The sequence below is a fragment of the Nostoc sp. NMS4 genome, from assembly GCF_017115095.1.
Taxonomy (GTDB): Bacteria; Cyanobacteriota; Cyanobacteriia; order Cyanobacteriales; family Nostocaceae; genus Nostoc.
This window is the reverse complement of sequence record NZ_JABXKI010000076.1, coordinates 1-44,689: the sequence shown is the minus strand read 5'-3', so window position 1 is coordinate 44,689 and position 44,689 is coordinate 1. Positions and strand designations below refer to the sequence as shown.

The window sequence follows — 44,689 nt, the reverse complement described above, 5'->3', positions numbered from 1 at the left end:
TGGTGCTGGTACTGGACTATTTGCCACGACAACTGCGGGTTCTACGGGCAAGGGTGGTAACATCACCGTGGCAGCAAAAACGGCTTTATTTCAGGATGATGCTGCGATCGCAGTGGGGAGTTTAGGTAGTGGTGCAGGTGGGAATATCAACCTTACCACTGGGCAACTAACCCTTAACAATGGGGTGGAACTATCTGCTTCCACCTCTGGCAGTGGCAACGCCGGCAACCTCACCATTGCTGCCAATAGCGTCAACTTGAGCCAGGGAGCGCGGGTATCTTCTAATACTTCTAGCAGTGGAGCCGCAGGGGATATTACATTTCGGACTGACCAACTCACTCTTAATGGTGCTGGTACTGGACTATTTGCCACGACAACTGCGGGTTCTACGGGCAAGGGTGGTAACATCACCGTGGCAGCAAAAACGGCTTTATTTCAGGATGATGCTGCGATCGCAGTGGGGAGTTTAGGTAGTGGTGCAGGTGGGAATATCTCGGTTACAGCTAATCAAGTCACCCTCGATCGGAGCGCGTCATTTACTGCCGAAACTGCCAGCACTCAAGGGGGCAATATTAACCTAGATGTAAGCGATCTCTTGTTGCTACGGCATAATAGCTTGATTTCGACTACCGCAGGTACGGCTCAAGCGGGAGGCGATGGTGGCAACATTACGATTAATATCCCCAATGGGTTCATCATTGGCGTGCTGTCAGAGGACAGTGATATTCGCGCCAATGCGTTTACCGGGAACGGCGGTAAGATCCGCATTACTTCTCAGGGTATCTTTGGACTCCAGTTTCAGCCCCAAAACACGCCCAACAGTGACATTACCGCCAGTTCAAAATTTGGGATGAATGGGACAGTGCAGATTAATAATCTCGGTGTCGATCCCAGTTCTGGAGTCGTGCAACTACCTGTAAATTTCGTAGATCCTAGCCAACAAATTGCTACAGGGTGCAATGCTCAAGGCAGTAGTTTTGTGGCAACAGGACGAGGAGGGTTGCCGTTGAACCCAAATGAATCGGTAGCAAGTGATAGCCCCTGGAACGACATTCGTGATATCTCTGAATTTAAACGGCAAGGTAAACCCATCGCCCAGAACCCAAATCCCCCCATCATCGAAGCAACCGGATTTATTCGCACAGCAACCGGAAAAATTGAACTCATAGCCCAGTCTACATCTAGCAATACTGGGGTTGGTGATGCCTCCGTTACGTGTGCGATCGCAAAACCATAGAAAATTTGTCAGGCGATCGCAATAAAATTGCTAACAGTTGTCCACAAAACTGCTGTATTTTAATCAGTAATCAGTTTTTCAACTTGTAATTTTGAATTATTTATGTCTAACCTGCCACCACTTAATACAGAAACAATTTGGTCAATTATTGACGAAAAACTTGATGATGCCACAGTTAATCAATTGCTATGGCATTATTTAGGCTATCGCTATGACTCCTCAACTGCACAATGGGATACTAGCCAAGTTGCACCAGAATGGCAGAATGAATACCCAGAACCACCAAATTTCATTGAATCTCGCCCTGCAACAGTCAAGTTAACTCGTTCTATTCCGACTGAAAATAAACAAATGCTCAAAGAGAAGCTCGGTTTCAAAGGTTACAAAATTGGTGAATTTGGACCTCGACAAACTCGCAGAGCGACGGCGGCAAATTGGTTGTTAAGTTATCTTCAACAAACTAACGGCAAAATAGAGTAATTGTATCAGCATGTATTTGGTAAAAATATCCTATTTTTTACCGAAAATAACAATTTGCAAAGCTTTAAGTGTTTAAGTTTTTCGTCATGAGTACCTAAGTCCTTATTTAATAAAAAACTATCGATTTCTCGAAACATAATTCAGGTTTCATAAATCATTCAAAAATTATTCCTGAAGATAGAAGCACTACCGATCTAATTATTTCTCTAGAGCTATTTGCAAATTCAATTGAGCATTAGAGAATATTTCTATCAACCCTTGAGATTACAAACACTTCTATGGCGAAGCCAATTGAATTTAATTTATTTGCACCTTACAACAAAGGAGCCGCATTAATTGGTTCTTTTTCTGATTGGCAAGAAATTCCAATGCAAAGAGGTGATGATGGTTATTTTCGCACAAGTGTTGAATTAGAAGACGGCGTTTATAAATATAAATTCCGCGTTCAATCAAATTCATGGTTTTTTGAACCAGAACAATGGGTTGATGTTACAGACCCTTATGCAACTGATATAGATGAACAAAGTGGAAAAGATGATGGTGTGATCCGAATCAAAGATGGGCAAAGGATTACCGATACTTATATTTGGCAACATGATGATAAACCTTTACCTGCTGACCACGAATTAGTAATTTATGAATTACACGTTGGAGACTTTTCTGGTGGTGAGGACGATCCTTATGCACGAGGTAAGTACAAACACGTCATTGAAAAGTTAGATTATTTGTGTGAACTAGGAATCAACGCTATTGAGTTGATGCCACTTAAAGAATATCCTGGTGATTATAGTTGGGGTTATAATCCCCGCCATTTCTTCGCAACAGAATCTAGTTATGGTTCCACTGCTGAGTTAAAAAAATTGATTGATGAGTGTCACGGTAGAGGCATTCGTGTAATTCTTGACGGTATTTATAACCACTCAGAAGCATCTGCCCCTTTAACACAAATTGACCACGATTATTGGTATCACCACGAACCCCGCGATCCTGATAATAACTGGGGGCCTGAGTTTAATTACGAACATTATGATGAAAAATTAGATATTAAGCCAGCCTGGAAATTTATTAGTGAGGCAATCCGTTTTTGGATATCAGAATATCATCTTGATGGTATTCGCTATGATGCAGCGCGGCAAATTGCCAACTACGATTTCATGCACTGGATTGTTCAGGAAGCCAAAAGAACTGCTAGCATGAAACCTTTTTACAATGTTGCCGAACACATTCCTGAAACTACCAGTATTACCAATGTAGACGGGCCAATGGATGGTTGCTGGCATGACAGTTTTTATCACTGTATTTTAGAACACATTTGCGGTGATACATTTGATTTAGAGCGTCTCAAAGATGTAATTGACTGCAAGCGCCAAGGCTTTTTAGGTGCTACCAATGTGGTAAATTATCTCACCAACCACGACCATAATCATGTCATGGTTGAACTAGGAAACCGTGAGATTTTTAACGAAGAAGCCTTTCGGCGGGCTAAATTAGGAGTAGCGATTCTCATGACTGCTGTTGGTGTGCCTTTGATTTGGATGGGAGAAGAATTTGGCGAGTATAAACCTAAACAACCTGAATCATCCAAAATCGATTGGACGCTGTTAGGGAATGATTTAAATCGTAGTTTATTTGATTCATACAAAGGCTTAACCAATCTGCGTAAAAGTAATCATGCTCTCTACACGGAAAATATTGATTTTATCCACGAAAATGCAGAGGCAAAAGTATTAGCTTATACTCGTTGGAATGATGAAGGTTCTCGTGTAGTTGTAATTGCAAATTTCTCAGAAAACTTCCTAGAAGGTTATCATGTTCCTAACTTTCCTAGTGCTGGTACATGGCACGAGTGGACAGGCAATTATGATGTTGAATCTGGTGACGATGGCATCATAATTGACTTGGGTCCATACGAAGCCAAAGTGTTTGTATGGCAGTAATGATACAGCAAAATACAGAATACAGAATTCAGAATTCAGGAGTAAAACACGCTTTATACCTGGGTAACAGACTTAGCTTTTATACCTCGCTTTCCTTGAATCTGCTATATGCACCAATACAGTTTGATTAAGAAAAATTGTAGTTTGGGTTAAGCAAAGCGCAACCCAACAAAGCCCCGGAAATGTTTGGTTTAGTTCCTCAACCAAACCTACAGAGTTTAATGTTTTTGGCGCTAACTGAACTGTATTGTGATATAGACTACTGATAATTCAGTAGTCCAATAGCAAAGAAAAGGGGAGAAATATTTTCCCCTTTTTCAATTATTATCTTACTCATCTACAGTCTAATTAGAAATTTGTCAAGCATAAAATAAGCTATTTTAAAATATCATAGGTTTGTGTTACACTTTTGAGTTGAAGTGCGTCTATAAAATTGCCAGAGCATCCCCATGCACAACAAATTATTTAATGGTGATATCGACAACGCTAACATTGAGAACGATCGCATTTTATTAACTCCCAATGAAGTCAAATCAAAATTACCTTTAACACAATTAACCGAACAAAGAGTTTTAGCATATAGACAGGAAATAGAAGATATCCTTGATTTTAAGGATCGCAGGAAATTTATAGTAGTTGGCCCATGCTCAATCCATGACCCAAAAGCGGCGCTCGAATATTCTGAGAGATTGAAAATATTGTCCGAGCGAGTCAAGGATAACCTACTACTAATTATGCGAGTGTATTTTGAAAAACCAAGAACAACCGTAGGCTGGAAAGGGTTAATTAACGATCCAGAGATGGATGATTCTTTCCATGTCGAGAATGGTTTATTAATTGCACGGGATCTACTATTAAAAATTACAGAGTTGGGATTACCTGCTGGCACAGAAGCTCTAGATCCAATCATCCCTCAATATATCAGTGAACTGATTACATGGTCTGCTATTGGAGCGCGGACAACCGAATCACAAACTCACCGCGAAATGGCAAGTGGGCTTTCGATGCCTGTAGGTTTTAAAAACGGTACTGATGGCAATATTCAAGTAGCTTTGAATGCCCTACAATCAGCTAGAAACCCACATAATTTTCTGGGAATTAATCAAAACGGACAAGTCAGCGTCTTTCAAACTAAAGGTAATGGCTACGGTCACGTAATTTTAAGGGGTGGTAGTCAACCCAACTTCGATCCAGCAAATGTCAAACTGGTAGAAGAAAAATTAAAACAGACAAATTTACCACCGAGAATTGTAATTGACTGTAGCCACGGCAATACTAATAAAGATTACAAATTACAAGGTGCTGTCTTAGAAAATATTATTGAGCAAATAGTTGATGGTAATACATCAATTGTTGGCATGATGCTGGAATCAAATTTGTATGAAGGTAGTCAACCAATTACTGGTAAAAAAGAAGAACTAAAATATGGTGTTTCTGTAACTGATAAATGTATTAACTGGGAAGAAACCGAAAAAATTATTTTGGCTGCTCACGAAAAACTTAAATGAGAAGTCAGAAGTCAGAATTCAGAAGTCAAAATTCAAAATTCAAACATTTTAGACATTTCAGACAGGGATTTAAACCCTGGCTGAAAATGTCTTTAATTTTGGATTGTTAATTCTCCTGCTTTCACAAAAATAATTTGCGAGGACTTCAACCACTGGGAATCAAAAGAACCCAAGTGAGTGGTAGTAATTAGGGTTTGAAAGCGGTCTTGAATGGCATCAAGCAATTGATTTTGACGGGATAAATCTAGTTCGGCAAGAACATCATCAAGTAATAGTAATGGTGACTCTTTGACAACTTCTTCAATTAATTGTAATTCGGCTAATTTTAAAGCTAAAACTAGCGTTCGTTGTTGACCTTGAGAACCGTATTGACGAGCGGGTGTCTGATTAATAGTCAATTCTATTTCGTCTCGATGGGGACCGACCAGGGTAGTACCTTGGTGCATTTCAGCAATGGCTCGCTGCTGAATTTTTGCTAAAAAAGCTTGCTGTACTTCTTCTGGCTGGTTATCCTCTAAAGGAATATTAGATACATATTTAATTTGTAGAACTTCTGTACTGCCGCTAATACTGGCGTGCCAAGCACTAGCAATAGGAGCTAATCTTTGAATGGCGCGATCGCGTCTTCTAATTACTCTAGTTCCTGTTGTAGCTAGCTGTGCATCCCACACCGCCAGTTCTGAGTGTAAAGATGTTGCATCTAACGTCTCAACATGGCGTTTTAAAAAGGCATTGCGCTGGCGTAACACATGGTTATACTGCTGCAAAATGTGAGCATAAACTGGTTCAAGTTGAATTAATAGTGTATCTAACCAGTTGCGGCGACCTTCCGGGCCGCCGCGTACTAGTTCTAAATCTAAGCTAGAAAATTGGACTGCATTGAGAACGCCGAGAAAGTCCATTTGACGGCGGATAGATTCACCGTTGAGAGCAACACTGCGGCGACCATTGCGGCGCAGGGTTAAGGTGAGATCGCTAACACCTGTTTGTCGCTCAAGGGTGGCATTAATTTGGGCTATGGCTGACCCTTCTTGAACTAAATCGCGATCGCGGGTCATACGGTGCGATCGCAATGTCGCCAACAACTCCACCGCCTCCAACAAATTTGACTTTCCCTGAGCGTTATTACCAACCAAAATTGTTTTGGCAGCAGTAAATTCAACATTTTGGTCTTGATAATTCCGAAATTGTCGGAGGTTTAGAGTTTTCAGGTACATGGTGATAATTGGGCATTGGGAATTGGGGATTGGGCATTGGAGAGATAAGGGAGACAAGGGAGAGGGGGAAGACAAGGGAGAAAGATTGCTACCTTGTCCCCCTTGTCCCCTTGTCCTCTTCCCAATGCCCCATGCCCTATGCCCAATTTAGACAGCCTTCTTGCCCATAATCCGCAGAAATATTTTCTCCGCTTCAATCCAGATAAACATTAAGGCACTGAAGCCAATACAAACCCCTAATTCCTGCATATTCAGGTAGTGAGTACCAAAGAAATCTCGCAGGGGTGGGACGTAAACTAGCATCAACTGCAAAATCGTGGTGACGACAACAGCCGCTAATACAAAGATATTGGAGAAGGGATTCATCTCAATGGTCAGTCGGTTATTGGAGCGAATAGCGATCGCATGACCCATTTGGGCAATACACAAGGTTGTAAATACCATTGTTTTCCAAGTTTCAGGATCGCCTTGATACCCAGCAGCATGGGTATGTTGATAAGCCCACCACATTAAGGCAATGGTGATAATCGCAAATATTATCCCAATACGAATCATATAAGAACCCAATCCTCTAGCGAAAATACTTTCGCGGGGACTAAAGGGCGGACGTTGCATGACATCGGGTTCTGGAGGTTCCACAGCTAACGCTAAGGCTGGTAAACCGTCTGTAACTAAGTTCATCCACAAAATTTGTAATGGAGTCAGGGGAACGCCTCCCAAGCCAATTATCGGTGCGGCGGCAATTGTCAGAACTTCACCAATGTTACTGCCGAGGATGTATTTAATAAAGCGGCGGATATTGGTGTAAACCACTCTACCCTCCTTGGTGGCGCTGACAATGGTGGCAAAGTTATCATCAAGTAACACCATGTCACTGGCTTCTTTACTAACATCAGTGCCAGTAATGCCCATTGCAATACCGATATCAGCTTGTTTCAGGGCTGGGGCATCGTTGACACCATCGCCTGTCATTGCCACAAATCGACCCCGGCGTTGCAGTGCTTGGACAATTCGCAGTTTGTGTTCTGGGGAAACTCTGGCATAGATGCTCACGAGGTCAACGTTTTGCTCTAATTCCTGGTCAGTCATTCGTTGCAATTCTTGACCTGTGAGAACGCGATCGCCTTCTTGAGCAATTCCCAAATCGGTAGCGATCGCTCGTGCTGTTAATTGGTGGTCGCCAGTAATCATCACTGGGCGAATACCTGCTTCTCGGCATTCTTGCACAGCTGCCCTGACTTCTGGGCGTGGTGCATCTAGCATTCCCACCAATCCCAGCCAGACTAAATTTTGCTCGGATGTCTCATCTGAACCTTCCGGTGGAATCTCTAACAAAGGTTTGTAGGCAAAACCTAGCACCCTTAGACCTTTACTTGCCATTTGGTCATTTTCTGCCAAAATTTTCTGGCGTTGTTCTTCGGTCAAATTCCCTGTATAATTACCCAAATGAATTTGAGTGCAACGTGCCAAGGTTAACTCTGGAGAACCTTTGGTAAACATTAAATAAGGTTCCGATTCGAGAAAACCCGCGATCGCCGGGTCAATACCTCTCGAAGATGCTTCACCCGTGGCGACTCCCTGCACCTGAGAAATCACGCTCATCCGCTTCCGTTCTGAGGAAAAGGGGAACTCTGCAACGCGAGGTAACTTACTGTTCCACTGGTCTTTTTCGATTCCGGCTTTCCCCGCCAGTGTTAACAATGCTCCCTCTGTCGGATCTCCCAAAATTGCCCATTCACCTTGTTCTTTTTGTAATACTGAATCATTACAAACAGCACAGGCGACAGATAACGCCAAGATTTCTGGAGACTCCTCTAGGGAAATTTTTTGACCATTTAACTGAAAGTCTCCTGTGGGAACATAACCTTCGCCAGTGACGCGAAAAGTTTTGTTATTGGTGGAAATCGATTGCACCACCATTTTATTTTGAGTCAGTGTCCCGGTTTTATCAGAACAGATGGTAGTTACAGAACCCAAGGTTTCCACTGCTGGCAATTTACGAATCAAGGCATTTTGGCGTACCATGCGCTGGGTTCCCAGTGCCAAGGTGACGGTAATTACAGCTGGTAAACCTTCTGGAACCACAGCAACAGCCATACTCAAGGAGACTTCCAAGAGTTCTTGGATGTTTTTAAAACCTCCGTCTTTAATTACACCGCCGATCACAACGATCGCAACCAGAATTAAAGAACCCGTAACTAGGACATTACCCAGTTGCGTCATGCGCTGCTGTAAAGGCGTAGGTTCACTTTCCACCGCCTGTAACATTGCCGCAATTTTACCCAGTTCTGTAGTCATGCCGGTGTTAGTCACCAGAACCTTGCCTCGTCCTTGGACTACTTCAGTTCCTTGAAAGACGACATTGAGGCGATCGCCTAATGATGTGTCCTCCGGCAATTTTAGTGATGCCTGTTTATTCACCGCTTCGGCTTCACCAGTCAATGCCGACTCACGCACTTGTAAATTCGACTGTTCCAGCAAGCGTCCATCTGCGGCTATCTGCATTCCAGCTTCCAGCAGCATTACATCCCCTGGAACTAGTTCCTTAGCTGCTATCTCCACCTGTCTACCGTCGCGGATCGCCCGCACTAAGGGAGAAGTCATTTTTTTCAAAGCTGCCAAGGCTTTTTCGGCACGGCTTTCTTGGACGTAGCCGAGTATGCCATTGAGGATGACAATTGCTAAAATTGCGATCGTATCTTTAAATGGCACTTCACCGGGCTTTAATCTACCCTCCCGCAAAGCCATCAGGTCTAAAAACCCGGAAATGAGAGCCACGCCAATCAGCATCAACAACATAATGTTCTTGAACTGATCCAGCAGAATTTCCCAAGCACTACGGCCAGCAGTTTCTTCAAGTTCGTTAGGGCCGTATTTTTGTAATCTCTGTTCAATTTCTTGGGGTGTTAAGCCGCTCTCTGCGTTACTATCAAGCAGGTCTAGCGCTTTATCAACTTCTAAACTATGCCAAACGGCGGCACCTTCAGGCAGAGAATTAGCAGACATCGTGTAGGTCACAGCAAATGGTTACAAAATTCGATCATAATTGAGTGATGCCAGGAATTCCATCTTCTAAAGATACATTAAGGCGATCGCCCAGTCGTATGAGTGTATACGTAATTCTTAACATTTGTAAATTCCCCCTGTTTTGACATAGTATTATTTCTCACGAAAGAGTTTTTCGGAACACATTGTACCGATAATTATTAGTATCTCGCCGTAAACGTGGCGATCGAGAACCACTAAGTTGATGTACTTGGTAAGAGCAATGCCCATTGTGGGCAGTCTTTTAACTCAGCACTCTTTATCCACCCCGATGGGGGGAGCCATTGCTCGACTAGGATTTTCCATATCAAGCGATTGGTGTGACGGCGGTAAAACCGCTTGCGTCATGTTTCACTCCCCTACCTAAAGGTGAGGGTTTTTTACACTTACCACAAGGTTTTATGAGTTTTGCACTCCCCACTTTGACCGTTAGCCAGATGTTTGGGCAAAAAACAATTCGACCGCTTACTGCTGCTACCCTGTGTGGCATTACTTTCATTAAAGATAGACTGATTGCTATTGACAGTATTAAAGGGCATCTACTGGAAATCGATCCCATCTCTGACAACAGTAAAATTCTCAATCCCCATCAAGTTGAAGAATTTACCGATGTCACTGGTTTAGCGGCGTGGGATGATACCCTGTGGGTGAGCCGAGAAAATAGTGTTTACTTGTGCAAGCTGAATGCTTTGGGTCTGGAACATTTTGTAACATTGCCTTATCCGGCTGATGGCGTTGCTGTTTGTGAAACAACAGTTTATGTCAGCTGTCAAAGGCTGGGCTACATTCTGGTTTTTGACCGCGAAACGCGAAAAGAGATTACCAGATTTTATGCCCCCGGAGTTGGCATAGAGAATTTGGCAGTCAACCAAGAAATGCTATGGATTTGCGATCGCACTGAACAATCAGTTTATGCGATGGATAGAGCCACGGGAGAACTGCAATTTAGCGTCCTGACACCCTTTGAATGTCCTACAGGCATCGCAATCCATAAAAATGACGAAACAGGCAAAGAAAGTATTTATGTCGCCTACGCCTCAGAGGAGCCTTATATCCGGGATAATCCCAATGCCGATCCGAGTCATGAGCTAACATTCCGCGATCGCACTTTTATTCATCCTCTGTATTATCATTACGATCCAGATAAGCGTTACGCCCTCTCTAACGGCTATCTCATTGAAATGTCTTATGCTGAGGAAATTGCCCCCTTAGACGAGGTTTATTTACCTGATGTGGAATGGCGCATCGCCCTACCATCGGAAACTGAGCGTCAAAAGGTGAAACACGTTGAACCCATTGGTATGCCTTTTACCGAAGAAGTGATAGAGGGGCAACGTGTAGCAGTCTTTAAATTTGATTCTCTTGCACCAGGAGAACGGCATATATTTGGCTGGAAAGCACTTTTGGAAGTTCGAGGCATTAAGTATCGCATCACACCCAGAGATGTGGAAAATATACCTGAACTTTCCCCAGAATTACAAACACGCTACCTAGTGGACGACGACGATTTAGCAATGGATACTACCATTGTTCGCCGTGCCGCCAGAGAAGCGATTGGTTCTGAAACCAATGTGTTACGGAAAATGCACAGCATCCGCAACTACGTTTATGATGAGTTATCCTACGGTATTAAACCTTACATTGACACACCAGATACAGTTTTAGAGCGGGGCGTTGGTTCCTGTGGCGAATATGTGGGCGTTTTACTTGCCCTATCTCGTTTAAATGGCATCCCCTGCCGCACCGTAGGCAGGTACAAATGTCCTCCCCATAGTGACTTCATAGGAGTACCGCTACAACCCGACTTTAATCATGTTTGGTTGGAATTCTACGTCCCAAATTTTGGCTGGTTGCCAATGGAATCAAATCCTGATGATATAGGTGAAGGTGGGCCTTATCCGACGCGCTTTTTTATGGGCTTATGCTGGTATCACATTGAAATTGGCAAAGGCATAACCTTTGAAACTGTGACAAGTCAAGGTGCGCGGCTAACCAAAGAAGATATTCCCATCGGTGATTTAGCGATAAATCATATCCGGTTCACAATTCTTAAAGAACTACCGGACTTTTGAATTTCTTCCATTTATTTACCCAAATTATGCTTTTTAATTAGCTCCTGGTTTTCAGGTTTATTGAGCCAGTCTTCTAGAGCCTCAGCGATCGTATCGCTGAGGTTTTTATCTTTGAGAGCTACCACAGCCCGAAACAATCGGTTTAACTCTGGAGAAACATAGCCTCGTAATTCCTTCTTTTCACTCATCAACCTTGCACAGCTTACAACCGCTTAATTTTTGCACAGCTTTTTAGGCTATGTTGATTTAGTGGTTTATCCTATTATCCGATTGTCCTATTTAGGCAGTATGATTGTGAGTGTTGGAATGCGATCGCTCTGTGGCTGGACACCAAATAAAGCGATCGCTGACGTTTACCCCCATATTGGGAGATTAATAAATTTATTGCAACATTTTAGTCTTGTCACGCCAGTAGGGTGTGTTATGCCGTAGGCTAACGCACCTTAATACGTCTGCTTAACGACTATTCTTATCACGAGTGGATGAATTATCTGGTATTGTATCAGCACGAACTATATCGCTAATCCATTCTCCCTCAACATTATTGTTAGAAGAATTTGCATAATCATCCCATGTCATAGTGTCGCCAGTTGAGTATTCATAAACGACTCCACGAGTTTGATTATTACCATCGCCATCATTTAAACGAATCCACGTTACATAATCACCAGTGGGAGGATAACCACCACCAAAATTACGACCTGGAGATTTATTAGCTAAACTTCTAATTGCCCCCGGTGCAGGTCGCCAACTTCGATAATGATGAGTTACAAATTTGTCGGGATAACCAGACCTCCTGTAATGTACTATTTGGTGAAACTTGTAATTATAAAGAACTGAAGATTGACCTTGCGGGCCACAAACCAAATTGAGTGGATAAAAAGAACAATATCTTTCCTTAGCTTTATTTGGAACCTGCTTATTTTGAGCTTTGCTAATTGCGATCGCTCCGCCAGCCTCAGCTAATTCCAAGCCTATAACAGGGGTACATTCAGGTTGAGGTAAAATCCCTTTACAAATTAGAAGTAAAAGAAATGTCCAAATTCCTACTAATCTAAATACAGATTTATTTGTGGTTAATCGCACTAGTCTTAACTCCTTACAACCATTGAAGTCGTCAGCACTAATTGGAGGGATGATTATGCATCCAAGCTGGTTGACTAAGAAACTTTTGGCGTTCCTGAATATTGGATTGTTGACTATTTAGCTTTGGGGGGTAGAAGGTATATAGGTAATCCCAAACAACCGACTATTTCCGTTTACTATTTGGTGGATGGTGAGTATCAAGTTAACCTGTTTCGGGGAAGCGATGCCTACGGCGGTAAACAACGCATCATATCCCCTACATTCCCAGAATTAAACTTGACTGCTGAACAAATTTTTCAAGCTGGGCGTTCAGAAAATCAATTATGACCGCAGTGCTGACACTCCCATAGGACCACGAGTTACGCCCAATTGATTTTGCAGTTTCAACTCGCGCCATAGTTGAGAACCTGTAATTTCACCTTGCAATAATTGACTATAACAATGTATTGTTTTACTCACTTGCTCTGGGGTTTCATTGATAAACTCGATGCGAAACTGACGTAATCCCAGTTCTATAAGGCGCTGTACGTACTCGGCTCCGGTTTGAGCAGTGCCGTTAAATACAGTATTGCGACAAGCTACATCAGCTTTGAGGACGTGTTCGCTACCAACGCGATCGCGCAATTTAACTTCCTGCTTTTCACAAGGTCGTCCACAGTTAGTATAATTTGTACCCGTGGATAAAAAGGCACAAAATACACAATGCTCCATGTGGAACATCGGTATATGCTGATGAATTGTCACCTCAAACCACTGGGGTGGGCAACTGGTGAGCAGGTCTTGCAGTTGGATAATATTTAGGTCATAAGATGCCGTCAGCCGTTCTAAATTAAAGTGTTGCTGAAAGTAATCTGCTGTTAAGGGATTAGCAACGTTGAGCGAAAAATCTCCAATACAACGGTCTGCTGCAAAGAATTGCAATTGGTCATAGTTCCGTATCAGATAGCCATCTGCTTCACAGGCACGGACTTGCTGCAAAATCCAATTTTCCCCCGGTTTAGTAATTCGGGGTGGTGCAACCCAAATTGTGGGAAGTTGGGAGTTAGGAGTTAAAAGCGAAAAATTATCTGATTTGTTTTTTTGCTGTTGCTGGCGCACCATTTGCACCGCTTCTCGATAGGCGCGGGGGTCTTCAAATTCACAGTAAAGTGTTTGGATTCCCGCTTGGAGTGCTGCTTGAAGTTGCTTGAGATTTCGTACTAGAACGATGAGTGAGGGGGATGTAGCTTTAGCTTCCCGCAGGGTGGGGGATGAGGAGGGAAGTAAGTCTTGGAAAGAAGCATCAGAATGTAATTGCCAACGTTTGGGTTGACTCCGCAATTCTTCCAACTGTGCAACTATTTCCCGTCGCATCCGGTTTAATTCACTTACGGGTAACACGATCGCACCGATGAGATGGTTGATTAGCGTTCCCAGACAGAAAGGTGTGTTACCTAGACGACCGAATTGTTCTTGTAAACGCTCTGTATCTAAGGGTTTGGTGTGCGCCTCCACCAGTGAAATTGCAGATTCTACCTGTACAATATTACCGAGTTGATCGCGGGCGATCGCAATTAATGCCTGACCAACCTCTCCATAAATTTCTACATCAATCGGACGTTGAAATTTGGGGGTTTCACCAGCAAAACTCTGACGTAGTTGCTTATCGAGTTCTGGATCGCTGGTTTTCCAAATGCGATCGCCTATATGCACTCGGCGCAAGTTCAGGTCATTTCTACCAAAGGTCAGCACACTTTCCTTACCTCTGGAAACCACCCCATAAACTCGCCCGCCTTCTTCCTTCGCCTCTGGATGACCGCAGTCAAATACAATTCCATCCCCTGGCTTTACAGGTGCTTCCAATTTGACTGTTATCTCTTCGTTGTGGATGCGGGTAACTTCACCTAAATAAACCCCACGTTTTTTACCAAAGCGGGCGTGAACTAGTTCTTGATTATTAATCCCGCCAAACCAGCCCGTGTACAGTCCGCGAGAAAATGCCATTTCTAGGTTGTAATGTTCTTGGTCTTTTGTCGGTTGTTGATTAAGTGGAAGATCCCCCCAACCCCCCTTCAAAAGGGGGGCTATGTTCCCTCCTTTTGAAGGGGGGCTAGGGGGGATCTCCGTCATTACACTATCCAAAGCTTGCCGATAAACACGGGTAACATTAGCAACATACTCTGGAGCTTTCAGGCGACCTTCAATTTTGAGACAGGTTACTCCTGATTTCACCAAATCGGGCAAAACATCTAATCCTGCTAGGTCTTGAGGACTGAGTAAATATTTGCGCTCTTTTAAATTTACAACTTTCCCATCAGCGATTAAATCGTAGGGCATCCGGCAAGCTTGGGCACATTCACCTCGGTTAGCAGAACGTCCGCCTAAAGCCTCACTAGTCAAACACTGACCGGAATATGCCACGCACAAAGCACCGTGAACAAAAACTTCCAAGGGCAGCGACGTTTCTTGTAGGGCAATCTGCTGCTGTATTTTATTGATTTCTTTGAGAGAACATTCACGCGCCAGTACCACCAATTGACAGCCAAGAGATTTGGCAAATTCCACCCCAGCCGCACTGGTAATTGTCATTTGCGTAGAAGCATGAATGGGAAAATCGGGGGAAAGTTGACGGATGAGACGGCATATACCAATATCTTGAACGATCGCTGCATCCACACCAGCTGCAATAATTGTGCGGAGATATTGTTGCGCTTCTGCCAGTTCTTTGGGAAATATTAGTGTGTTGACGGTGACATAACCTTTTACGCCCCGAAGGTGCAGGAATGTCATCAATTGGGGTAAGTCCGCCTCAGTAAAATTTTCTGCCCGCATTCTGGCGTTAAACCGATCCAAACCGAAGTAAATCGCATCTGCCCCATTTTCCACAGCAGCTTTAGCACAGTCCCAATTACCTGCCGGCGCGAGTAGTTCAGGACGTTGAGGGGAAAGTTGGGAAAGGGAGATATCGCTTTTCATTAGATTTCGGGAGGTTTAACTAGCACCATAGTGATTTTATCGAAGTTGGTGGGGGATGGTGCGATCGCTCTTTCATCTGCGGTTCATTCAATCCTCTTTTCCTCTGCATCTGGAATAATTAGACAGGCGAGAAGAAACAGAACTATATTAAATTTAGTTAAAAAAAGTTTCGCTAGGTTGTTAATGTATTAACAAAATGGAAATTCTTAAATCAAGCACCGCCATAAATTGGAATTAAACCTGTGTCTGCTAAAGATGCTTTTCATACAGTTGTCAAAACAGCACTTGAGAAAGATGGCTGGTTAATCACTCACGATCCTTATACCATCCAGGCGGGAACACTTGAGCTATATATTGATTTAGGAGCAGAAAAAGTTATTGCAGCCGAAAAACAAGGACAAAAAATAGCTGTTGAAATTAAAAGTTTTCTAAGTCCGTCAAAAATCACAGAGCTTTATGCTGCATTAGGACAATTTATCATTTACCGAATTGCTTTACAAAAAAAAGAAGCTAATCGGACTTTATATTTAGCGGTTCCTAGTACTGTTTACAATGAGTTTTTTATACTTCCATTGATCCAATCTGTTATTCAAATTAATCAACTCTGTTTACTAATTTATAATATTGAACAGGAGGCAATAGACCAATGGCAAAGCTAGACGAATATCGGCAATATATTAAGAATTTACTTCAACAACACGCTAGTATTGTTTGGGATAATCGCATTCAAGCACAGACAATTTTTGATACAGAACACGATCATTATCAATTAGTTTATGTAGGTTGGCACGAGCAAGACCGCATATATGGACCTGTTCTGCATCTAGATATTATTGGCGAGAAAATCTGGATTCAGCAAGATGGGACAGAGGTAGGAATTGCTAATGAATTGGTTGAATTAGGTGTCCCCAAAGAAGATATTGTTTTGGGTTTTCAGTTACCCTCTGTGCGTAAATATACAGATTTCGCTATTAGTTGATTTAATTTCTTAAAAATAGCGATCGCCTTAACTAAAACAATATCCATAACTCAATCACCTTTATTATTAAAAATGATATTTACAAGTCAAAATAATCAAGATTCTTTAATTTTATAAGTTTGTGGCTCAAAGACATTTTTTTCATATTCATCTAAATTAACAAAAATTAAGTTTCCCTTTTCTACATTCTCTAAAGCTTTTAGTAGATGTTTTTTGTTAGTTTCTGATTTGAGAAGATAGGTAGTTTCGTCTTCTTCAGATGGTGGTTCAACTAGCATAATGACTTGTACGAAAGTTTTCGCATCTTTACCAGCATATTGTAACTGTATCTGGCATAGATGAGATTTGGGCGATCGCTCTTTCATCTGCGGTTTGTTCAATCTTCTGGAGGATGCCAACCCGCAAGTACCCAATAACTGCGAACTTCTAGTGCATCTGCATCATCGCTCAAATGTAAAACTGCAACAGTTGCTCTACCAGTCGGTGTTTTGCCAACAATACGTAGACCATCTTCACTCCAGCAAAAATGCTCAAACCAGACTTGAGTACGAGGGTTAAATAGCTTTACTGTTTCGCTCATCTCTGGATCAACTCCTGTAGTTTTATCACTTTTTTAGCGATTACATAAGGGACAAGCTAGCCACAAGTTTGATTCATCATTGCTACCATTTTTAGATATGGGAATAATGTGTTCAATTTCCAAACGTGCCATTACTAAACGCTGAGGACTTAAACAATAGCCACATCGGTTTCGAGCATCGGTGCGGACACGACGTTCTATTTCTACAGAAATGTAAAAGCGTGCCATTGCTGTTAATTGAGGGCTGGTTTCAAGCCGCGTTCAACAGCCACTTTAAAGGCTCTTGCTTTACTTATTAAGCCACGTCGGTAGACCTGCATTAGTTCATCTAGTTGACGAACTTCTGCATCATTTAGCTGTCCCTCTCGGTGACGCGCTTGCAAGTCACTGAAAACCTCTTGCTGCTGAGTTTCCATCTGCATATCGCACATAGCCAAAACCTGATCATCTGGTAGAGACTCCAGAGGTAGTTCGGTAATGGCGCGGTCAATCCATTCTAGTAATACATCTTCAAGTCGCCGATGTGTGAAAGCCGCGATTTCCTTTGCTTTTTGTGCCAGTGTTTCAGGGAGTTCAAGGGTGACAATTTCAGCCATTTTCTACCTGTTTGCTTTTACTTATGATTGTATCTGCGATCGCTCTGCATTTTTTGGTTTAAAAATAGCGATCGCTATTAGACAGAATAGAACTCAAATTGGGAATACTGAGTAAAGCGTGGTTATTTGCTGCGGAGAATCGAAGTGACTAGCTAGCAGACATCACGCTGTTGAAATTTTAGCAAATGAGAGAAAATTATGGAAACGGTTACAGCAACATTTTTAATTCCTGACTGGATTAATGAAGGCTTGAAAACTAAAGCTTACGAACGTGTTGGAGGTGTTATTCGTGATTTTCGGACAAAGCAGATAGTTGCTATGTTACGTGAAACAGTACCTTATTTAACTCAAGCATCAACAATACTTTCTCAATTTGGTTCAGCAGCAAGTATTCTTAATTTGGGTGTTTCAGTAATAGGATTTGTCGTTGTAATTAAACGCTTAGGGGATATTGAACAGCGCCTTAAAATTGTACAACAAGATGTCAAGAAACTGAATCTTAAATTTGACCTTTCTGTCTATGCTAATTTTCGTGCTGCTCTTGATTTAGCGCGTGATGGTTTTACAATGACTAAACATGAAAATCGTGTCAATATGGCGAATTTAGCTATTAATCGGTTTTTAGAGGCTCAACATACTTATACTGGCTACTTTGATACAGCATTAGAAGAAGATATTGAAGTAGCTGATGAATATTTATCATCGATATTTTTAACCTACGTAGCTAGAGTAAGTTGCTACTTGGAATTAAAAGAAATTTCAACTGCATGTCTTTGTCTGCAAGAAGGTACAGAATTTCTTAATAAGTGCGTTAACAAATATTTTGATAAAGTATTTTCTTATCTTGATGACGAAGAACAGGAAAAGTTTTACAAAAACTACCCTCTGTTACTTTCTGCTTCTTACATTACTGTCAATGGCGTGATTACTGGAATATTTGGTTATTTAGGTTATTTTGGTTATTGTAGGAAACCATTACTAATAGCATCTCCGGTATTGCACGGCAATTTACTAGAAGAAGTATTATTATGGGTAACATCTAAAAAAGAAGAAGAAACAGTATTAGATAAAGCATTAGAAAAGCTTGAAGCTATTATTGAAACCAATCGACGTTTTCAATCTTACCAAACAGAACTACAAGCCATAGCCCAACTAGGAATTAGCTTCGATGACTGGCTTAAATTAACTCCGTCTACAGAAATTAAACCAGACGGCGCAGAATTAATGTACATCATTCCATCTAAACTTTTAGAGTTACAGCCTTCCATCTGAACTAATTACAGGATTAAAGATGAATTAATCAAGGTCAAGAAAGTCTCTGAGAGTAATAATCTGGTTTTGATATTCGGCTAGGGTCTTGAGTGATAAAAGGTCTTGATCTCCTGTGATTAAAAATTCTGCATTGGCATCTTTAGCAAGTTCTAAAAATTTGTTGTCATCTGGATCTCTACAGGTGTTTATTTGAGATTTTATTTCTATAAATTGACTGTATTTTTTAACTATATCCAAAAAATATTGTCGGTCTTCATCTGAGATATATTTATCGAACTTAGGTTTATAAATTCGTGTATTTAATTCTTGATAAGTTTCATCACTTTGAGCAATTTTAAATTCTTTTTAGACTTTATCTAGGGCTTTACGGGCTGTTCCATTAGGACTTAGAGCAGCACTAAGTAAAACATTTGTGTCAATGACAATTAGTTTATGATTCATCGGCGAGTAATTCTTCTAGAGTTTCTTCGGTTAATCCTTTGGCTTGAGCATTTCTGCCGATTCTGTCAAAAACACTAAGTAAATCTTCATCTTTATTATTTGAAGAGGTTTTCTTTATTTCTTGAATAAGTTTTTCTTGTTCTTGTGCGGGAAGTTGTAGGACAAGATTAAGAATTTGCTCGAAGGTTAGGGGGAGTTGATAGGTTTTTTGAGTCATGGTGAGTTCTGGAGTTAGGGAATAGAAACTTGTTAGCTTTTTTAATCAGGTTTGAGCCAGTTTTCTACTTTTAAATCACGATTCCTCTACACCTTGGCGAATTGCATTATCCATATCCTCAAGAGTTTTAGGTTTTCCTGCATATTTTAAGCAACCTGCTACATCATCTAATTTAGTTGCTGAAACAAAATTACTAGGCTTTAATAAATCACCAACTTCTGGAATTGCTTCTATTTTAACTCCAACTTTTTTCATATTCTTCCAGATTTCTATATGTAGGAATAGATTGGTTAGTAACCACAGAATAAAGAACATCCGGGTCTAAATCTGCGCCATTATCCCAGTGAATTGTTCCCCATTCAGCGTTAATTTTAACAGTTTTAAAATAGGCTAAATCTTTTAAAGGTGCAAAAATTCCTGTAAATTCGATTAACTGGTTAACATCAACAATACCTTCCTTTCCGTCTTCAAACTTCAAATAGAGTTGATAGTTATCGTGAGGAATAACTTCTATAATGTCTTTAAGCATAATTCACTCTAATGGTTGAATTTTTTCTAAGGGATTATTTTGTCTTGCCAGTTCCCAGTTTTCTTTAAGAGGATGTTTTAAAAGTCCTCTCGTCGGTAGTAAAACGTTTTAGATCCCCCTAAATCCCCCTTAAAAAGGGGGACTTTGATTCCGGTTCCCCCCTTTTTAAGGGGGGCTAGGGGGGATCTAGAAGTGCCTAAAATTACAGCCAACCACTTTTAAAACATCCTTTATTCCTCTGTGTTCTCTGCGCCTCTGCGGTTCGTAAAAAAAAAGGCAAACCCAAAAGTTCGCCCGTTACATACTATTATGCTGTTGCTAAATCCAAACTCAAATCTAAATCTTCGCTTCTTCTCTCACCAACTTATCCCAACCCAAATCTTTCAAATTATTATTCCGACGTAGCGGACGAGTCACCAACTCCAACATGTCACGCGCATTCGTAAAGCCGTGAATTTGAGCAAAAGTGAACTCCACCGACCACTTTGTATTAATACCGCGTGCTTCCAACGGATTAGCGTGAGCCATACCAGTAATTACCAAATCTGGTTTCAACGCATAAATTCGCTGAAGTTGATTGTAATTATCCGGCTTCTCTACAATCCTTGGCAGAGGTGAATTCATTTCCTGGCAAGTTTTCTCCAAAAGTGCCAATTCAGCAGCTTGATAGCGCTTATCCATGTAAGGAATGCCGATTTCGTGAACTGTCATCCCACAACGGATTAAGAATCTGGCTTGGGAAACTTCCAGCAAGTTATCACCCATGAAGAATACAGACTTACCGCGAATCAGTTTGACGTAATCTTCCAAACCTGCCCAAATTTGTGCTTCCCGTTCATCCAAACCCTTGGGAGTAATACCGAATACCGAGCAGATTTTCTCAATCCAAGCGCGGGTACCATCGGGGCCAATGGGGAAGGGTGCGCCAATGAGTTTACACTTGCGGCGGCGCATTAAGGTGGTAGCTGTGCGGCTGAGGAAGGGGTTGACACCAGCGACATAATACCCTTCCTCCAGTACTGGCAATTCTGTGAAGCGCTTCGCGGGTAGCCAGCCGGAAACTTTAATGCCTTGTTTCTTCAGTTCCAAGGTTAACTGAGTAACTACGGGGTCTGGAAGAGAACCAAAGAGAACTAAGGGTGGATGATCTACGTACTCAGACTCATCTTGGGCGACATCTTCTTTCTTTTTACCAAAGTTGAGTAATTTAGCGATCGCATTGCGTTCAATTTTCTCAGTTTCCGCCACCGGAGCCTTATCAGGACAACGGTTAGCCATAGCAGCTAATACTGTGTCTTCCCCTTGGGTGAAGGCGTAATCTAGACCATTTGCCCGCGCTACAACGATGGGAATCCCGATTTCAGATTCCAACTTCGGTGCCAAGCCTTCCAAATCTGTTTTGATAATTTCGGTGGTGCAAGTGCCAATCCAGACAATTACACTAGGATTGCGATCGCGTTTAATTTGCAAACACAACCGCTTTAACTCTTCATAATCATTCAACTGTGCCGAAATATCGCCCTCTTCCAACTCTGCCATTGCATAGCGGGGTTCAGCAAAAATCATCACCCCCATCGCATTTTGCAGGAAGTAGCCGCAAGTTTTTGTCCCAATCACCAAAAAGAAACTATCTTCAATTTTTTGGTATAACCACGCCACGCAGCTAATTGGACAAAAGGTATGGTAATTCCCGGTTTCACATTCAAAGCTTAAAGCTTCTGGTTGTTGAGCGACAGTCATTTTGGTTTTTTCTCCCCTTGATATTTAATGGCAGTTCAACCAATTTCAGATTTTAGATTGATAATTTTGGATTGAAGACTGGGACTACAAAAGTATCCTTTGTCTAACGACAATTTCCCTAATTCCTCATCCAAAACCCCAAATCTAAAACTTAAAATTGCCAAGAACAGCAATAATTAAGCGTTGGGGAAGAGGCGGGCAATTTCTGATTCATCAAAAACACCTGCTGGCAGTTCTTCCCCCAAAAAATCATTATTTTCTTCAGCCTTTTGCAAAGCTGTTTCATCACCCCAGACATCTGATAACACGTCTTTAAACGCATTCTCATCTACTGGACTTTCTTCTAGCCCCTCGTCTTCATCCAGCTTTACTTCTGTTGCGGCTGTTGAATCGAAGGCAATTTCCCCAAACTCATCTGCTTCTAAACTAGAGATTTGGAAGGACTCATCTTTTAAGTTGTGTCCGTTGGTTAAGGAAATATCGCCAAAGCCATTTTCCGTTTCTTCCAACTCGCTGATTCCCAAGCTTTCATCCTCAGAATCCACCATTGTGAACTCTTCAACTACCGCCACTGACGCAAAGCCATTTGTATGAGCGTGTGTCAATGTTTCATCTTCGGGCTTTTCGTCAACGATAGCTGCTGCTTCTTCTACGTATTTCTCTACATCTGGGTTGATGACGAAGCGATTACCGAGAGCTAAATCTGGGTCAAAATGCAAATCCAGCACCTCAATCAGCGTATCGGCATCAGGATTAAGTTTGGCGAAGGGCAACATTAACTGCGCTAGTTTTGGCTCTAGGGCGTTAAGAACTCCCAGGATGAGGTAGGAAGGTGGTCGCTTCCCGCCATCAGGGGTGTAGACCGATTCCACTTCCATGTGAAGGGTAATCCAGTCTCGATTATTCTGGAAAAATTGCAACCACTTTTGCTTTATTGAATCTGTAAAGCTGTGAAAGAATGCCATGTTATTGTCCCCCATCCTGAGAACTTGGTGATTTATACAATCATCAAGTCTAGTTCCTCTTCTGAATTAGGAACCTGGGGTTTACCCGGATTTAGATAAAAATCGGATAACAAAGAGAACAACTCCCGATCTGGTGTGTCGTTAGGCACAACACCTTCGGGACGCGCCAAGATTTGATCGGCGATGTTGAGATAGTAGTCGCAAACGTAGTCTAGGGAAGGATCTTGCTCTGCCATTTCAAACAAAGTTTTGCCTTTCACACGGGAAACACGGATATCTTCAATCAAAGGCAAAACTTCTAGAACTGGCATGGGGACAGCTTCTATATATTTTTCAATCAAGTCGCGTTTGGAGGTGCGGTTGCCAATTAACCCAGCTAAACGCAGTGGGTGAGTTCTGGCTTTTTCGCGGACTGAAGCAGCAATGCGATTGGCAGCAAATAAAGCGTCAAAGCCGTTGTCTGTAACAATCAGGCAGTAATCTGCATAGTTGAGTGGTGCTGCAAAACCACCACAAACTACGTCACCGAGAACGTCAAAAAGAATTACATCGTACTCATCAAAGGCGTTGAGTTCTTTAAGTAATTTCACGGTTTCGCCAACTACGTAGCCGCCGCATCCAGCACCCGCAGGCGGGCCACCAGCTTCTACGCAATCCACACCACCGTAGCCTTTATAAATTACATCTTCCGGCCAGACATCTTCGTAGTGATAGTCCTTTTCTTGGAGGGTGTCGATAATTGTCGGAATCAAAAATCCAGTCAGGGTAAAGGTACTGTCATGTTTGGGGTCGCAACCAATTTGCAGCACTTTTTTGCCACGTTTAGCTAGGGCGACGGATATATTACAGCTAGTTGTGGATTTACCGATACCACCTTTTCCGTAGACTGCTAGTTTCACTGTTGTTTCCCTCTTATAGCTTTTTGTCAAACTTGTGGCTCAAACATTTGCCTTTACCTCTGCTGAGATGGCGATGCGTGAGGTCTGTTGATGTCATTATTGGGCAAATTACCTAGAAAAGAAAGTGGCTCCTAATTTGTAAAACGGTTTTATCCGATGAATTAGAACTTAATTAAGTCTATTTTGGTTTTAATTAGCTTAAAAGTCGTATTTAGCTAAAAAAATACTCTATAAAAAGTTTTTATTACTTATTTTTATAAAAATAGTTACAAAATACAAAAATATTAAATAGCCTTTTTTGAATGCGTTTCATAGAATTAGCTGATGGCAATACAACGAGTTTTCAAGGCATTGGGGTGCAGAGTCAGGGGTAAAGAGAGGTATGTGCAGTCTGATGCTGGAAATATTACTGGAGTTTGCGTTAGCGTAGCTCACCGTACCCCTACGGGAAGCAAGCTACGCGTAGCGTCTCGTAGAGAAGGTATCGCAGAGAAATTGCCAGTTTTCAGTCGGTTGCCAAAACCGTTTAATTGCTGCTTGAGAGTAAGTTAATCTGATTTTGTAAAAAATTATTAAATTACCAAATATTAGGAGGCGGAGCCTCAATGAGGGGCATTCCCAGTCGGAGACTGGGAACGAGATAAATTAGGATACCTCAGTTTCAAGTCCGTGGATTTCTTGTAATGTTTGCCAGCCGGCTTGCCACTGGGAGTTATCTTGTAATAATTTGGCATTCATCCAAAAACGGACTTTCGGATCGCAAGCAGCAACCATTTCGGCATAAACCCACTTAGCCTGATTTTTACGATTGACTACTTGGAAGTGCCGCCAGCCATCAACTTTTTGCTGTGCCGTCCACTTAGAACCAACTAGGTAAGGAAATTTTTGTTTTTTTGTCATTTTTTATTAGTCATTTGTCATTTGTCATTGGTCATTAGTCATTGGGAAAACACTTTCTTTATTCCCAGTCCCCAGTCCCCTAAACCAAGTCACCATTACGGGTAAACTTCTGGCAATGCAACTCACTATCTTGCTGGACACATAGCGAAAACCATCTAATATGGCTCCAGCAGGTGTTGATGTTGTTGGTAATTTTGCGCTTTTTCTTGCAGAGGCGTTGCCTTACGACTTCATTAGGGCAAAGAATTTCTAACGTACCCGTACCATCTTCATAATTGACGATGCGAAATAGACAGTCTTGTAACATAGCACGGCTACTGCTGTCGAAGAACCGCTTAAACTTCTGTAGCTTTTCCCCTTCAGTCATTTGGCTGGTGGGTTTTATTTTCAAGAAATCTTCATCCTCAAAGTCAAAGTCATCATCTTCAAAGTCGTAGGGGTAAATCATTTTCAGCATCCACTAGGCGACCTGAGATTATGTTAACTCTGTGTGGCGGCAGGGGAATTACGAATTACGTTAGCGACGCAGGAGCGTCATTACGAATTACGAATTATTTTAACAACACCTTGCACTGCTGAGAATTAAAAATGATATTTGCGATCGCGTATCCACATATTTATAGGTATAGCTTTACCTTGTGCATTCACTTTCACTTCCACTACTATCGGTTGCGGCTGTCCTGGTTTGCTGGATCGGGCTTTGGAGATATCGTTGTTAATATCGTTCCGTTGATCCTCTGGGATGTAGTAAGTTTCTAAGCCATAAGTAATCGAATTATAGGCACTATATTGACCTTTTAAGGCTATCTGATTTGCAGCTAGAGAAGTTGGGAGTTGTCCACTTACACCCACAGGTTTCCAAGCTTGAGGGGTTCCACCAGAGGATTTTTGCTCTTCCAAAATTATATACAAGTTGGTTCCCTGTGCCAAAGGCTCGCCTCGTTTGTCAGGAACAGGATTTTGCTTTACCAAATCTCCCCAACCAGGAAGTTTTTTTAAATTATCTATGCGAGAAATTTGATAATTTAGCGTCACAGAGTAACCGCGCAGCAAATCGTAAGGATCTACAGGTAGAGTTTGCAAAATAGCCGTTTTACCTGTAACAAATGTGTAAACTGATTGGGCTGGTACTGCCAAGATGATCGCTGTTTGAATCAGCAGGGGAACCACAAAACGCCAAATAGCTATAGGCTTTTTTGAAGGTCCATTTTCTAAAAGTAATGCTTGATTAGTTTCCATAGGAGAAAATCAGAAAAAGGAGTTTTGAGTATTACCGATTATTATCAGAAGTTGATAAAACCGGTAAAGACGATAAATAACGTTCAAACCACAATCCGGCAAAAATTACAGCAATGCCGCACAAAACAAAAACTAAAGATTTGAAGAGTAAGGCGGTGTCATACTCTAGCGTTCGGCTGATAATTTGTAGTGTTAATAATACTAGTCCACCCCAAAAAGCACGTCGTTGTCCTAACTCCAGAGCTTCCCAAATTAGTCCAAACCCTAACACTGCTAAAAGGAGATTAAAAGCAAATATGGGAATGGCTGGAATCGGAGTGATAGCTTGATGAACGAAGATTAATAAGGCTGTTATGACAATCAAGCAGCCAATAAAGATTGTTTTGATATCTATTACCTGGCGTTCCCGATCCCATGTTGAACGTAGTAAATGCCACCATTGCCACAGAGCTAAAACTGTGAAAATTGCCACATCAATAAAGGGTAGCGAAGTTGCTAAGTTACTATTTTTAAATTCAGTGTAGTAAGCAACAGATGGAGCTGACCATAACCAACGAAAAGACAGGTAGTAAAATGTGATGCTGAAGAATACCCTAGCTAGAGTCCTAGAAAAGGGCTGAAATAGCCTGGAAGAAACTCGCCAAAATAGTAAGTCATCATAACTCCACAATAATGCAGGTGGGAGGGCAAAGGCGGCGATCGCAATCCAGGGTGGAGCATCTCTGTATGTCAGAACTTGCAGCGACTGGAGATGAAATTGCCAGGATGTAACAAATGCGATCGCCGCAATTCTGAAAATCCAACGAGAACGACACCAGTAAGCTAGAGGTACAAATAGTACACTTAAGAGTAGGGGTGTATGTTGTATTACCAGCCGCGCCCATGTAAGCTGATTTTGTGAAAAGTACCCATCGAACCATCCTATGGAATACCCAATTAGCACTAGGATCAGGGCAAGCATCCCCAAGGAAGTCAAGCGCAGACTGTAAGCCATTAGCAAAACAGCCAACCCCCAAATTAAGAACAGTTCGTAACTTGAACCGCTAATATGGAACATTTGCGCCGACAGCGCTATATTTGCGCCGATCGTCAACGCACCTAAAAGTAGCAAGCCTTCTCCGAATACCTGTTGGCGGCGTTTTCCACCTCTTGGGGAAATATTATTGCTTGCAGGTTGTCTCCACAAAATAAAACCAGCAATATTAGTTGTCAGGAATAAACTTAACAGTAGTGTTAACTTGGCTTCTCTATTCAAAGCTTGCCAGTTGGCAGCTACAAAAGTAATTACACCTAAGCCTAACAATGTTGCACCCACAGCGATCAAGATAAAAACGAAGCGATCGCGAGCGGCAGTTTCTAGATTATTAAATTGATACCTTTGTGCGAGTATTTGGTAAAAATCGGCATTAATAAGTCCTTCATCCTGCCATAGCTGCGCTTCTTGACGCAACTGGCGGCGAAAATTATCAAGTAGCATGATCTTTCTCCGAGGCGGTATGCAAATGGAATGTGGAACGAGAACTATGCTCGTCATATCAATGAAGCTAATTATACTTACACTGTTGATAGACTGTTTTATGCAATACAGGCGGGCGTGAAAGTAAAGATGGGCTTGACACCATTTAAGGCGATCGCCCACCTAATTCATTGCCTCAAACATCTCACGAGTGCCTAAAAAGTAGAAATAATGAATTTTTTCTCTACGAGCGGTAATACTACTACTCTATAAAGATGTAAAGACCGATCCAGCTAGTCGCCTCTATGTTTTTACAATGACGATATCAGAATAAAATTGATTCTTGTTCTGTATGCGACGGACACTTCGCCCAAAAAGTGTTCCCCAAAGTTCTGATATCTGAAGACTGGCGGCGATGATGTCGGAAGTCGGCACTCAGACAACTCTGGGCAGCTTTGTCTCCTGCTTGGGCGTTTACGTTCCTCAAAAAAGCCTATGCAACCTACTAATCCAAACCAATTTACAGAAAAAGCCTGGGAAGCGATCGCTCATACCCCGGATATTGTTAAACAATATCAACAACAGCAAATTGAAAGCGAACACCTGATGAAAGCTTTGCTAGAACAAGATGGTCTAGCAACTGGGATTCTTACTAAGGCGGGTGTTAACCTCCAAAAACTGCGCGATCGCACTGAACAATTTTTTCAACGTCAACCGAAAGTATCGGGTAATAGTACCTCAGTATACTTAGGACGCAGCTTAGATACACTTCTAGATCGAGCAGACGGATATCGCAAAGAGTTTCAAGATGAATATATTTCAATTGAACACTTATTGCTGGCTTATGCTAAAGACGATCGCTTTGGCAAAGCTTTATTCCAAGAGTTTGGTTTAGACGAAGGCAAACTCAAAGATATTATTAAACAAGTTCGTGGGAGCCAAAAAGTGACCGACCAAAATCCAGAAGGCAAATATGAAGCACTGGAAAAATACGGACGTGACCTCACCGAAGCCGCCCGCAAAGGTCAACTTGACCCAGTGATTGGGCGGGATGATGAGATTCGCCGGACTGTGCAAATTCTCTCTCGTCGCACCAAGAATAACCCTGTGCTAATTGGTGAACCGGGTGTTGGTAAAACTGCGATCGCTGAAGGATTAGCACAACGGATTATCGCAGGTGATGTCCCTCAATCTCTCAAAGACTGCAAGCTAATCGCTTTAGATATGGGTGCTTTGATTGCCGGGGCAAAATTCCGGGGTGAATTTGAAGAACGTCTGAAAGCGGTATTAAAGGAAGTTACTGAATCTGCTGGCAAGATTGTTTTATTTATTGATGAAATTCACACCGTTGTCGGCGCTGGTGCAACCCAAGGCGCGATGGATGCTAGTAACTTGTTAAAACCAATGTTGGCGCGGGGCGAATTGCGTTGTATTGGGGCGACAACTCTAGATGAATACCGCAAACATATCGAAAAAGATGCCGCACTAGAAAGACGTTTTCAGCAAGTTTATGTCGATCAGCCCAGCGTAGAAGATAGTATTTCGATTTTGCGCGGCTTGAGAGAACGTTATGAAAACCACCACGGGGTAAAGATTTCTGATAGTGCTTTAGTTGCCGCCGCCGTATTATCGAGTCGATATATTAGCGATCGCTTCCTCCCTGATAAAGCCATTGACTTGGTAGATGAAGCCGCCGCTAGACTCAAAATGGAGATTACCTCTAAACCAGAAGAACTCGACGAAATCGATCGTAAAATTCTGCAATTGGAAATGGAGAAGCTATCGCTGAAAAAGGAAAGCGATGCAGCTTCTCGTGAACGTCTAGAAAGACTGGAAAAAGAAATTGCCGATCTCAAAGAAGAACAAAAAACGCTGAATACTCAATGGCAGTCTGAAAAAGATATTATTGACAAAATTCAGTCTGTGAAAAAAGAGATTGAACGGGTTAATTTAGAGATTCAGCAAGCAGAACGCGACTACGATCTTAACCGGGCAGCTGAGTTGAAATACGGCAATTTAACCAGTTTGCATCGTCAATTGGAAGCAGTAGAAGCGGAATTGGCAAGCACTCAAAGAAGTGGTAAATCACTATTACGGGAAGAAGTCACCGAAGCTGATATTGCCGAAATTATTTCTAAATGGACAGGGATTCCCATTAGTAAATTGGTGGAATCTGAGAAAGAGAAACTGCTTAACTTAGAAGATGAACTGCATCACCGCGTCATTGGACAAGAAGAAGCAGTCACAGCCGTAGCCGATGCAATTCAGCGATCGCGCGCTGGATTGGCCGATCCGAATCGTCCCATTGCTAGCTTTATTTTCCTTGGGCCTACAGGTGTGGGTAAAACTGAGTTGGCGAAAGCGCTGGCTTCCTATATGTTCGATAGCGAAGATGCGCTGGTGCGAATCGATATGTCGGAATACATGGAGAAACACGCCGTCTCCCGCTTAATCGGTGCGCCTCCAGGATACGTGGGTTACGAAGAAGGCGGACAACTTACAGAAGCGATTCGCCGCCGTCCTTACTCAGTAATTCTCTTCGACGAAATTGAAAAAGCACACCCCGATGTCTTCAATATCTTCTTACAAATTCTCGATGATGGTCGCGTTACTGATGCCCAAGGTCATAAGGTGGACTTCAAAAACGCTATTATCATCATGACCAGCAACATCGGTTCCCAATACATTCTGGATGTCGCCGGAGATAACGCCCACTACGACGAAATGCGCCGCCGAGTCATGGAAGCAATGCGAAATAGCTTCCGTCCAGAATTCCTGAACCGGATTGATGAAATTATCATCTTCCACGGTTTGGATAAGAAGGAATTGCGGCAAATTGTGCTATTGCAAGTTGAGAGGTTGCGTCAAAGATTAGGCGATCGCAAAATATCCCTGAAGCTATCGGATACTGCACTTGACTTTTTAGCCGAAGTAGGGTATGACCCCGTATATGGGGCGCGTCCACTGAAACGGGCGATTCAGCGAGAGTTAGAAACTCAAATTGCCAAATCCATTTTGCGCGGTGAATTCAACGACGGTAACACCATCTTTGTTGATGTGCAGAATGAAAGGTTGTCCTTTAGCCGTTTACCAGTTGAGGTATTTACCGGATAATTACACCTCACAAATCACATCCAAAAACCCGTTTTCTCATAGAGATCGGGTTTTTGAATTATCTTAGAGGGAAAGTGGGAATCCTAAATTAGGGAACTCGGAACTTTGAGGAATCAATAACTGTCCTAAAATATCTGACTACGGCTATATATTCATCAAAAGAATTGGGAATTAGGAAACTCTTTACCAATCCCCAATCCCCAGTCCCCAATCCCCAATCCCCAATCCCCATTGATAACTAATGATTAGTATAATTACACCAGTTTATAACGGTGAGAAATTTATAGAATCCTGCCTTCAAGTTGTCATTAACCAAAATTTTGCAGAAGTCGAGCATATCATTGTCGATGGCGGTTCAACTGACACAACAATAGATATTATCAAACATTACGCCAATCAATATTCCCACATCCACTGGATTTCTGAAAAAGACCAGGGACAATCAGATGCGATGAATAAAGGCATTGCTATGGCGCAAGGAGCGATTATCGGCATTTTAAACGTTGATGATTTCTATGAGCAAAACGTTCTTAGCCGCATCTCAGAAATCTTTAAAAATCTACCAGAACCTAGCTTTATTGTTGGTAATTGTAATAAGTGGGATCAGCGAGACAACTTAATTCAGATTAATAAACCTAAACGACTACGGACAGTTGATTTACTGATGGAAAAGCAAATTAATGATGACGGAATGATTGATACTGCTTTTCCTTTGAATCCATCGGCTTACTTCTACCACAAATCCTTGCATCAACAAATTGGACTCTACAAAGTTGAAGAGCATTATGCAATGGATGTAGATTTCTTACTGAAAGCAGTCAGAGTAGCTCATGTCAAATATTTTAATGAAACTTGGGGAAATTTTAGATATTATCCAGGCACGAAAACTTTTGATGATTCTACAAATGGAACAAGTCAAACGCGAGTCCAACAGTTGTTTAAGGAGTATGCTAAAACACTCCCATTAATTGAGCAATGGGAAATATATTTGAATCGAATCATACTTTTTATTACATTAAGAATTTTCTATTTTTCTAAGTATCCACAACGATTACCTCAATCGATTAAGAATCGATTCACGAAATCAATTTCGTATTTAAATAGTAAATAAGAAGTGGTGGTGACGATGTATCAAATATTCTTTTACCCCACCCTAACCCTCCCCTTGCAAAGGGGAGGGTTAGGGTGGGGTAAAACCCTGGTTAATCAGCTATTTCAGACTTGTGTGTACACCGTAGCCTTATAAAAGGGGATTAAGGGGGGTAATCATTCAATTAGTATGACAACATAGAACTTTTCAAACAACCTCTTAAAGCAAGTAGCGTTTGAGGAACAAACCCAATATTTTCAGTGCTTTACTGATAGTGTAGCTGCTTAGTCCTGCAAAGAAGAAAGCTACGCGCAGCGTCTCTGAAAGAGCGTCTTGTTCGCGTAGCCAGCAAATTCATCCTTCAAATCAGCAACACCTGAGTTTTTTATTGAATCTTGCACATAACTTGTCGCATTTTACGCATATTTGCAGGTAACTCTAAATTCATCGCTTGTTGAATAAAAATAGATGGAATTGGAATCAGAGGTGTCGCTTGCACAGTATAAGCAAGTATTGTGCCATTACCACAATCTTTTAGTTCTAAATTGGCGTTAAAGTCCTCAAAAGTCCCTTTTACCATGCGAAATTGGATTTGTTGTCCCAGCACTTCTACAACATTGAGGTAAATTTCCACTTGAGCCGTGAAAAAGAAGAAGGCTTTTTGTGCTGCTTGATACAGACGTTTGACTTCACCTTTTTGTACTACCTCACTTTTGGTGATATCGGGAAAATATTGCACCCAACGGGGATAATCAGTTAATTGCTGCCAAACGTGCGATCGCACCATCGGCAAATACATCCAAGCTGTCACTGAACCACCCGATATCTTGTGCGATCGCGTTTCTACTAAAATTTCACCCTCTACCAGCAACTTTTGCTTGTCTTGACTCCAAGCCATATCGTAACCTGCAATAATTGAATTTGATATATAAGACGCAGACATAATGATTAAGTTACTCCTCAACTCATCCACCTAAATACAGTTGAAACTACAAGCCATAAAACTTGATTTAGATCCAACCTATTAAATTAGCTCCAGTCTAATACTTATCTTTTCCAGAAAGGGTGATTTTTTGCTAATTATTTCAGTCACTTCACAGTAAAAACTGTGTTTATTATCACAATTAACATCATTAATACTTCAGTGAGTTTTATCAAAGTAATACTTGTAGATGAAAAACTGCGTTGTTAACAGCTAGAATGGCACAAACACGACTTAACATCAAGTACCTTACCCCAAGTTTGGATACTATCTTTCAGCTTTTACGTGTTATTTCTGATGAAATTGCAACTTCATCGTAACTTCATATCTTAATTATCAATATTAAGTGTAATCTCTGTTGAGTAGAGAGGAAAATTAGATGAGTCAATCTTCTTTAAATCGTAGATTAATCCAGATTTTTGGTATCTTGCTCGGCATTAGCGTTGCCGTCTGGGTATTGAGAGGTATTGGCATTCTGACTTTTATTCCAGGTGGAATTATTTGGTTATTGCTACTTGGAGCGATCGCCATCGGGATTATCAGTTACGCCCAAAGGACATGGTGGCGTTTTTAATAAACAGAATTCAGGAGTCAGAATTCAGGAGTCAGAATTCAGAAGCCAGAATTCAGAATTAAATTATGTACGACTGGCGGATAGCGCCGACGGCAAGCGAGTCCGTGAGCGTCTGAATAAATGGATATCAAATATTTGGGATGCTCCCTCGTTTAAGAATTGTATCGTTCCAATTTTCACTTACTGTCAGAAGTATTTAATAGTGAAGTAATGCCGAAAATTTACCAGGGGAATGGAAAATGCAAAAGTATAAATGTAATATTTGTAGTCATATCTACGATCCAGCAGAAGGCGATCCAGATAACGACATAGCACCGGGAACAGCCTTTGAAGATATACCAGAAAGTTGGGTGTGTCCAACATGCGGTGCGACAAAATCAGACTTTGAACCTTTTGAAGAGTGAAAATAACAGCTAGCCTAGAGAGTAGGTTGCTGTAAAAGAGATATTTTTAAAATTGTTACCGTTACAAATTGTAGTTATTGGGGGTGGGGCAGCAGGATTTTTTGGCGCGATCGCTTGTGCTAAAGCCAATCCTGCTGCCCAAGTTACATTACTCGAAGCCAGTCGTCAACCCCTAGCGAAAGTGCTAATTTCTGGTGGCGGACGCTGCAACGTCACTCATGCTTGCTTTGATGCCGAGGAATTGGTGCAAAATTACCCCAGAGGTGCAAAAGCTTTGCGGGGTGCTTTGACTCGGTTTGGGCCTCAAGACACAGTAGCTTGGTTTGCTGCTAGTGGAGTCTATCTTAAAACTGAAGCTGATAACCGGATGTTCCCTGTCACCAATACTTCAGAAACCATTGTGGAATGTTTGATTAAAGCGGTGGCGACATCTGGGGTAAAACTCCGTATCGGTACACACGTAACTTCAGTGAAACGAACCGCAGCCGATGGGGGGTTTGATATTCTGCTGAAGTCGGGAGAGACAATTAAATGCGATCGCCTACTTTTAGCGACCGGTAGCAGCCTTGCAGGTTATAAAATAGTCCGAGAGTTAGGCCATCAAATTGAACCGCCAGTACCCTCGTTATTTACCTTCAACATTGTCGATCAAAAATTGCGAGAATTAGCTGGAGTTAGCGTTAACCCTGCCCAATTGCGGTTATCTGCGGGCGGAAAATCCCAATTACAACAAACTGGGCCATTGCTAATTACCCACTGGGGTTTGAGTGGTCCGGCTGTTTTGAAGCTTTCGGCTTGGGGTGCGAGAGTTCTGCACGAAAGCCGCTATCAAGCCACATTATTGATTAATTGGCTACCTGATTTGCACCAAGAACAAGTGCGAGAAAAAGTTTTAGCAGTTAAGGATGAATGGGGAAAGAAAGCGATCGCACTGCATCGTGGCGCTGATCTACCCCATCGTCTCTGGCAATATATCATTACTCGTGCAGGTATTACCACAGACGATCGTTGGGCAGAAATATCTAGTAAAACCTTAAATCAATTGGTGCAAGAACTTACTCAAGGACAATACTTAATCAACGGTAAAGGAGCCTTCAAAGAAGAATTTGTTACCTGTGGCGGCGTTAACCTTAAAGAAGTCAACTTCAAGACAATGGAAAGTAGGTTAGTTCCCGGTCTTTATTTTGCCGGAGAAATCTTAGATATTGATGGCGTTACTGGTGGGTTTAACTTCCAAAGTGCTTGGACAACCGGGTATTTAGCAGGGATAGCAATGGCGAATAATTCGTAATTCGTAATTCGTAATTCGTATTAAGAGAGTTCGTAGTAAGCACTTTAGTGCTTAGAAAATAAAGACTAAAGTGCTTACTACAAACTTATCAAAATTAATTTGGCAGAATTAAGACCGTCTCCGTATTAACCTCAATCTATTTACCAGTTCTTTAAGAACAAGCGATCGCTACTTAACTATGTTTACCTACAATAATTAACACTAATGCTCTAGCATTTTCCACCTTGTCACTGCACATTCACAGCAGTCACCCTAGAGAAGGCAAATTGTTCAGGGTGTATTAGTTTTTTCCTAAATAATATATGAACACTGATAACAATACTGGGTCTGAAATTACGTTGCAGAGTAGCCAGTATATGCTGCATGGCTTTCCAGTGCTTGGTGTTCCTGATGAGGGGCGTGCTGTTAAATACTTCAGTCTCAATCCATTTCTACCAAATGCTCAGAATCGCTGTCCGATTGAATGTGCCTATTGTGTTTGTCATCAAGACCGTGACTGGCATCATTATCCACAAAACTTTCAGGATGTCTCAGCACCGGTTGACCTACTCGATCTTTTGCTAGACCGCATTTTTGCTACCCAGGAGGGACAAAAAGGCTTTCCGATTTCACTATGCGACTACTCTGACCCCTTTATTCCAGCCCATCGAGAACGTGTACTATCAATTTTGGATGCACTGATTGACCGGAAAGCTGCCAATATGGTCTATATCACTACCAAAGTCCATCCTGGTCAATCTTTTTTAGAGCGCCTTAAAACAACTCTAGAGCGACCTCATTCACTTCGAGTCACTGTCTTTGTAAGTCTACCACCCTTGAAACCAGGCTATGAGCAAGCCTCAATTGAGAGCCGGGTACAGTTGCTGCAAGATTTAGTAAACCTTGGCATTCCCTGTTGTTGGTATCTGCGTCCACTAGTTGAAGAGTGGTTTGATGAAACCTTAATGTGGCAATTAGCACGTACATTATTGCCTCATGTTTCCCGTCACGTTATTCTATCTGGGCTTGTGATGTCTGAAGAGATTGAAGCGAGTCTGTTAAAACAAGAATTAATTGTTCCAGAATGGGATCGTACACAACCAGGACGTAAGCAATACTTGTCATTAGAGTTCGAGTCAAAACTGCGCTCAATTCTCAGTAGTGTAGCTAGCGAGCAAAATATTTCTCTGGGACCAGTGATGGGACATCGGCTATGTGGTACTAACGGCAATCATGCCTATGGCTGCTTGATTTGCGCCAAACAAAATCGTTATTGCCAGCTTTTTCAACTTCATCACTATGGTGAAGCGATCGCTGCCGAAGATAATCAACGTCTCAAGACGCTACTGAGACAAGATTCAGTAAAATTAGGCTTATCTTTACAACCTGAGCCATCAACAGAAGAATGTCAGTAAAGTACTTTCAGCAGAAGCGAAGTTAGGAACAGTCTGATTGGCTCACCGCTACGGATCTAGAAAATTATTGTATTGGGGCATAAAGAGGGAAAATTATCTTGCAATTGTAGATCAATTTTGAACCCACCCAACAATGAAATTCAGCGAAATCCTCCGTCAATTTGGTGACGCGGCCACCAATCATAGCCTGACTAGCAACCCAGACCAAGACCCAGAAATTGCCGGAGTAGCAGCTATTGATGAAGCTACTAACGGTACGATCAGTTACGTAGAAGGTGCAAAATTTGGGTCTTTTGTCGGCAATACCAATGCTAGTGCTTTAATTTTGCCCCAAAACGAAAAATTACAGGCGCTTGCACAAGAAAGGGGTATTGTCTGGCTATCAACTCCAGATCCGCGACTGTTGTTTGCCAAAGCGATCGCACTTTTTTATCAACCATATCGCCCTACGCCAGAAATTCATCCCACCTCTGTGATTCACTCCACCGCAAAAGTTGGTAGTGATGTTTATATTGGCCCCCATGCTGTGATTCAACAAGGGGTGGAAATCGGCAATGGTGCAATAATTCATCCCAATGTAGTGATTTATCCAGATGCCAAAATCGGCGATCGCACCACCTTACATGCCAACTGTACCATCCACGAACGTACCCGTATCGGTGCAGATTGCGTTATTCACAGTGGTGCTGTCATTGGTGCAGAAGGCTTTGGTTTTGTTCCTACCCGGACTGGTTGGTTCAAAATGGAACAATCTGGCTATACAGTCTTAGAAGATGGTGTGGAAGTTGGCTGCAACAGTGGCATTGACCGCCCATCTGTCGGAGAAACACGGGTAGGTCGAAATACAGTGATTGATAGCTTAGTGCAAATCGGTCATGGTTGCCAAATCGGTTCTGGTTGTGCGATCGCAGGTCAAGTTGGCATGGCAGGAGGGGTTAAACTAGGAAATCGCGTTATTTTAGCTGGACAAACAGGAATAGTCAATCAAGTGAAGATGGGAGATGGAGCGATGACATCTGCTCAAACTGGAATTCACAGCGATGTTGCACCAGGAGAAATTGTCTGCGGAACTCCAGCCCTTCCTTACAAACTATATCTCAAGGTATGTGCTGTTTATGGTCGTCTGCCAGATATGTATCAATCGCTAAAACAATTGCAACGTCAACTTAAAAATAGCAATGATTAAGGTGAAAGTTATCTAAGTTTAATTAAAGTTATCCAAAATTACCAGTCTTACATATCGTAAGTTGGTTAATTTTGGATTTGTTTTATCAAAACACAATTTTAGAAATGTTTACACATTTGGGATGCTCCCAACATTTAAATTATTGGACTTTGGACAAAGAAAAGTATACAAATACTGTTAATCGTCCAAAATCTAATCAATTAATTAGACAAGGGACTTAAGACCGAATGGCACTAAGTTAAGATACAGGCCTTGCCCTGACTGGTTCCCAGCCTGGAGGCTGGGAACCCATTCTGGGAGGCTCCGCCTCCTATTTCTTGACCAGAGGCGGAGCCTCTCGGAATACATTCCCAGCCTCCAGGCTGGGAACTAGGCTAGACAAGCTTTTGGGCTTTTCTTAGTGCCATTCGGACTTAAGACCCTTGTACTCCATAAACTAAAATCCTAATTTTTCCAACACTGGCTTTGTGGAAACAATGTGACGGTCTAAACCCAGTTCTTTTGGACTAACCCCAAGTGCTAAAGCAATCAACTGGGGTAAATGCAATACTGGTAAACCTAGCTTCTGTTCAATCACCTTTTCTACCTCTGGTTGACGCGAATCCAAATTTAAGTGGCACAGAGGACAAGGTGTAACTATACAGTCAGCACCAGATGCTAAAGCGTCTTGAATATGCATCCCAGCCATCTTAAAAGATTCGGTAGTGGCATAACTAGAAAGCGGCCAACCACAACATTGTGTCCGTCCTCGGTAATAAATTGGTGTTGCACCTACCGCCCGAAACATATTTTCCATCGCTTCCGGTTGGAAAGGGTCGTCATAAGGCATCGATTTTTGGGCGCGCAGGAGATAACAGCCATAAAAAGCCGCACATTTTAATCCAGTTAACTTATGGGTGACACGTTTGGTAATTTCCTCTAAACCGTAATCTGTCACTAAGGCGTAAAGAAGATGTTTAACCTCAGTACTACCGCGATAAGGCGAACAGCCTTCTTTATGCAGCAAACCATTAACCTGTTCAATATAAACAGGGTTAGAAGTCTTACATTCCTTCAGGTGGTCATTGACGTGACCGATAACACCTTGACAAGTGCTGCAATGGGTAAGTAAGGGCAGATTTAATTCTTCTGCTAGGGCAATATTTCTGGCGTTGACTGTATCTTCTAGCAGTTGCGAATCTTCTTTAAATGTGCCTGAACCGCAACAAGCAGCTTTTTTTAGTTCAACTAGTTCAATGCCCAGGGCTTGAGTCAGCGCTTGAGTTGATTGGTAAAGTTCCCGACAGGCCCCTTGGGCAACACAACCGGGGAAGTAAGCGTATTTCAGTGTCTGAGGTAGCATAGAAGTATGTTTGGGTTAGAGCGATCGCTCTAAACAATAACTGTTTTATCATTACCTTGTTAGCACCAAAGTTCTGATGTTTTAGATTTAGCTACCCTTTAAGCCTTTAGGTTAAAGGGTAGCAGCATCTACGTCTTAGTTGCTAACAAGGCTGTAAATACCGATTGAGACATTGTAAAAAATTTTAGCAATAATTGGAAAACCAAAGCATTTACACGGTATTGACGATGGCGTAGCACGCTCCACTGCTCAAGTGTTCCCAGAAAACTTACCCATTTATTTTAGGAATGGCAAGAGTTTTCTAGCAGAAAAACCCTTGGAAGTATGCGGGCGATCGCGCTTGACGATAAGATGTATATGCTCAAAACAATGTCTCCTCTAAAGAGCAGATCGTAGCAAGTGGTTAAGGACTTTTATTTATGAGCCAAACGGAACTTTTTGAAAAGGTCAAGAAAATCGTCATCGAACAACTGAGTGTCGATCCCCCAGATAAAGTCACACCACAAGCCAAGTTTATGGAAGACCTGGGAGCAGATTCCCTCGATACTGTTGAATTAGTGATGGCTTTGGAAGAAGAGTTTGATATCGAAATTCCCGACGAAGCTGCCGAGCAGATTACATCGGTTCAAGATGCAGTAGATTACATCAATAACAAAGTTACCGCCTCAGCTTAACTGGGGATTGGGGATTGGGATTGGGGAGATTTTTCTCTAATATCTAAGCTAGCCAACCTTCACGTGACGTTCCTAACGTCGCTAACGCTGACGTTAAGGCTAGTCGCTTGAAGTCAGCAAATCCGATGCCAGTCGTTCATAAAGGAAATCTTTAAGACCGCGCTGGCTCACCAGTACCTAGTCGCTAACCTCAAATTTTTTGCCAGCTGCTTTTTCGCCATTTTTAACTGAATCATGACAGATAATACACGTAAACGCGTTGTTGTAACTGGTGTTGGCGCGATTACACCTATAGGTAACACAGCAACAGAATATTGGAATGGATTATTGAGTGGACGCAATGGCATTGACTACATCACATTATTTGATGCGTCTCGCCATGATTGCCGGATTGCTGGTGAGGTGAAAAACTTCGATCCGCATGATTACTTGGAGCGTAAAGAGGCCAAGCGCATGGATCGATTTTCCCAATTTGGGGTTGCGGCAGCAAAACAGGCTCTAGCTAACGCGGAATTAGCGATCAATGACCTGAATGCAGAACAGGTAGGTGCGATCATCGGTTCTGGCATTGGCGGCATTAAGGTATTAGAAGACCAGCAAACTATCTACCTCAACCGTGGCCCCGATCGCTGTAGTCCATTCATGATTCCGATGATGATCGCCAATATGGCCGCAGGATTAACGGCAATTCACACGGGTGCTAAAGGGCCAAACTCCTGTCCTGTAACTGCCTGTGCTGCTGGCTCTAACGCCATTGGAGATGCTTTTCGCTTAATTCAAGGGGGATATGCCCAAGCGATGATTTGCGGGGGAACGGAGTCAGCTGTCACACCATTATCGATAGCTGGGTTTGCCGCTTGCAAGGCACTCTCTTTTAGCAATGATGACCCAAGTAAAGCTTGCCGTCCTTTTGACCGCGATCGCAACGGATTTGTTTTGGGTGAAGGTTCAGGAATTTTAATTCTAGAAGAACTAGAACACGCCATCAGTCGTGGCGCTCACATTTATGCCGAAATGATCGGCTATGGTATGACCTGTGACGCTTACCATATCACCTCCCCAGTACCCGGTGGACTCGGAGCCGCTAGAGCAATAGAACTAGCTCTTAAAGATGCCAAAATAACTCCCGAACAAATTAGCTACATTAACGCCCACGGCACTAGTACCCCGGCGAATGATTCAACTGAAACCTCAGCAATCAAAAAAGCCTTGGGAGAACACGCCTATAAAGTGGCAATTAGCTCCACCAAATCGATGACAGGTCATTTATTGGGCGGTTCTGGAGGTATTGAAGCAGTCGCAACAGTACTGGCGATCGCAAATGACCAAATTCCACCAACAATTAATCTGGAAAATCCCGATCCAGAGTGTGACTTAGATTACGTGCCTAACTCTAGCCGCGCTCAAAAAGTCGAGGTGGCAATATCCAATTCCTTTGGGTTTGGCGGCCATAATGTCACATTGGCCTTTAAGAAATACGTCTAAAAGAAGGCAGGGGAGCAGGGAGCAGGGGGCAGGGAGCAGGGGAAGATGAGGGAGACAAGGGAGACAAGGAGATAAATAAAACTCCTAACTCTTAACTCCTAACTCTTAACTCCTAACTCTTAACTCAGCACTCAGCACGGGCTAAACCTTAGCTATCCGCTAACAGCACTCCTAACGCCCAATACCCAAAGTATCAGAAATATCATTCCGATATAAAGTAAGCGTTCAGCATGACCCAATTATCAGCTTGATTTATCACCAGAAACTCAGGAGATCCCGCTTGTCCATCGGCAAGCGGGAGTGGGATGATGAGGATATGTGGGGAATCTAAAATAACCCCAGCAAAAGAAGCTACGAAGAGTGCTAACCCGTCGTTAAAAACAAGAGATTATGACTGTTGCAACCCAATCCGCCAAAGAATTGTCTGTCGAAGAACTGGCTATTAACTCGATCCGCTTCTTGGCTATTGATGCCGTAGAAAAGGCAAAATCGGGACACCCAGGACTACCAATGGGTGCGGCTCCGATGGCTTTTGTACTCTGGGATCGCTTTTTGAAGTTTAATCCCAAGAATCCCAAATGGTTTAATCGCGATCGCTTCGTCTTGTCTGCCGGTCATGGCTCAATGTTGCAGTACGCCCTGCTTTTTCTGACAGGCTACGACAGTGTAAGCATTGAAGATATCAAACAATTCCGTCAATGGGAATCCAAAACCCCTGGACACCCCGAAAACTTCATGACCCCAGGTGTGGAAGTCACAACTGGCCCCTTGGGTCAAGGAATTGCCAATGGAGTTGGTTTAGCGATCGCCGAAGCTCACCTTGCCGCTAAATTTAACAAACCCGATACCAAGATTGTTGACCATTACACCTACGTAATTGTAGGTGACGGTTGCAACATGGAAGGGATTTCCGGTGAAGCTGCTTCTTTCGCGGGACACTTGGGATTAGGCAAACTCATCGCTCTGTACGACGACAACCACATTTCCATCGACGGTTCCACAGATGTGGCATTCACCGAAGATGTTTCTAAGCGCTTTGAAGCTTACGGTTGGCACGTCCAACACGTCGAAGATGGTAACACCGATTTAGAAGCGATCGCTAAAGCAATTGAAGCAGCCAAAGCTGTCACCGATAAGCCTTCTTTCATCAAAGTCACAACCATTATTGGTTACGGATCCCCCAATAAAGCAAACACTGCTGGCGTTCACGGCGCTGCCCTTGGTGGAGATGAAATAGCATTGACTCGGAAAAATTTGGGTTGGGAATACGAGCCTTTCGTAATACCTGAAGAAGCCCTCAACCACACACGCAAAGCAGTTGAGCGCGGTGCCGGCTACGAAACCGAATGGAACAAAACCTTTGCCGACTACAAAGCTAAGTATGCCCAAGAAGCGGCTGAATTTGAACGTTACCTAAGCGGCAAGCTACCCGACGGTTGGGATAAGGTACTACCCACCTACACCCCCGAAGACAAAGGAATACCCACCCGCAAACACTCAGAAAACTGCCTCAACAAACTAGCGACAGTTTTACCTGAATTGATTGGTGGTTCGGCTGATTTAACCCACTCCAACTTGACCGAAATCAAGGGTAAGGGCGACTTCCAGAAAGGGAACTACGAAAACCCCAACATCCACTTTGGGGTGCGGGAACATGCTATGGGCGCAATCTGTAATGGTATAGCGCTGCACACTTCGGGATTAATTCCCTACGGTGCTACCTTCTTGATCTTCTCAGATTATATGCGTGCTGCCATCCGCTTATCCGCCCTTTCCCAAGCTGGCTCGATTTGGGTGATGACTCACGATTCCATTGGACAAGGTGAAGATGGCCCCACACACCAACCCATTGAAACTCTTGCTTCCTTGAGAGCCATTCCTAATTTATTAGTGTTTCGTCCCGCAGACGGTAACGAAACCTCTGGCGCTTATAAAATAGCGATTGAAAAAGCGAAGCAAAATGCTCCATCTCTATTGGCGTTCACCCGTCAAAACGTTCCCAACTTAGCAGGTACATCAATTGAGGGCGTAGCCAAGGGTGGATACACCGTAGTTGATAGCGAAGGTACACCCGATATCATCTTGATTGGTACTGGTTCAGAATTGAGCCTCGCCGTTGGCGCAGCCGAAAAACTCAAGGCTGAAGGTAAGAAAGTTCGTGTTGTTTCGCTACCTTCATGGGAACTGTTTGAAGCACAGGATGCGGCTTATAAAGAGTCCATTCTGCCGAAAGCTGTCACCAAGCGTTTGTCTGTAGAAGCTGGTAGCAGTTTCGGTTGGCACAAATACGTGGGTACTGAAGGCGATTGCGTTAGTATCGATCGCTTTGGTGCTTCGGCTCCAGGCAATGTTTGTTTAGAGAAGTTTGGCTTTAGCGTTGATAATGTATTAGCTAAGGCTAAACAATTGTTGGGTTAATACTAACAGAATATTCTCAAAATTTTTTAGGGTGGGCTTTTCAGCCCACCTTTTTTTTGTTTTTAAAATCATTTCAGTGGTATCAACAATGTCATTTATGATTCAAAAAGAATAACATCAGATTGAAATAATGTGTTTAAAATCTGTCAGTAAACTTTATGGTTAATACCCCGGCTAAGAGTGTAGATGAAGAAAGTTTTTTCGAGCAAGTAGAGAATCAACTCGAAGAAAAAGTAAAAGATTTTTCAAAGACACTCAATATTGCAGTCATTGGAAAAGTTAGTTCAGGAAAAAGTTCACTTATCAATGCTTTGCTAAAGCGTAATCGTGATAATGCACTGATAGTTGGAGCCGAAGCTGGTATAACTAAAAATTTAACAGTTTTGCGGCTTGATGACCGTGTTAGATTGATTGATTCTCCAGGTCTTGATGATGTCCGTTCCCAAAATAGTGAGGTTACAAAAGAGTTTCTCAAACATATTGACGTAGGGATTCTTGTCGTCACTGCTTCTTCAGAATCTTCTCAAAAAAAATACCTTGATGATCTTCAAAAGCACTGTGATTCAGTATTCGTCGTGCTTAACAAAATAGACGAGTACGATAGGTATACACCTGAAGCCTTGGCAAAAGTTGTTGAACAATGGAAAAAGGATCTTAATATCCAAAAAATTTACCGATTTTGTGCATTTGGTTATGATCCAGATATCTCTCCTGATGTACCACTAGATATTAGGGATATTGATTGGCTACGGTATGACATTCAAGATTTTTTAGTATCAAAGGGAAAAGATTTACTACTTGCACGTCACATGGGTGATAAAGAAGCCTATGCTAATGGTATTATCACTACAGCCCTGTTATCAGTTACTGTTGAAGCATTTTTGCCAGGTAGCGCAGCTATCATTACCGCCACGCAAGCTGCTGCTATTGCTTCTCTATACTATTTGTATACAGGTGAAATTATCTCTCTAAAAACAGTTGTAGGCTCAATAACAACTTTTGCAACAGAGGCAGGGGTAAAAAGCATATTGCTCTGGATTCAATCATTACTACCACCAAACGGAGTTACTAATATCGCTGCGGCAGGCATTGCTGTAACTATTACCCTTGCGATGTTAGCCACTGTTAAAACTATATTGGCAAATGGTGCAAAAATTCAGCAAGAAGAACTCCTAAGACAGAAATTTCAATATTATAGGAAGAAAGCTGAACAATCAGTAAAAAATCTAGCATTTTCTGAGTGGAATGATCGCAAAGCCTGGGGGGAAATAATTTCTACATTAAATAAGTAAATATTCTTTGTCAAACATTAGGGTGCATCCCAGTTTTGATTATTTCAAAACAAATAAATAACAGGGAAGGATTGTTACAGAAAACGGAAGTCA

General features: G+C 42.3%; 45 protein-coding genes and 2 pseudogenes. 24 read left to right on the top strand and 23 right to left on the bottom strand.

The features are described 5' to 3' along the window. The 4 genes and pseudogenes from HWQ37_RS04445 to HWQ37_RS04430 all read left to right on the top strand — a co-directional run. A pseudogene (locus tag HWQ37_RS04445) lies at nucleotides 1-1,237 on the top strand (hypothetical protein); the annotation flags it as partial. A gap of 102 nt (nucleotides 1,238-1,339) precedes the next feature. After that, on the top strand, nucleotides 1,340-1,717 hold the full coding sequence (locus tag HWQ37_RS04440) for a DUF1823 family protein (RefSeq protein ID WP_292744293.1): 378 nt from the start codon (nucleotides 1,340-1,342) through the stop codon (nucleotides 1,715-1,717). A gap of 278 nt (nucleotides 1,718-1,995) precedes the next feature. Continuing rightward, the gene (locus tag HWQ37_RS04435; RefSeq protein WP_292744290.1) at nucleotides 1,996-3,654 is read left to right on the top strand and encodes an alpha-amylase family glycosyl hydrolase; all 1,659 of its coding nucleotides are present in this window, start codon (nucleotides 1,996-1,998) and stop codon (nucleotides 3,652-3,654) included. A gap of 449 nt (nucleotides 3,655-4,103) precedes the next feature. Further along, entirely contained in the window at nucleotides 4,104-5,162 is a 1,059-nt protein-coding gene (locus HWQ37_RS04430) for a 3-deoxy-7-phosphoheptulonate synthase (protein WP_292744287.1), read from the top strand. 92 nt (nucleotides 5,163-5,254) lie between these two features. On the opposite strand, the gene recF is transcribed toward HWQ37_RS04430, so the two are convergent. Next, nucleotides 5,255-6,379 (bottom strand): DNA replication/repair protein RecF, encoded by a 1,125-nt coding sequence (recF, locus tag HWQ37_RS04425; protein ID WP_292744284.1) that lies wholly within the window; start codon nucleotides 6,377-6,379, stop codon nucleotides 5,255-5,257. A 147-nt stretch (nucleotides 6,380-6,526) separates the two neighbouring features. Continuing rightward, on the bottom strand, nucleotides 6,527-9,385 hold the full coding sequence (locus tag HWQ37_RS04420) for a cation-translocating P-type ATPase (RefSeq protein WP_292744315.1): 2,859 nt from the start codon (nucleotides 9,383-9,385) through the stop codon (nucleotides 6,527-6,529). Between the two features lie 440 nt (nucleotides 9,386-9,825). On the opposite strand from HWQ37_RS04420, the gene HWQ37_RS04415 reads away from it, so the two are divergent. Continuing rightward, nucleotides 9,826-11,496, top strand: coding sequence for a transglutaminase-like domain-containing protein (locus HWQ37_RS04415; RefSeq protein WP_292744281.1), 1,671 nt, complete (start codon nucleotides 9,826-9,828; stop codon nucleotides 11,494-11,496). Between the two features lie 11 nt (nucleotides 11,497-11,507). Here HWQ37_RS04415 and HWQ37_RS04410 read toward each other — a convergent pair whose 3' ends face one another. Beyond that, nucleotides 11,508-11,684, bottom strand: a complete 177-nt coding sequence (locus HWQ37_RS04410; RefSeq protein ID WP_181373885.1) for a hypothetical protein — start codon at nucleotides 11,682-11,684, stop codon at nucleotides 11,508-11,510. Nucleotides 11,685-11,715: 31 nt separating this feature from the next. On the opposite strand from HWQ37_RS04410, the gene HWQ37_RS04405 reads away from it, so the two are divergent. Further along, nucleotides 11,716-11,928, top strand: a complete 213-nt coding sequence (locus HWQ37_RS04405) for a hypothetical protein (protein ID WP_292744274.1) — start codon at nucleotides 11,716-11,718, stop codon at nucleotides 11,926-11,928. A 24-nt stretch (nucleotides 11,929-11,952) separates the two neighbouring features. Here HWQ37_RS04405 and HWQ37_RS04400 read toward each other — a convergent pair whose 3' ends face one another. Further along, entirely contained in the window at nucleotides 11,953-12,582 is a 630-nt protein-coding gene (locus HWQ37_RS04400) for a hypothetical protein (protein WP_292744271.1), read from the bottom strand. A 21-nt stretch (nucleotides 12,583-12,603) separates the two neighbouring features. On the opposite strand from HWQ37_RS04400, the pseudogene HWQ37_RS04395 reads away from it, so the two are divergent. Continuing rightward, nucleotides 12,604-12,909, top strand: a pseudogene (locus HWQ37_RS04395) (Uma2 family endonuclease); the annotation flags it as partial. On the opposite strand, the gene HWQ37_RS04390 reads toward HWQ37_RS04395, so the two are convergent. Beyond that, on the bottom strand, nucleotides 12,904-15,537 hold the full coding sequence (locus HWQ37_RS04390; protein WP_292744269.1) for a U32 family peptidase: 2,634 nt from the start codon (nucleotides 15,535-15,537) through the stop codon (nucleotides 12,904-12,906). The pseudogene HWQ37_RS04395 and the gene HWQ37_RS04390 overlap by 6 nt on opposite strands. A gap of 242 nt (nucleotides 15,538-15,779) precedes the next feature. Here HWQ37_RS04390 and HWQ37_RS04385 point away from each other — a divergent pair, with 242 nt between their 5' ends. Beyond that, complete coding sequence (locus tag HWQ37_RS04385) at nucleotides 15,780-16,196, top strand: element excision factor XisH family protein (protein WP_292744266.1); 417 nt, start codon at nucleotides 15,780-15,782, stop codon at nucleotides 16,194-16,196. Then, nucleotides 16,184-16,516 (top strand): XisI protein, encoded by a 333-nt coding sequence (locus HWQ37_RS04380; protein ID WP_292744264.1) that lies wholly within the window; start codon nucleotides 16,184-16,186, stop codon nucleotides 16,514-16,516. Before HWQ37_RS04385 ends, HWQ37_RS04380 begins: the two co-directional genes overlap by 13 nt. A gap of 95 nt (nucleotides 16,517-16,611) precedes the next feature. On the opposite strand, the gene HWQ37_RS04375 is transcribed toward HWQ37_RS04380, so the two are convergent. Genes HWQ37_RS04375 through HWQ37_RS04360 form a run of 4 tightly spaced genes read right to left on the bottom strand, consistent with a single transcriptional unit; the run spans nucleotide 16,612 to nucleotide 17,692 of the window. Then, nucleotides 16,612-16,896 (bottom strand): type II toxin-antitoxin system Phd/YefM family antitoxin, encoded by a 285-nt coding sequence (locus tag HWQ37_RS04375; protein ID WP_292744261.1) that lies wholly within the window; start codon nucleotides 16,894-16,896, stop codon nucleotides 16,612-16,614. Next, entirely contained in the window at nucleotides 16,893-17,096 is a 204-nt protein-coding gene (locus HWQ37_RS04370) for a hypothetical protein (protein ID WP_292744258.1), read from the bottom strand. The genes HWQ37_RS04375 and HWQ37_RS04370 overlap by 4 nt, the downstream gene beginning before the upstream one ends. 33 nt (nucleotides 17,097-17,129) lie before the next feature. Then, nucleotides 17,130-17,324 carry an HNH endonuclease gene (locus tag HWQ37_RS04365; RefSeq protein WP_292744255.1) on the bottom strand — a complete coding sequence of 65 codons (195 nt, stop codon included), beginning with the start codon at nucleotides 17,322-17,324 and terminating at the stop codon, nucleotides 17,130-17,132. 5 nt (nucleotides 17,325-17,329) lie between these two features. Then, a complete protein-coding gene (locus tag HWQ37_RS04360) occupies nucleotides 17,330-17,692 on the bottom strand; it encodes a hypothetical protein (RefSeq protein ID WP_292744252.1) in 363 nt (120 codons plus the stop codon). Between HWQ37_RS04360 and HWQ37_RS04355 the strand changes: the two genes are divergently transcribed. Both HWQ37_RS04355 and HWQ37_RS04350 read left to right on the top strand, forming a co-directional pair. After that, entirely contained in the window at nucleotides 17,676-17,807 is a 132-nt protein-coding gene (locus tag HWQ37_RS04355) for a hypothetical protein (protein WP_292744250.1), read from the top strand. The genes HWQ37_RS04360 and HWQ37_RS04355 overlap by 17 nt on opposite strands. A gap of 83 nt (nucleotides 17,808-17,890) precedes the next feature. Continuing rightward, nucleotides 17,891-18,964: a hypothetical protein gene (locus HWQ37_RS04350; RefSeq protein ID WP_292744248.1), complete on the top strand. Its 1,074-nt coding sequence runs from the start codon at nucleotides 17,891-17,893 to the stop codon at nucleotides 18,962-18,964. A 24-nt stretch (nucleotides 18,965-18,988) separates the two neighbouring features. On the opposite strand, the gene HWQ37_RS04345 is transcribed toward HWQ37_RS04350, so the two are convergent. The 7 genes from HWQ37_RS04345 to bchL all read right to left on the bottom strand — a co-directional run bounded on the left by HWQ37_RS04345 (nucleotide 18,989) and on the right by bchL (nucleotide 23,755). Next, a complete protein-coding gene (locus tag HWQ37_RS04345) occupies nucleotides 18,989-19,297 on the bottom strand; it encodes a putative toxin-antitoxin system toxin component, PIN family (RefSeq protein WP_292744313.1) in 309 nt (102 codons plus the stop codon). Between the two features lie 97 nt (nucleotides 19,298-19,394). Then, complete coding sequence (locus tag HWQ37_RS04340) at nucleotides 19,395-19,622, bottom strand: hypothetical protein (RefSeq protein WP_292744246.1); 228 nt, start codon at nucleotides 19,620-19,622, stop codon at nucleotides 19,395-19,397. Between the two features lie 75 nt (nucleotides 19,623-19,697). Further along, the gene (locus tag HWQ37_RS04335; RefSeq protein WP_465249664.1) at nucleotides 19,698-19,877 is read right to left on the bottom strand and encodes a hypothetical protein; all 180 of its coding nucleotides are present in this window, start codon (nucleotides 19,875-19,877) and stop codon (nucleotides 19,698-19,700) included. Next, on the bottom strand, nucleotides 19,858-20,151 hold the full coding sequence (locus HWQ37_RS04330) for a DUF2442 domain-containing protein (RefSeq protein ID WP_292744240.1): 294 nt from the start codon (nucleotides 20,149-20,151) through the stop codon (nucleotides 19,858-19,860). Before HWQ37_RS04330 ends, HWQ37_RS04335 begins: the two co-directional genes overlap by 20 nt. Before the next feature lie 336 nt (nucleotides 20,152-20,487). After that, nucleotides 20,488-21,891: a ferredoxin:protochlorophyllide reductase (ATP-dependent) subunit N gene (locus HWQ37_RS04325; protein WP_292744236.1), complete on the bottom strand. Its 1,404-nt coding sequence runs from the start codon at nucleotides 21,889-21,891 to the stop codon at nucleotides 20,488-20,490. 176 nt (nucleotides 21,892-22,067) lie between these two features. Beyond that, nucleotides 22,068-22,856, bottom strand: a complete 789-nt coding sequence (locus tag HWQ37_RS04320) for a DUF5331 domain-containing protein (protein WP_292744233.1) — start codon at nucleotides 22,854-22,856, stop codon at nucleotides 22,068-22,070. A 32-nt stretch (nucleotides 22,857-22,888) separates the two neighbouring features. Further along, nucleotides 22,889-23,755: a ferredoxin:protochlorophyllide reductase (ATP-dependent) iron-sulfur ATP-binding protein gene (gene bchL / locus HWQ37_RS04315; RefSeq protein WP_012410753.1), complete on the bottom strand. Its 867-nt coding sequence runs from the start codon at nucleotides 23,753-23,755 to the stop codon at nucleotides 22,889-22,891. Nucleotides 23,756-24,079: 324 nt separating this feature from the next. Between bchL and HWQ37_RS04310 the strand changes: the two genes are divergently transcribed. Continuing rightward, nucleotides 24,080-24,307 (top strand): hypothetical protein, encoded by a 228-nt coding sequence (locus HWQ37_RS04310; RefSeq protein ID WP_292744230.1) that lies wholly within the window; start codon nucleotides 24,080-24,082, stop codon nucleotides 24,305-24,307. 93 nt (nucleotides 24,308-24,400) lie between these two features. On the opposite strand, the gene HWQ37_RS04305 is transcribed toward HWQ37_RS04310, so the two are convergent. The 4 genes from HWQ37_RS04305 to HWQ37_RS04290 form a co-directional block, all read right to left on the bottom strand. Beyond that, on the bottom strand, nucleotides 24,401-24,655 hold the full coding sequence (locus HWQ37_RS04305) for a TIGR02450 family Trp-rich protein (RefSeq protein ID WP_292744227.1): 255 nt from the start codon (nucleotides 24,653-24,655) through the stop codon (nucleotides 24,401-24,403). Nucleotides 24,656-24,734: 79 nt separating this feature from the next. Next, nucleotides 24,735-25,103 carry a hypothetical protein gene (locus HWQ37_RS04300; protein ID WP_292744224.1) on the bottom strand — a complete coding sequence of 123 codons (369 nt, stop codon included), beginning with the start codon at nucleotides 25,101-25,103 and terminating at the stop codon, nucleotides 24,735-24,737. A gap of 134 nt (nucleotides 25,104-25,237) precedes the next feature. Further along, entirely contained in the window at nucleotides 25,238-25,894 is a 657-nt protein-coding gene (locus tag HWQ37_RS04295; RefSeq protein ID WP_292744221.1) for a GDYXXLXY domain-containing protein, read from the bottom strand. 31 nt (nucleotides 25,895-25,925) lie between these two features. Next, nucleotides 25,926-27,371, bottom strand: a complete 1,446-nt coding sequence (locus HWQ37_RS04290; RefSeq protein ID WP_292744219.1) for a DUF2157 domain-containing protein — start codon at nucleotides 27,369-27,371, stop codon at nucleotides 25,926-25,928. A 30-nt stretch (nucleotides 27,372-27,401) separates the two neighbouring features. Here HWQ37_RS04290 and HWQ37_RS04285 point away from each other — a divergent pair, with 30 nt between their 5' ends. Beyond that, nucleotides 27,402-27,569, top strand: coding sequence for a hypothetical protein (locus HWQ37_RS04285; protein WP_292744216.1), 168 nt, complete (start codon nucleotides 27,402-27,404; stop codon nucleotides 27,567-27,569). Nucleotides 27,570-27,675: 106 nt separating this feature from the next. On the opposite strand, the gene HWQ37_RS04280 is transcribed toward HWQ37_RS04285, so the two are convergent. Beyond that, nucleotides 27,676-27,837 carry a hypothetical protein gene (locus HWQ37_RS04280; RefSeq protein WP_292744213.1) on the bottom strand — a complete coding sequence of 54 codons (162 nt, stop codon included), beginning with the start codon at nucleotides 27,835-27,837 and terminating at the stop codon, nucleotides 27,676-27,678. An 8-nt stretch (nucleotides 27,838-27,845) separates the two neighbouring features. Between HWQ37_RS04280 and clpB the strand changes: the two genes are divergently transcribed. Both clpB and HWQ37_RS04270 read left to right on the top strand, forming a co-directional pair. After that, on the top strand, nucleotides 27,846-30,464 hold the full coding sequence (gene clpB, locus HWQ37_RS04275; RefSeq protein WP_292744210.1) for an ATP-dependent chaperone ClpB: 2,619 nt from the start codon (nucleotides 27,846-27,848) through the stop codon (nucleotides 30,462-30,464). A 241-nt stretch (nucleotides 30,465-30,705) separates the two neighbouring features. Beyond that, nucleotides 30,706-31,575 (top strand): glycosyltransferase family 2 protein, encoded by an 870-nt coding sequence (locus HWQ37_RS04270; RefSeq protein ID WP_292744207.1) that lies wholly within the window; start codon nucleotides 30,706-30,708, stop codon nucleotides 31,573-31,575. Between the two features lie 364 nt (nucleotides 31,576-31,939). Here HWQ37_RS04270 and HWQ37_RS04265 read toward each other — a convergent pair whose 3' ends face one another. Beyond that, entirely contained in the window at nucleotides 31,940-32,497 is a 558-nt protein-coding gene (locus HWQ37_RS04265) for an SRPBCC family protein (protein WP_292744204.1), read from the bottom strand. A 418-nt stretch (nucleotides 32,498-32,915) separates the two neighbouring features. Here HWQ37_RS04265 and HWQ37_RS04260 point away from each other — a divergent pair, with 418 nt between their 5' ends. The 5 genes from HWQ37_RS04260 to lpxD all read left to right on the top strand — a co-directional run bounded on the left by HWQ37_RS04260 (nucleotide 32,916) and on the right by lpxD (nucleotide 37,385). Continuing rightward, the gene (locus HWQ37_RS04260) at nucleotides 32,916-33,110 is read left to right on the top strand and encodes a hypothetical protein (protein ID WP_289799327.1); all 195 of its coding nucleotides are present in this window, start codon (nucleotides 32,916-32,918) and stop codon (nucleotides 33,108-33,110) included. 239 nt (nucleotides 33,111-33,349) lie between these two features. Beyond that, nucleotides 33,350-33,514, top strand: a complete 165-nt coding sequence (gene rd / locus HWQ37_RS04255) for a rubredoxin (RefSeq protein ID WP_292744202.1) — start codon at nucleotides 33,350-33,352, stop codon at nucleotides 33,512-33,514. 52 nt (nucleotides 33,515-33,566) lie between these two features. Continuing rightward, nucleotides 33,567-34,805, top strand: a complete 1,239-nt coding sequence (locus HWQ37_RS04250) for a BaiN/RdsA family NAD(P)/FAD-dependent oxidoreductase (protein WP_292744199.1) — start codon at nucleotides 33,567-33,569, stop codon at nucleotides 34,803-34,805. 302 nt (nucleotides 34,806-35,107) lie between these two features. Continuing rightward, nucleotides 35,108-36,199, top strand: a complete 1,092-nt coding sequence (locus HWQ37_RS04245; protein ID WP_292744196.1) for a hypothetical protein — start codon at nucleotides 35,108-35,110, stop codon at nucleotides 36,197-36,199. A gap of 133 nt (nucleotides 36,200-36,332) precedes the next feature. Further along, the gene (lpxD, locus tag HWQ37_RS04240) at nucleotides 36,333-37,385 is read left to right on the top strand and encodes a UDP-3-O-(3-hydroxymyristoyl)glucosamine N-acyltransferase (protein ID WP_292744195.1); all 1,053 of its coding nucleotides are present in this window, start codon (nucleotides 36,333-36,335) and stop codon (nucleotides 37,383-37,385) included. Nucleotides 37,386-37,821: 436 nt separating this feature from the next. Here lpxD and HWQ37_RS04235 read toward each other — a convergent pair whose 3' ends face one another. Then, nucleotides 37,822-38,727, bottom strand: a complete 906-nt coding sequence (locus tag HWQ37_RS04235; protein ID WP_292744192.1) for a CoB--CoM heterodisulfide reductase iron-sulfur subunit B family protein — start codon at nucleotides 38,725-38,727, stop codon at nucleotides 37,822-37,824. Between the two features lie 419 nt (nucleotides 38,728-39,146). On the opposite strand from HWQ37_RS04235, the gene acpP reads away from it, so the two are divergent. From acpP to HWQ37_RS04215, 4 genes are all read left to right on the top strand, one after another. Beyond that, nucleotides 39,147-39,401, top strand: coding sequence for an acyl carrier protein (gene acpP, locus HWQ37_RS04230; RefSeq protein WP_292744190.1), 255 nt, complete (start codon nucleotides 39,147-39,149; stop codon nucleotides 39,399-39,401). A 234-nt stretch (nucleotides 39,402-39,635) separates the two neighbouring features. Beyond that, entirely contained in the window at nucleotides 39,636-40,886 is a 1,251-nt protein-coding gene (gene fabF, locus HWQ37_RS04225) for a beta-ketoacyl-ACP synthase II (RefSeq protein WP_292744187.1), read from the top strand. Between the two features lie 390 nt (nucleotides 40,887-41,276). Next, nucleotides 41,277-43,304 carry a transketolase gene (gene tkt, locus HWQ37_RS04220; protein ID WP_292744184.1) on the top strand — a complete coding sequence of 676 codons (2,028 nt, stop codon included), beginning with the start codon at nucleotides 41,277-41,279 and terminating at the stop codon, nucleotides 43,302-43,304. A gap of 158 nt (nucleotides 43,305-43,462) precedes the next feature. After that, the gene (locus HWQ37_RS04215; RefSeq protein WP_292744181.1) at nucleotides 43,463-44,596 is read left to right on the top strand and encodes a GTPase; all 1,134 of its coding nucleotides are present in this window, start codon (nucleotides 43,463-43,465) and stop codon (nucleotides 44,594-44,596) included. The last annotated feature ends 93 nt before the right edge of the window (nucleotides 44,597-44,689 follow it).

Excerpts from the sequence above, each read along its gene's own strand:
- HWQ37_RS04440 (WP_292744293.1), top strand. The coding sequence starts at position 1,340 with ATGTCTAACCTGCCACCACTTAATACAGAAACAATTTGGTCAATTATT.
- HWQ37_RS04435 (WP_292744290.1), top strand. The coding sequence starts at position 1,996 with ATGGCGAAGCCAATTGAATTTAATTTATTTGCACCTTACAACAAAGGA.
- HWQ37_RS04430 (WP_292744287.1), top strand. The coding sequence starts at position 4,104 with ATGCACAACAAATTATTTAATGGTGATATCGACAACGCTAACATTGAG.
- recF (WP_292744284.1), bottom strand. The coding sequence starts at position 6,379 with ATGTACCTGAAAACTCTAAACCTCCGACAATTTCGGAATTATCAAGAC.
- HWQ37_RS04420 (WP_292744315.1), bottom strand. The coding sequence starts at position 9,385 with ATGTCTGCTAATTCTCTGCCTGAAGGTGCCGCCGTTTGGCATAGTTTA.
- HWQ37_RS04415 (WP_292744281.1), top strand. The coding sequence starts at position 9,826 with ATGAGTTTTGCACTCCCCACTTTGACCGTTAGCCAGATGTTTGGGCAA.
- HWQ37_RS04410 (WP_181373885.1), bottom strand. The coding sequence starts at position 11,684 with ATGAGTGAAAAGAAGGAATTACGAGGCTATGTTTCTCCAGAGTTAAAC.
- HWQ37_RS04390 (WP_292744269.1), bottom strand. The coding sequence starts at position 15,537 with ATGAAAAGCGATATCTCCCTTTCCCAACTTTCCCCTCAACGTCCTGAA.
- HWQ37_RS04380 (WP_292744264.1), top strand. The coding sequence starts at position 16,184 with ATGGCAAAGCTAGACGAATATCGGCAATATATTAAGAATTTACTTCAA.
- HWQ37_RS04370 (WP_292744258.1), bottom strand. The coding sequence starts at position 17,096 with ATGAGCGAAACAGTAAAGCTATTTAACCCTCGTACTCAAGTCTGGTTT.
- HWQ37_RS04365 (WP_292744255.1), bottom strand. The coding sequence starts at position 17,324 with ATGGCACGCTTTTACATTTCTGTAGAAATAGAACGTCGTGTCCGCACC.
- HWQ37_RS04360 (WP_292744252.1), bottom strand. The coding sequence starts at position 17,692 with ATGGCTGAAATTGTCACCCTTGAACTCCCTGAAACACTGGCACAAAAA.
- HWQ37_RS04350 (WP_292744248.1), top strand. The coding sequence starts at position 17,891 with ATGGAAACGGTTACAGCAACATTTTTAATTCCTGACTGGATTAATGAA.
- HWQ37_RS04340 (WP_292744246.1), bottom strand. The coding sequence starts at position 19,622 with ATGACTCAAAAAACCTATCAACTCCCCCTAACCTTCGAGCAAATTCTT.
- HWQ37_RS04335 (WP_465249664.1), bottom strand. The coding sequence starts at position 19,877 with ATGAAAAAAGTTGGAGTTAAAATAGAAGCAATTCCAGAAGTTGGTGAT.
- HWQ37_RS04330 (WP_292744240.1), bottom strand. The coding sequence starts at position 20,151 with ATGCTTAAAGACATTATAGAAGTTATTCCTCACGATAACTATCAACTC.
- HWQ37_RS04325 (WP_292744236.1), bottom strand. The coding sequence starts at position 21,891 with ATGACTGTCGCTCAACAACCAGAAGCTTTAAGCTTTGAATGTGAAACC.
- HWQ37_RS04320 (WP_292744233.1), bottom strand. The coding sequence starts at position 22,856 with ATGGCATTCTTTCACAGCTTTACAGATTCAATAAAGCAAAAGTGGTTG.
- HWQ37_RS04310 (WP_292744230.1), top strand. The coding sequence starts at position 24,080 with ATGGCAATACAACGAGTTTTCAAGGCATTGGGGTGCAGAGTCAGGGGT.
- HWQ37_RS04305 (WP_292744227.1), bottom strand. The coding sequence starts at position 24,655 with ATGACAAAAAAACAAAAATTTCCTTACCTAGTTGGTTCTAAGTGGACG.
- HWQ37_RS04300 (WP_292744224.1), bottom strand. The coding sequence starts at position 25,103 with ATGATTTACCCCTACGACTTTGAAGATGATGACTTTGACTTTGAGGAT.
- HWQ37_RS04295 (WP_292744221.1), bottom strand. The coding sequence starts at position 25,894 with ATGGAAACTAATCAAGCATTACTTTTAGAAAATGGACCTTCAAAAAAG.
- HWQ37_RS04290 (WP_292744219.1), bottom strand. The coding sequence starts at position 27,371 with ATGCTACTTGATAATTTTCGCCGCCAGTTGCGTCAAGAAGCGCAGCTA.
- HWQ37_RS04285 (WP_292744216.1), top strand. The coding sequence starts at position 27,402 with ATGTGGAACGAGAACTATGCTCGTCATATCAATGAAGCTAATTATACT.
- clpB (WP_292744210.1), top strand. The coding sequence starts at position 27,846 with ATGCAACCTACTAATCCAAACCAATTTACAGAAAAAGCCTGGGAAGCG.
- HWQ37_RS04270 (WP_292744207.1), top strand. The coding sequence starts at position 30,706 with ATGATTAGTATAATTACACCAGTTTATAACGGTGAGAAATTTATAGAA.
- HWQ37_RS04265 (WP_292744204.1), bottom strand. The coding sequence starts at position 32,497 with ATGTCTGCGTCTTATATATCAAATTCAATTATTGCAGGTTACGATATG.
- HWQ37_RS04260 (WP_289799327.1), top strand. The coding sequence starts at position 32,916 with ATGAGTCAATCTTCTTTAAATCGTAGATTAATCCAGATTTTTGGTATC.
- rd (WP_292744202.1), top strand. The coding sequence starts at position 33,350 with ATGCAAAAGTATAAATGTAATATTTGTAGTCATATCTACGATCCAGCA.
- HWQ37_RS04245 (WP_292744196.1), top strand. The coding sequence starts at position 35,108 with ATGAACACTGATAACAATACTGGGTCTGAAATTACGTTGCAGAGTAGC.
- lpxD (WP_292744195.1), top strand. The coding sequence starts at position 36,333 with ATGAAATTCAGCGAAATCCTCCGTCAATTTGGTGACGCGGCCACCAAT.
- HWQ37_RS04235 (WP_292744192.1), bottom strand. The coding sequence starts at position 38,727 with ATGCTACCTCAGACACTGAAATACGCTTACTTCCCCGGTTGTGTTGCC.
- acpP (WP_292744190.1), top strand. The coding sequence starts at position 39,147 with ATGAGCCAAACGGAACTTTTTGAAAAGGTCAAGAAAATCGTCATCGAA.
- fabF (WP_292744187.1), top strand. The coding sequence starts at position 39,636 with ATGACAGATAATACACGTAAACGCGTTGTTGTAACTGGTGTTGGCGCG.
- tkt (WP_292744184.1), top strand. The coding sequence starts at position 41,277 with ATGACTGTTGCAACCCAATCCGCCAAAGAATTGTCTGTCGAAGAACTG.
- HWQ37_RS04215 (WP_292744181.1), top strand. The coding sequence starts at position 43,463 with ATGGTTAATACCCCGGCTAAGAGTGTAGATGAAGAAAGTTTTTTCGAG.